We start from the raw sequence: 57671 nt of genomic DNA, 5'->3' as shown, positions 1-57671 counted from the left end.
ATTGGATTAGCCGCAGAACGAGCGAGACAAGCTTATGGTAGGGAAGGGAGTACACGTATGAAAAGAAAATTTGGTCTCTTTGATATTGTTTTATTCGTGAGTTTGCTGGGAGTAGTCGTATCGGCACTGTATCCCTTCGTATATATGATAGCGGTTTCGTTCAGTGGTGTCGTGCCAGTCTTAAAGGGGCAAGTATTCCTATGGCCAAAAGATTTTAATTTGAACACGTATGCATCCGTTTTTGAAAAACCAGAAATTGGAAGGGCTTACCTCAATACGATCTTCTATACCTTACTCGGTACGACGCTTTCTTTGCTAGTCAGCGCAGCAGGCGCTTATGCCCTGTCCAAGAAACATATGCTGTTTCACCGTGGTTTCATGATCATGATCGTGATTACGCTGTTCTTCAGCGGTGGCATGATTCCGACGTTTCTCGTCGTCAAAAGCTATCATCTCATTGATACGATCTGGGCAATGATCCTACCAACGCTGGTTAGTTCCTGGAACATCATCGTGATGCGCACGTTCTTTGCCGGTATGCCGCAGGAAGTGGAGGAGTCTGGCAAAATGGATGGTCTTACGGATATCGGTATCTTCTTCCGACTCGTTTTACCCTTATCCAAAGCCATTCTGGCGACCATTGGTTTATTTTACGGCGTTGCGATCTGGAATAACTTCTTCTCCGCTCTCTTATATTTGCGAGATGCCGACCTGTTCCCGTTACAAATTATTGTTCGCAACATGGTGCTGCAAGGTCAGGGTACAGGCGCTGGTAATATCGGCGGCGACAGCATGATCGTAGATGAATCCATTAAATACGCAACCATTATTATTACAACGGTTCCCATCCTGATGGTCTACCCGTTCCTTCAGAAGTATTTTGCAAAAGGAGCACTAATTGGGTCGATCAAAGGTTAATATAGAGGTACAAGAACAATGGGAAGCAAGGAAAGCAAGACAAGCGAGACAGGGAAGTCGAATCAGTCGTGCAGCATGAGGGCATTCAGCATGGGGAAAGCAAAATCGAAGGAAATTAGGGAGAGTGGGGCAACGTATGAAGAAGAAGTCGGTCGTTATGTTAGCAACAATTATGAGCATGAGTTTCGTCATGGGTGCATGTTCGAAAGAAAGCAGTGTAGCAACGCCATCAGCAGCAGCGACAGCAGCAGCCTCATCAGCAGCAGTACCGAAAGCACAAACCTTCAAGTTTCTAGACTACAGTAACCCAAGCTGGCCTTATGATGCGAATTGGAAGGTATGGGGATATCTGACGGAGAAAACAGGCGTGAAGCTAGATATTCAATTGCCGCCAGGAAATCTGCTTGAGGATGCGCTTAGCATGACCGTTGCTTCTGGTGATATGCCGGATTTGATGTGGACACAAACGAAAGCAATCGCTGATAAATTCGGGCAGCAAGGTGCTTTGGTCAACATTCTTGACTATGTGAAGGACATGCCGAACTTGAAGGCGTGGATGGAGAAGTACCCAACAGAAGCGCAGAACGTTCTATCGTCAGATGGCAAAATGTATGTGTTCCCGAATCAAGGTTTGGGTGAATCTAACCGTCGTACATGGATGTACCGGGAAGATGTATTCAAGAAGCTCGGTTTAGCCCCGCCTACGAACTGGGATGAGCTCTATGATACTCTGAAAAAGCTGAAAACGGCCTATCCAGAGAGCTATCCGTTGACGTTCCGTAATGGTTTGCGTTACTTGTATGATTTCGGAGCGGGCTTCAATGTACCTGCCGAAGTAGAGAAACGTAAAGCTTCCGTGTTCTTTGACAGCGCATCCAAGGATTGGAAATACGCGCCAATCCAGAACGAATACAAGACGATGTTAACGTACATGAACAAGTTCTATAAAGAGAGCTTGATCCCGAAAGATTTCTTAACGATTGATACCAAAATGTGGCAAGATATCGTGTCCACGAATCGCGCATTCGTGACACTTGACTACATGGGACGTATTGACTTCTATAATAGTGCATTACGTAAAGACAATCCGCAGTTCACTATGAATTATATGGCTCCGCCAGCAGGTTGGGCGGGTGGACCGCGTAAGACGGCCTTTACCGCAGTGACAGAAGAAGGCTTCATGGTTTCTTCCAAGTCGACCAAAATCAAAGATGTGATGAAGTATTTGGATTTCTTCTACTCGGAAGAAGGCAAGAAACTTGTTAGCTGGGGGAAAGAAGGAGATACGGCTAGTGGAACTTCCTTCACAACGAAGTATGCGGATATCGCAGATTTGAGAAAGAAAACCGGCTTGTCCACAGATGGCGCTTATACATGGTTTGATTTCAATGCTCATATTTCCGTTTCTTCACCAGAGTTGCAAGCTGCTTATAAAGAAGCACCTAAGTATGATGGCGAGAAAAATAGTACGCTTGCTTTCACGCTGGAAGAGCAACAAATTTTGGATACGAAGGGTGATTCCTTAAACGCGAATCGTGACGAGAATTTCTCCAAATTCATTATGGGTTCACGCAACTTCAGCGAGTGGGATAAATTCGTTGAAGAGCAGAAGAAGCTTGGTTATGAGGAAATCGTAAATATTTACAGAAATGCTGACAAACGTGCGAAAGCAGCCGTGAAGAAATAAGGTTACAGAGGAATGGATTTACCATCTTTACCACTAACAGCCCCGCCTGAGATAGCGGGGCTTTGTATTATCCAAAGGAGAGGAATGAAGTTTATGGTGCTTCATCGGTTTATGAAAAGGCTGTCAGCTTTACATGCAGCGTTGTTACTCTTAAGCCTGCTGCAATTGTTCCTTCCACTCCAAACCGCGGATGCGGCGGTTCAGGAGTTTCCGATTTCTTTACAGTTGAACAATATGGATTCGACGACGAATCTAGCTGGCGATATCACAAGTACGGCAAGTCTGGCCGCAGAAAGTAATGCGGATCCCCAATTTATCAAAGAGGGAACAGGGTCGAAGAAATGGTTATTAACGTTCAATAACGGAGCTGATGTCACAGGTACAGTTTCGGTTTATCCGAAATTGGCGCCCAATGTTGACCTGAATGGCTACTCCACGTTTAAAGTGTGGGCTTACTCTGCTAAGGCGAGAACGGGCACTCAGGCGGATCGGCCATTTGAGATCAGGTTTCACATGAAAGGTGATAGTAACTACTACTATTATCGCGTTCTTCTCGATTGGACAGGTTGGAAAGAAATCGAGATTCCGCTTAGTGTCGTGCAAACGCAGAAGAGTTCTGCAAGCGTTGCGGCTTGGGGACCTTTAGATTACATCCGATTCCATCCACAGCCTCTAGGTTCGACAGTCCAAGATGTGGGTTTGCAAATTTATTTAGATGACCTTCGGTTGACAGGTAATGCAGCGGTTCATCCTGTCACATCGAATAAGCCCTCAGGCGAGTATACGAATAAAGTGATCGTGAACTTATCCAGTGCATCAACACCAACATCATTAGCGAAGCTGTACTATAAACGAGTCGGCATTGACAGTGCATTCCAACTTTACACAACCCCGCTCACATTTACATCGAACGGTGAACAGACCGCTAATGTGACGCTGGTTACGAAATCATCGATTAACAATATTGAAAGCGAAGAAACGACCTATCAGTACGCGATTATATATCGAGATTATGTAGAAGCCGTTAGCGCCAGTCCTTCAGCCGGGACCTATGCGGAAACGAAGTCGATTGCTTTATCATCCCCGACAGTTGGGGCTGCCGTCTATTATAAAATTGAAGGTGTAGATAACACCTATAAGCTGTATACAACACCACTAGTAGTGGATCACCCACTGACAATAACGACGAAGGCTGAATTCGAAGGCAAGGTCAGTGAAGTGAAGAGTTATACGTATAATATGGACTTGTCTGGAAGTTCCAGTACGCCGATTGGCAATATGGAGACTTTTAGCGGTTGGACGAACACGACGGCAACGTCTGAAATACCAGCAGTTCTCGGTACAAAGTCCGGGCGGTGGACGGATCCAACAACGGCCATCAACATAACAGGGATGACAGGGCCTTGGAAGCAAAATGACCAAATCGAATTCTGGTTATATTCAGAGAAAGCATCGAATAAGAAGGTGTACTTCATTCTTGAGTGTAACGTTCCAACGCCTGGCTTTGACTATTTCATGTCTACGTTTTATGTGGATTGGGTAGGGTGGAAGAAAGTTGAAGTACCTTTCAATAAAATGCTGAATTCAACGGGATTAGCTGACTTAGCGAATTTTAACCAAGTCATTATACATCCTAATTGGTACAATTTAGATGTATCGGATCCGACGGATAAGTTGTATTTCGATGGTTTTGCTCTGGCTAAGAATGCGGTGGAATCATCCATTAAACAGATTGATAAGAGCACATTGCCAGATAGCCTACTAAACTATACATTTTCGCTCAAAAATATTAGTGACGTCGATACGGCTTATCAAATTTCGCCCAAAACAGCATTTGGACCTGGTTATGATGTGACGGTTACTCCGACTACCGCTGTCGTTGCGAAAGGCGCGGAAACGGATGTGAATCTTCAGGTCAAGGTGCCTGCCTCCGCGCAAGCGGGTGATGTGCAGAAAGCCATTTATACCGTGAAACCTATTCAAGGTGGTAAGGAAATAACGGTTGAATTGAATGCGAAGGTAGGGGCTCCAAGGGTCGCGACGAAGCAGCATCCCTACATTATGACATCTCAAACGCAACTGAATGAGGCGAAGGCTAAGATTCAGAGCTATGGTTGGGCAGAAGATTACTTAGATGCGATTAAAGTAAAAGCAGATAGCTGGTTGAATAAAACGGTCTATTATCCTTCCAAACCAGCAGGAGAGAGTGGGAAGTTCGTCTGCGGCGATACGCCACTCGTATTTAATTATGACACGCCTCATGAACATTTGTGTCCGACGAACAACCAAATATACACGGGTTCGGATGTAGATGCCGGATGGCGGTTCACAGCACATACGGTTAATATCGAGGCGGTACGCAATCTTGCGCTAACTTATGCATTAAGTGGTGAAGCGAAGTATGCCCAGAAAGCCAAAGAGATGCTGCTCAATTATGCGGAGCTATATCCAAGCTATGCCATGCAAGCGCTAAACGGCAGACTATATTATCAGTCGCTGGATGAAGCGGTTCAAATGATTGAACTCGTGCAAGCCTATGACTTAATTGAACCAAGCGGTCTGTTGAGTGCCGCTGAGAAATACAATGTGGAGCAGAATTTGTTTGCCCCTTCAGCTAAAACTTTGCAGGGTTATGATGTTGGTAAGTCTAACTGGCAAACGTGGCACAATGCGGCAATCGGTGCAGTTGGTGCAGCATTGGAAGATAAGACGCTGATGGATTTCTCTGTGACTGGGAAGAGCGGATTTAATTTCCAAATGGCAAACAGCGTATTGTCCGATGGATTCTGGTATGAGGGTGCGATTGGTTATCATTTCTACGCACAGTCAGCGTTGTTCTTCCATGCGCAAGCCTTGAAGAATATGGGTTATGATCTTTTTGCTAGTCCGAACTTCAAGAAAACATTTGACGTTACACTGCAATATGCGTTCCCGGATCTCGGCATTATTAACAGTAACGATTCTGGTAAGTATCCTACGAATTTAGGGGCGCCAGGCAGAGTTGTACCGAKGGATTACGAAGGCGTATATGCGGAGTATAATGACGCTGATTACGGTACGCTGTTGAGTATGCTTTATAACGATAGAGAGCGGGCTAGAGGCGGCTTTATCGTGCCAGGCAATACTAACTCAGGTATTGTTGGCGAACAAGCGGTGTTCTACGGGAAATCCGTGATTCCAAATGGAGGAACATTGCCGTCCGAAAGTATGAATTTCACGGGACTCGGCCATTCTGTTTTGCGTGCAGGTACTGGAGATGAGCAGCTTTACGCACTTGTTGATTATGGTGTGCACGGCGGTTATCACGGTCATCCAGATAAGCTTCATTTGGAGGTATTCGGCAAGGGTGAGCGGTTAGCCCCGGATCTTGGTATCCCTCCTTACAGTAACTCTATGTACACGTCTTATTACAAAACGACATTCTCTCATAACACCGTCATGGTTGACGGCGATACGCAGGCAATTCCGACTGTGAACAATGTGGAAGTGTATGAACCGACGAAGTTATTCATGCAATCGGAACCGTTCAATATTATGACAAACACATCAAGTAAAGCTAACGCGGGCATGGGTCGCTATGAGCGAACAGTGGCTGTGACCAAGGATTACATGATCGATCTATTTACACTGGAATCAGCAACGAGACGTCAGTATGATTGGTTAATGCATGGTATTGGTGCATTCACACCTGGCACGACAATGGACACTTTTGCAGGTCCACTAGGCACGAAGGACTCAACGCCATTCTTCCGAAATGGCACATCCAAGGAGCTGTCCGGTAGTTGGGAAGGAGCATGGAATACCGTCAATGGAAATGGGTTAAAACTATTTAGCTTAACTAGCTCCCCAAGCGCGCCTTCTACGATGATTGTAGGTGAAGCACCAGGGCCAGGCAACGATACGGCTGCTTACACACCTACAGTGGTCAATCGGGTGTATGGCAACAATGCGCAATTCGTTAGCGTACTTGAACCGTACAAAGGTACAAGTAAAATCGAGAACGTACGTAGAACCGATCCAACACATATCGTGGTGGACATGAAAGATGGTCGTAAGCAATTATTTTATTCGAATAGTGAGAAGGAAGTCGCTGGACAGTTGCAATATTATTTCGTAGACGGTTTGCAACAAACCGCGGAGAATGTTGCCATCACAACGAGTGTGAACACGAACGAATTACAGCTGACGCTAAACGAGCTGTCAGGTGTAAACAGTGTGACTACGGTTACTTACGCACCATCCACTACGAAGGTGTTATGGAACGGCAGCGAAGTACCTTTCACCAAAGATAATGGTTTTGTGATGGTAAGTGTTCAGCAGTTGTCTGCACCTGCGTTATCAGCAGATGTGACTGCGAACGATACACTAAGCCCGATCGACATCACATTCACAGAGGATGCAGCATGGAGAGCGGCCATCACAACAGTGAAGGTTGGCGCTACAACGTTGTCACCGACGGATTATGAGATTCAAGCAGGGAAGATCACGATACGTGCGGGTGTGTTAGGTGAGGGTAGCCATGCGGTAACGGTAAAAGCATCGAATTATGGTGATACTGTGGTTACACAGGTTATCTTGCTTGGTGTACCAGTGGTGATCAGTAACGATGCTTTGCTATCGGACTTAGATGTAGATCAAGGTTCGATAACATTCGATCCTGCGCAGCTTTCATATAGCGTGGAAGTTCCGAATAGCGTTACCAGTCTTATTTTGACAGTAAGTAAAGCTCATACTAATCAAACGCTGACCGTGACGGGTGCAACTTATAGCTCAGTAACGGGTAATGTGTATACCTACACGGTGAACGACTTACAAGTGGGATCTAACCTCATTGATATTCAGGTGACAGCGGAAGATGGCATTGCTATGAATCCATATCAACTTCGTGTGAATCGAGCGCCAGAAGCGCCTGTAGTTAGTAATAATGCCGACTTAAGTGGACTAACGTTGTCTACTGGCGTCATTGCTCCTACTTTTGCAGCGGGCACAACGTTATATAGCTCGAATGTGCCTAATTCGGTATCGCGTATATCGGTAACTGCGAATGTTGATGACAACCATGCGACGATGACGGTTAATGATGTTGTAGTGATTAGCGGCCAAGCAAGTGGATGGGTTAATTTACAAGTAGGTTCGAATGAAATCAAGATCGTGGTGACTGCACAGAATGGTAGTAGTAAGACTTATACGGTGACTGTAAAACGCGATGCAGAGGCTGTTGTGCAAGGAAACAGTGGCTCAACGCCAACTTCAAACAACCTACCCGTTGTTTCTACAAATGGTACGTTGACATTGCCTCGAGGTAAAACAGGCGAGGTTAGTTTGAACAATGAGGTGAAGATGACAATCCCGGCTGATGCTTCGGCCAAAGAACTGAAGGTCACGATAGACAAAGTGCTAGATACTACAAAATTGATAACCAGTAAAGAGGTTCTCGCTAGTCCGATTTTTGAGATTTTGAAAAACTTCTCTGAGAACTTCAGTAAGCCAATTACGCTAACGTTTGCTTTTGACAAAACGAGCTTGAAGGCTGATCAGAAAGCAGTGGTTTTCTATTATGACGAAGCGAAAAAAGTATGGGTGGAAGTCGCTGGTGGTAAGGTAAATGGGGATCAAATCACCGTCGATGTGAACCATCTGACGAAATATGCGGTATTTGCTGTTAACCAAACGACTGTTGTTCCTGGGAAACCGAACGTAGATCCCATATTAAATCTGAGTGATATTGCAGGACATTGGGCAGAATCGGATATTAGAGCAGCGTTGAAAACGGGCATCGTACATGGGTATGAGGACGGCTCATTTAAGCCGAATCAGTTCGTGTCGCGTGCGGAATTCATCGTCATGCTGATGAACGCTGTGCATCCGAACGCTGGGGCAGAGAAGCTGCCGAATTACAGCGATGGCGATACGATCGGCGATTGGGCGAAGCAAGCGATTGCGCTGGCAGCCAAATCGAACCTTGTTCAAGGCTACGAGGACAGCACGTTCCGCCCTGGCAATCCATTGACAAGAGCACAACTGGCTGTTGTGCTGGCGAACGCGTATGGCGCCGGTACATCGGCGGCGAAAGCTGTGACATTCGCGGATGTCTCCGACATACCTGCGTGGGCCCTAGAAGCTGTAGGCATCGTACAAGAAGCGGGTCTGATGCAAGGATATGCAGAGAACCGTTTCGGACCACTTAGCACAGTTACCCGTGCAGAGGCGATTACGGTGATTACTCGATTGTTGCCTAAGCAAGCTAGTAAGTAAAACTAGTCGTAGACAGAAACCCAAAAAAGACACGCGCTTGCATGCAAGCGTGTGTCTTTTGGGTTTTTCTTTTGTGGGACTCACGAATCCTCCCAAGCCATCGCCTCGACCTCCTCCACCTTCGTTTCCCCGGCCTGTGCTCTAGCCCTATTGCCCCCGCCTCGGCCTTCTCCCTGCTCTCGCCCTATCGCCATCCCCTCACTTTCACCGCCTTCGCTCCAGACACCTCCCCAGCCCCAGMCCCAATATGAGTATTGAGAAGTAAGGACAGTAATGAGGGGGATGAGTGTAATGAGAATAATTAGCAAGTAGGTGTTCCCCTCCGTTATTGGAAATTGATGCAAATAGGCATCAATTTGGAGTGATTTCAGGAGATTCTAATGAAATACGTTAAAAAGGTTGCCTATTCGCACGCATTTCCTTTTTTTGTGGTCAAAACGTGGGAAAAGGTTGTATTTTTGCATTTTTGAGAGTGAGGAGAGGAGGGAGATGGGAGATGGGAGATGGAGAGAAGGAAGAGGAAGGGGAAGAGGAAGAGGAAGAGGAAGGGGAAGAGGAAGAGGAAGAGGAAGTGGAAGAGGAAGGGGAAGAGGAAGAGGAAGAGGAGATAAGGAGAGATGCGAGGAAGTGGAGAGAGTAATTCATTCAACATCCCATGCCGCTACCCCGCTCTGCCTCAACGCCTCGTAGTGCTCTATGTAGTCAGGTTAGTAGAATTAGTCCGAAATTACCCAACTAATCCTATTGTCAGCCCCAACAAATCCGGATTAGTCCGAATAAGCCTAACTAAATCGCCGAAAACGCCTCACCCGCAAGGAAATGGTGTTAATAGTTCGGCATAATCGGACTATTAGACTATTTTAGAGTAGAATGCTCGGTTTAGTTCGGAGATTTCGGACTATTACAGATTCTGGGGAGGAGTTGAGGAGGTAGGCAAAAAGAGAATAAGCCAATTGCCTAAGCAACTGGCCAATCCTTCCTTCCTTCCTTCAATTCACTTCAAATTAATAAAGTTTGGTGATTTTCCACCAATTGATATCGAAACCGCCGGTCGCTGCATAGATGCCGAATTGATGTGTGCCTGCTGGGATCTGAACCTGATGAGAGACGGTGCGATACGTCGAAAAGCTGCCGGTATTGGGGATATCGATTTGACCTAATACGGTTCCCCCGGCGTTGATGTCCAGCGAGATTTTTCCGTTATTATTCGGGGTCGCGATCCGATATTCGACCAAATACGTGCCCGCCGTGGGAATGTTCACATTGCTGAAAGCGATCCAATCTTGGCTGTCAATCGCGCCAACATTTTGGCCACCGCCTGTATCAGGTGTGGTCTCAGTGATGACGCCACTCATAGAATTGTAACTTTCCGCTTGGAACGTGCGGTTATAACAGCCGCCAACAGCGAGTTCGCAGATTTCTGCTTTATTGGTGGAAACCTTGAGGTCGTCGTACCAGATATAGGAGTCATTCTGAGGTGCGAATGCGGAAGTTGCTMCGCCGAAGAACGAAGAGAAGTACGCTTTATCAACCTGATCGGTGTTACGTACGAAGCGTAATCCTGTAATGTTGGCTGCCGAAGTGCCGTTATACCAAATTTGAATCTCACCATCTGGATTGGCATTTCCGTTCGTGACGGTGTTGACCTTGAGGCGCTGAACGATGTTCACCCATGATCCTTTCGGATAATAGATATCGGCACCGTTGTTTTTCAAAACAGCATAGTCCCCATATTGCCCAGCATTGCCCATGTGATAGTAATAAATAGCGGCTTGACCGCCTGAACGCCATATCATCCGAGAGCTAAAACCATTGTAGCCCGTACATTCCTGCCCGCCTGAACAAGCGGCACCGCCGGCTAATCCAAGCCCTAGTTTGCCTGCATTTTCGGTCGATCCCCAACTGAAATCGCTGCTGAATCGAACCCAATACGATAAATAGTATTCTTGCCCAGGTGTTACGGTAAAAGGGGCTTGAGCACCAGAGTTTTGCGGGTCAATTTGGCCTTGTGGATAGAACACGCGAAGCGATTGACCGCCAGAGTGGTTAAAATTGTAGCCGTCGATCCATGTGCGTGTGCTCATCCCAAGGTCCCAAGGGGCACTCCAACCATCGACACCCCATTCGGCTAAACTGTAAGCGCTTCCGCGAGCGGGCCGTTCAAACGTATTCACTTTAGGTGCGGCGTATGCAACAACTGATCCCAACATCATGAAGAAAACAAGCACGAGCAGTAACACTTTCTTTTTCATAAAAAACCTCCTGTTAAACTAATAAACGCCTTATTTCGGAATGAATGATAAGATGCTGTGAAATTCATGCTGATCGTTGGCCGTTCGTGTCTTGCTACGTTAAACCATCACCTTCTTCCTTCGTCTGGGGAAATCTCACCACTACGCAGAATTACGAACTCTTGCTGGCTCTAAGACATGATAGATGTCTGCGCTTCTTTATTGTAGTAGCGAAAGGCTAGGTGAACTATCGTCAGATTTTCGGAAAATAGCCCTAAATACGTCTTTGAGGGTGCAACGGGTTATCACTTTTTAAGAAAATTGATCAAAATGGGTGTGTATGGATTATGTTGAATTCTACATGTTAGAATAGAGGTAAATGGACAACTAGGAGGTACTATGGATCCCATCAGATTGTTGAAAAAGGATGATTTTCAAGACAGTCTTGCCTTGTCGGAGTTTGCTTTTCAATACAAGGTTTTGCCTGAAGAGCGGGATGAAAAACTAGCTGCAATGGCGTCCCAACAGGCCATAGGGTATTTTGTTGAAGATCAGTTAGCAGCCAAATTAACGATTCTGGAGCTGGAAACATGGGTAAACGGCAAAGCTTTTAAGATGGGTGGCATTGCTAGCGTAGCGACTTGGCCAGAATATCGTCGGCAGGGAATGGTCGGTCAATTGTTGTCACGCGCACTGCAATCGATGAAAGAATCTGGGCAGACGCTGTCTTTCTTGGCACCATTCGCTTTTGCATTTTATCGCAAATACGGATGGGAGGCATATATCGAATACATGCGATATGAAATTGCTACCCACCAGCAGCCGAAGGCGGAGGTTGCAGCAGGCAGCACGCTTCGACGGATCGAAGCGGAATCGGCGTTGCTAAATCCGATCTACGAGGCGTACGCCAAACGTTTTAACGGCATGCTCGTTCGGACGGGGGATTGGTGGCGCAAGAGTGTCTTTAAAAGGAAGCAAGGAATCGTAACCTTATATTTGAATCCTGCTGGAGAGCCGGAGGGGTACATCATTTATCAAGTGAAGGAAAAGGTGCTCACTGTGCATGAGTTGATTGCACTAACGGAGGATGCGAATCGTGGACTATGGCGATTGATCTCCAATCATGACTCGATGATTGACAAAGTGGTATGCCAGGCGCCGTTTGGCGACCCGCTGCCTTTTGTATTGGCGGATCCTCGGATCAAGCAAGAGGTCGTTCCTTATTTTATGGCACGCATCGTTGATGCTGCGGCGTTTCTTAGGGCGTATCCTTTCAACGCGGTTGTGGAAGGCGCAAACGTGGACAAATCATTCTATCTACAACTTCGAGACGGACATGCCGATTGGAATAATGGGATATTCCGAATTCAGCCAGCGCAAGGTGAAGGGAATGACGTTGTTAAACTAAGTGAGGAACAAGTATTCGGTAACGGTGCGGGGGGAGAAAAAGTGGAAGATCAGCATGTCATCTCGTGTGACATCCAGACCTTATCCGCGCTGTTGATGGGTTACAAACGAGCATCGTTGCTGCATCGCATTGGTCGTCTGCACGGTGACGCAGGTGAGATCTCCAGATTGGAACGATTCATTCCGGAGCGTACAACGTATCTGACGGATTTCTTTTAAATAAGAGAAAGGCGCGGATCCTAGATCCGTGCCTTTTCTCGAAATAATAGAAAGTATAAAATTCAAAGAGCAGGATTCCCTTCTAAGTGTGGTGATTTTGCAGACTGTGCGCCAACCGCACACTAGCGCACAAATATTGTGCGCAAGTAGATCCAGCCCGGCTATCGTCGCACGCTAGCGCACAAATATTGTGCGCAAGTAGTTCCAGCCCGGCTGCCGCCGCACGCTAGCGCACAAGTATTGTGCGCTAGCAGATGCAGCCCGGCTACCGTCGCACGCTAGCGCACAAATATTGTGCGCAAGTAGATCAGCCCGGCTGCCGCCGCACGCTAGCGCACAAATATTGTGCGCAAGTAGATCCAGCCCGGCTGCCGCCGCACGCTAGCGCACAAGTATTGTGCGCAAGCAGATCCAGCCCGGCTGCCGCCGCACGCTAGCGCACAAATATTGTGCGCAAGTAGATCCAGCCCGGCTACCGTCGCACGCTAGCGCACAAATATTGTGCGCAAGTAGTTCCAGCCCGGCTGCCGCCGCACGCTAGCGCACAAGTATTGTGCGCTAGCGGATGCTAACTGGTTTTATTAATGCGACTTGTAGCAGGCAAGTCTATTCCACTAGCTTAACATCCACAATTACTTCCAAGTCCTGTCTGCCTGATCCGCGATAGACGCCTTTGACAGGGACGATATCATTATAGTCTCGTCCATGCCCAAGCTTGATATAGCGCCAGTTTACTTCGCAATTGTTAGTTGGGTCATACCCGAACCAGCCTGAGCCGGGGATGAGACATTCCACCCACGCGTGGGAGGCTTGCGTGAAATCCGCACTGCCTCCTTGCAAATCACCGACGAAGTGGTAGCCGCTCACGTATCGGGTTGGAATGCCTTTTTCGCGGCAAATGGTAATCATGAAATGTGAGTAGTCCTGACAAACACCACGCCGCAGCTTCAACATCTCGCCTACCGTGGTCTGCACGGAGGTTGCCGAAACGTCATAAGTGAAATCGCGGTTGATGGTGGTGTAGATGGTTTGGAGTAGATCATATAAGGGGACCCCATCATCGACAATGGCATCGGAGTAAGCCTTCAACTCAGGCGTTAGCCCGGTATAGCTGGTTGGTAATAAATATTCAGCATATTCATTCTGAAAGTCATCTACGAATCTCGAAGCTTTAGCTTCATAGAGCGAAGGGACAGATACAGGATTGTTATCATTTTCGTGCGTAACGACGGTGGAGACCATCTTAATCGTGAGCTCGCGATGGAGCTTGTTGACTGTAAAGGCGTGTACCCGGTTGTGGAAATAGTCTGAATAGGTGAAGAAAGCCGATACAGGCTCGGTTGTGATCGCATGGTGATAACAGGATTGACGATTGTCCGTTAACGGAGTTAGCCGAATTTCATTGACACTGTCCTGTGCGGAATCGGTGTAGGAATAACGAGTAATGTGTGTGATCTCCAGCTTCTTCATGCGATAACCTCCTCCCGCGAGGGAAAAAAGACTTTGGACATCCGTACCCCCATCCCATTACAGGAGTCGAGCAGTGTTTGCAATGTCGCTTCTAATTTGCCTGATCTCAAATCCTCTTCGTCTATGCAGGCCAAATTCGCTTTCACTTTCCCTGCTAATTTGGCTAGTTTATGCACAGCGTTGGTGAGTTCAGGATCATCCAATTGAATGCCCTTGAACGAGCGCTCCAAAGACTGCATGGAGAAGGCAACGGATCGAGGGAATGTTTCATTTAAAAGCAGAAATTTGATGATGCTATTCAAATTGACCGTATCTGCATACTCTTTGCGATACGATTCGTATCCGCTGACGGATTTCAAAACCGCAAGCATGAGCGGATAGGAAGAAAAGTCCTCTTTGGCATATTCCGAACAAAGCGATTGAATTAAACGCAGCACATTCTCAGCTCGTTCTAGATAGCGCCCAGCTTCTACGAAATGCCATTCGTTCTGACGAGGCATGACGGAAGTCGCCGCACCTTGAAACATAGATAGCGTATCCCGGATAAAGCGATAGAACAAATGAGGCGAATCATTCGTGATATCGCGGACTTCTTTTTCTTTGAGCCATAAATAGAGTCCATTCAAAATATCCCATAGCTCGGAAGGCATCTTCTCCCGAATATTTCGCAGGTTAGCACGTGCGTGGTTCGTACAGGCGAGTAGGGAGTTAGCATTATTTTTATCTAGCGTAATGTATTGAAGGACATGTTGTTCGGTGAAGCTGCCGTACTGCTCAGTGAAAGCAGCACGGTCCCCGATTGTATCGATGAGCCGGCTCCAGGATTGCTTACTGCTGCCTTCCATGTCCTCACGAATATGATAATACACATCGATCAGCCTAGCGTGATTCTCTGTTCTTTCCGAATATCTACCGATCCAGAATAAAGCTTCCGCTGTTCGTCCCATCATCACCATATCCCTTGGCCTCCAATCGAATTGTAGATCGCGATTAGCGAACAACCCACGTATCTTTACATCCCCCGCCTTGCGAAGAATTCACAACGAGGGAACCTTCCTTCAAAGCAACACGCGTAAGTCCGCCAGGAATCACTTGAATGTCTTCACCCGCAATGACAAAAGCTCGCAAATCAATGTGCCTTGCTGCCATTTGACCATCGATCATGACAGGTGCTCTGGATAGTTGAATCGTAGGTTGCGCGATATAGCGATCGGGGTTAGCTAGGATTTTGAGCCGGAAATCAGCAATTTCGCTCTCAGAAGCCGTTGGCCCAATTAGCATGCCGTAGCCGCCAGATAGCGATGTTTCCTTCACAACCATTTCGTGCAAATGCGCCAGGACATGCGCTCGCTCATCAGGACGCGAAAGAATATATGTTGGTACATTGTTTAAAATAGGTTCTTCATTCAAGTAATATCGAATCATATCGGGCACGTAGGCATAAATGGCTTTGTCATCGGCTACACCTGTGCCTGGTGCGTTCACAATGTTGATATTGCCTGCGCGATAGGCGTTCATTATGCCAGCGACACCAAGCATCGAGTTCGGATCGAAAGCGAGTGGATCTAAGAAATCATCATCTATCCGGCGGTAGAGAACATCGATTTGGCGAAGTCCTTTGATACCGCGAATGTACACTTTGTGATCAATGACGACGAGATCATGTCCTTCAACTAGCTCTAATCCCATTTGTTGCGCGAGGAATGTGTGCTCGAAATAAGCGGAGTTATAGCAGCCTGGTGTCAAAAGTCCAATAACAGGATCTGATTTGCCAGAAGGACTCAGTTTGCGCAGTGCGGTCAGAAAAACATTTAAGCTATGCTCAATATCTTGAATGGAATGACTGAACACGAGTTCAGGGAATAAGTGCGTCATGATCGATCTGCTTTTATACAGGTAAGAGAAACCAGAAGGGGAACGGAGATTATCCTCGAGAACGAAATATTCCCCCTGCTCATCTCGAATTAAATCAATCCCAGAGGCTGYCACATACACATCATTTGGAATCGAAAGCCGCATCATCTCGGGTCGGAAGTAACAATTGGAAAGCACCATTTTTCTGGGAATAATCCCATCCTTCAGAATGGACTGCTCATGATAAATATCTTTGAGAAATAGATTGAGGGCCTTAACACGCTGTTTGAGTCCTCGTTCGAGCTTAATCCACTCTTCCTGTGGGATAATCCTTGGGATAGGATCGAAGGGGAGGGTGCGCTCTAGCGCCTCTGTCTGATCGGGACTATAGAGGGTGAAGGTTATGCCTTCTTCCATCATCCGTTTCATCGTAGCCGTTTGGCGTTTGTTTAAGTTTCCTGTCTTCATCGACATGAATTGAAGGAAGGTACTTTGATAATGAGGGCGAACCGAGTAGGCGTTCATAAACATCTCATCAAAAAAAGGACGAGGATCATAAGGGGTAGTGACCAGATTCTCAGGTTTAGACATCGCAGCTCCCTGGTTTCATCATTATGCGTTCGGAAGCTGTAAGAAGCTAACGGCCCGAAGCAGAAACCAGGCCTCCTTTCTGATCTAAGTTCTTTATTTGTTAGATATAGTAACATAGTGTATGCAACTGGTACGATGTGGTTTTTCTTATATTGTAAATTTTTCAGAAAATTATGTCAATATAGCTAACATAGAAAAATACCGACATTCCTCATGTTTTTTTTGTTAATGTTCGGATTATTCATGAAAAATTCAGTTATTTGTCTTGCTTTGCGATGAAAATCACTATAAAATTGTCGAATATAAGGAATGTTAAACAAAGTCACATTAAATGTGATAAAAGGGGTGTTGTGGTATGTTTGATTGGCTGGGGTTTAGAAAAGGTCTGCCTTTGTGGTGGTCTTACCGCCTGAATCGTCATATCAAGGAAGATGTTGAGCATATTTTCGAAGGAATTGCGCATACAAGAACGGAAATTTTACGTGGTTGGGCCCTCGCCTACTGGTCCAATTTGGATCGATTGCTTGAACAGTTAACGGAGACAGAAGCGTTGAAGGAGTCTGCACCAAAGGATGCATCAATAGTTGGAAGGTTCTTGACAGCAACAATGAAGAGTGGAACTGATTTTTCCGAAGTATTTATTTTGGATGAAAAGGCTACTGTCGTATACTCCACACACAATGCTCATGTGGGAAGATCCTATGCCGCTGGTGGCTTGCTGGGGAAAGGGTTGGAAGAAACGCGCAAAGGTGTGAAATGCTTATTTGGCCCCTTCTCGGACCCGCTTACGCTCCAAATCGGTCCAAGTACTTCGCCATTTCATGATGCGATGACGATCGCTTTCATTTCACCTATTATGGTAGGTGGTCAATGGAAAGGAGCGGTTTGTGGACGGGTGCCGAACGATGTGCTCGGAGATCTGATTCAGCGCGAGTCGGGACATGTGTATCCCGATTCTGGTGATAACTATTTATTTATGGCAAAGCCTGGGTTAAATAAACAAATCGTTCCTGGAACAGCGTTATCGCGAAGCCGATTCGAAGATTTGACCTTTACCCATGGCGATAATTTGAAAAATGGCGTTCGTACCGATTATGGGATCGTTGGCGTCAAGGAGCATACGGAACTGGAGCTTGTTTTCACGGATCCTGCGACGGGACAATTGCATCCAGGCGTAGCGGGAACAATTGCTAAGGGAAATAATCTATTCGTTGAATATCCGGGATATTCCGATTATCGTCATATTTCTGTTATTGGAAAAGGTGTGACCTTCCAGTTGCCGCATTGCCCGGACGTGTGGGGAATGATGTGTGAAGGGGATTTGGAAGAAGTCTATCGTACTCGTTCGATTGATTGGAAGATGTTCAGTCTGCAAATGCGGTTTATTGTGCTCATGCTGCTTGTTTCCGCGGGTAGCTTCTGGCTGCTAAATGGACACGTTTCGAATGGTGTCGGCGCARCAATCATGGTAGGTGTCAATCTTCTCTTCGGCGGGATTGGTGCGAGTTTAATTAGACGCCAAGGAAGTAAGCCGATTGCTAGACAGCTTGCTCAAATTAATAAATTTATCCGGATTAATGCAGAAGGTAAAGGGGATTTGACGCAGCGTCTGAAGGTTGATGAGTTCGCTGGCGATGAGACGCGGGATTTGGCCAAATGGATCAATAATATGATCGATTCCTTGGAAGGCATCATGCTGCAAGTGAAACAAGCGGCTGCTGAGGTGCAGGTGAGCCAAGAGCGGATGAATGACTCAACTGGTTCTACGGAGCAATCTACAGGACGGATGAGTACGAAAATCCATGATATGATTCGCTCGCTGCGTGGACAGCTGAAGGATATTGATGTCGCAAAGGACGTTACGCAGAATATGAGCGGAACTTTGCGCGAACTGGAACAGAAGGCTTCAGGGCAGATTGCCGTTGCGCAGGATGAGGTTGAACGTATTGGTCAGAAGATGACGGATATTTCGGCGAAAGTAGAGGAAACGAATCAAACCATCCAAACCTTCTTGCATACGACGCAAGAAATTCCGAAGCTGCTTAAAGTAATTGAAGAAATCTCCGCGCAGACGAATCTATTGTCGTTGAATGCCTCTATCGAGGCGGCACGAGTAGGTGAGCATGGCAAAGGATTTGCCGTCGTTGCTGGGGAGATCCGCAAGTTGGCGGATTTGACCAAGAAATCAACCACGGAAATCAATGAGACGATCGAGCACATTGAACGACATGCGAATGAAGCCTTCATCTCGATGGAAGAAGGGACGAAGGTCGTTCTGGAAGGGACGCAGATTGTTGCTGCGGCGTCTGAGATTCTTAGCGCGGCGAACGCTCACGATACCATGAAAACACAGGTGGTGGAGGAAGTCGTTGCTCTGATGGAGAAGATTGCAGCGGTGAGCAAAGAGAACCGTCAGATCTCGGCGGAGGTTGAGCTTACTGTGAAAGAGCTCCTGCAAGACATGCATCATGTGCGTCAAACGACGGGAGATGTAGGAGCAATAACACACTCAATGTTGCTGCTTGTGAATCAGTTTCATTTGACGGAGAGCCGCATTCGTTAAAAGGTTATTATTAGACATTCTTTCCGCATGTTAACAACCCCATGCCGCATACAATGATAATGCGGTATGGGGTTTTTCTGTTTCATACAATGAGATTACATACGTGGCAAGTTTCTAAAGGAACTTTACGTTGATGCTTACGAAGAAAGTTTTTCTTACGAAAACTCAAAGCCCATGCTTACGAAGTAAGTTTCTAAAGAAACTTTAAGGAGGATGTCGAATGAGTGACCGTTTGAGCATTCAAACGAATCGGGCAAATAATGTGAATCCTAGTGAATTTAGAATGCTAGCCCAGCGTTTGAAGGAGGAGCATGTGCAAATGCGTGAGCAGCTCTCCGACATTCGAACGCTAGCTGCAGCTTTGTACACCCTTGATGATTGCTCAATTGGGATGTGTCGTCTGATCGAACTTCAGGACGGCATTCTATCCTTGGTGGAGGAGTTGGAGCAGCATTCGGAATGGGAAGAACAAGTGTTATTCCCGAGTCTGCAAACTTATTTACATCCGACGATGGCCATCTCAGTTTCGCGGTCCATGCATGTGTTGGAGCAGGATCATGATCTGGCCAAAAGAGTCGTACAGTCATACGTCAACGGTGTCAATGCCATGAGCATGCCAGTCGACATGGACTTCGTCCATGTGATGGCCTCCGAACTATTGACGGCCTGCCTCATTCTGCTCAAACACTTCACGTTGGAGGAGGAGCTAGTCTACCCGTTAATTGATCGGATTATGGACCAGATCGATGATCAGATTAGTTAGGTAAAGTGGTGAAAGAAGTAGGGATAGTTGGAGTGGCAGGATTTGCTAGAGTGACTTGAGAGAGTGAAAAAGAGTAGCTAGTATGGGAAGAGTGGAAAAGTAGCTAGTATAGAAGTAGTGTGGTGAAAGAAGCGGGAGTAGCAAAGTAGCAGGAGTTTAAAGTAGCTTAAATGTGCCTGTAGCAAAGAGGCCCCTCCCAAGTCAATCGACTTGAGAGKGGCCTCTTCTAGTGAGGTGTTAAGATACATGGTGGGAAGCGATGCTCCCGACAGTCTCTCTTCTTTTAGGCTCTACAGGTCATTACAAGCGCCTCGCTGCCGCAATAACTGGAAAATCTACATCTAAATCAGGCCAATTGGCCTGATTTCAGAGAATAACTGTAAAAAATCCAGCTATTTTCACCCATTTGCTCGCTTTTCGCGAAAATGGTGAAATTTAACTGGAGTTTTTCCATCTAAATGGAAGAATCGGCCGAATCGAGCGAAATTAGATGTAGTTTTTCCATCTAATCGCGGCGGCCTTGGCTGCGATAGGAGGGGGAATCGATCTGCGGAGAGTGGCGAGGCACCGACATTTCTGCGAAAAGAGGTAAAATCGATCCCCAAAAGAGTCGATAGTTCGATCCGCTAAAGAAGGGGCAAGCCCCCCTCTTATGCCTCCAACGCGCTCAACGTTTTCTCTTCGCATTCCTTGGAACAGAAGCTGTCATGCTCCTCTTCACAAGCCTCGCAGCAAATATGCTTCAAGTGGCACAGATCGTTCGCACAGTTAATATAGCGATCCTCTGCAGTTCCGCAGTGGTAGCATTTGCCTACAACGATATCTTCATCTGTGCGGTTAATCGGTACGGAGATGCGCTCATCGAATACATAGCATTTTCCATCGAATAAACGACCTTGCACCTCTTCGTCTTTGCCGTAGGTGACAATTCCACCGTCCAGTTGATACACGTCGGTAAAGCCTTCGTTGATCAAGAAACCGGATAGTTTCTCACAACGAATGCCTCCCGTGCAGTAAGTGAGAATTGGTTTGTTTTTAAACTCCTGCAGATTATTGCGAATCCACTCAGGGAATTCCTTGGTCGTCTCGACCTCAGGACGAATGGCGCCGCGGAAATGCCCGATATCATACTCATAATGATTACGGCCATCGAGCACGATGACATCTTCATTTTTGAGCTTCTCATAAAATTCCTTCGGCTTCAAATGCGTTCCGGTAAGCTCATTCGGATTCACATCTTCTTCAAGACGGAAGGTGACGAGCTCTTTTTTCGGACGGACAAACAGCTTCTTGAAGGCATGCCCTTCATGCTCATCAATCTTGTAAACCATATCTTTAAACAATGGCATGAGATTCATCATCGCCATGTAGGCTTCCGTTTGCTCTACGGTCCCAGAAAGGGTGCCGTTAATGCCCTCAGGAGCAATCAGAATGCGTCCTTTTACACCGAGCTTTTTGCAATAAGCCAAATGTTCTCGCGCCAATGCTTCGTGATCAGCAACAGCGACGAATTTATAATACAACAAGATGCGGTATGGAGCGCCATGTTCAGTCATAACAATAACCACCTATACGTATAAAATGACACACTCCATCAAGATGGAGTATACGCATATAGTGACATAAATTCGTGTTTTTTTCAATCAAGCAGCAATTTTTGGATGGTTTGATAAACGAACTGCAATTCAAACTCTACATTTTGAAGCAAATGGAACACGTTAGAGAGATCTCGATCTGCTGTTTGCAGCTTCTTTTGCTCCTTCACAGAATCCTCCAACTCGCTTGCCGCGGCAAACACACGATTAGCCGAAAGGTTGCTGGAAGAACCGCGTATGCCATGAAGCAAACGAAGAGCCTCCTCAAAGTTACCTGCGTCGATGTTACCTTTTAATTGCGCCATCAGAGGGTCGGTTTGGTCTTGGAATTTACGGAGCATCTCACGATAAATGTCCGTTTTTCCGCCCATGCGTTGGAGTGCCTCCGCAATATCCAGTCCAGCAGTTCGATGAATCTCCACTTGCAGATGAAGTGCAGATTCAATAGCAGCTCTCAGCCGTTCAGGGATGATGGGCTTGGAGATCATCTCACTCATACCTGCCTCCATACAGGCCAACCGATTGTCGAGCGTTGAATCCGCGGTTAAGGCAATAATCGGAATATGTGCCCATTTCGGCTCGAGACGAATGCGTTTGGTCGTTTCGATCCCATCGAGCTCAGGCAAGTGGATATCCATGAGGATCAAATCAAACGTATGATTCTCCAAATCATGCAGGGCCTCGAATCCGTTACCAGCCAATTGAATGCGACAGTTCATCATACTTTCCAGCAGAGAGCGCGCAACGGTTTGGTTAATCTCATTATCCTCCACAATCAAAATACGGAGTGGATCCTTATTTAGTGTGTTTAAAGGGAAAAGCGCAAAGTCCTTCTCCCTATCGTTCTCCATGGTATCTGTCAAATGAGAATGAACGAATTCACTTTCAGCATGAAGCATAGCTAGCGTCCTGTACAAGAGACTTCGAGAGATCGGCTTGACCAGAACGGCATCAGGTGAAGCTTCTGTCGGAAGCTGTTCGAGTGCATCTCTTCCTGATAACGAAGTGTAAATAATCGTTCTAATCCCCTGCTGTTGGCAAGCAGCAAGCATGCTCAGCCACACATCCTCTCCATACATATCATCAGCCTCCATATCGAGCAGAAGGAAGTCGAGAGGGATGTGATCAATGACCTGGAGGGCTTCCTTCCATGAATACACACCCGCAGCATCGTTGCAGATGGACTGCAGGCTTTGGACGAGCACCCTATTAAGCGTAGGATGATCTTCTACGACGAGCATAGCGAGCGGCAAGGGAGGGAATACCTTGTTGCTAGGCATGTAGAGCGTGAAGGTGAGAAGGACCAGAAATTCACTCCCTGTCCCTTGCGTGCTTGAGACCGAGATCGAGCCGCCCATATTTTCGATAATATTTTTGGAAATAACAAGCCCAAGTCCTGTCCCTCCATATTTACGGCTCGTAACCTCGTCACCTTGGATAAAAGGTTGGAATAAATTGGCCAACTGTTTCTCATCCATGCCAATTCCCGTATCCGTGACGCTGAACCGGAGAGTAACCTCATTCTCATGCATCTGATCGACGTCAACACGAAGTGTGACGGTCCCTTGCTCCGTGAATTTAATCGCATTGCTGGAGAGATTCAGAAGTACCTGATAGAGTCGCAATGAATCGCCAATCAATCCACCAGGCACTCCCTCAGGTATATCGCAAATGAAATCCACAGGCTTATGACCGAGCAGCACAATCAGTGTTTCACACACGCGATCGATAGTTTCATCTAGCTGAAAAGGGTGATGTTCAATCACGAGCTTATCTACTTCCAGTTTAGAGAAGTCCAGAATATCGTTGATGATATGTGAAAGAGACTGGGAGGATCGCGAGATTTTGCGTATATAATCCATTTGTAGTTCGGTCATGGCGGTTCTCTCAAGCAGGTGGGAAAGTCCAACAATCCCATTCAGAGGCGTACGTATTTCGTGGCTCATGCGAGCAAGGAAAACACCTTTGGCCAAATTGGCATCATCCGCCTCCTGTTTAGCTAGGATAAGCTGTTCCTTGGCATGGACTTGCTCCGTGATATCTCGGGTGATTGCCGAGAAATACAGCTCACCATTATCAAGAGGGAAGTGAGGGACGATGACAAGCGATACGATAATGCGTCGTTGATTCTTGGTCATGACTTCCGCTTCGAATTCCCAGAAGCCATCTCGGATCGCAGTTTGGAGCCCTTTCTCAAAATTAATATCATTCAAGATTTCAACAAACTCATGAAAATGTGTTCGTTCAAAAACGGTTCCAGCTAATCCAATCCTTTGGATGCCCGCTGGATTAATATAGAAGATATAACCGTCTTGATCGAAGGTGAGAATGGCATCCCGTGCGCTCTCGACAATCGTTAACAGCCGTTCTTTCGTCTCATTACTTGCTTTAATATCACTGATATCGCGTGCAATTAAGACGTATCCTTTTAACTCACCATCTGGATGCGTGATGCAGCTAACACTCGCTTGCACATAAATTCGGGTGCCGTCTTTGTGATACCAGGTCCACTCTAAATCCTCTTTCAAATGGCGTAAGGAACGAATAACAAGTGTTGTACAGTCTGCGGGAATCGTCTCGCCTAGCTCTGCTGAATACTGTGCAGCTCTTTCATTCAGCTGTTTTTGATCTAACCAGATTAAAGGAGAGGCGATTTTATGTACATCCGCAAAAGAATACCCAAGCATCTGCGTAGCTCTGCCGTTGAGATGGTTAATCATAAAGTTAGGATCCATTACGATCATGGCGTATTGATTATGACGAATAAAAGCTTCGAACGGCTCGAAAAGCTCGCGGATATTCTCCATCATGCCATTGACAGATAAGGCGAGGGCACCTAATTCATCTTTACTTTTGAACACGATGGGCTTCGTGTGGAAATCACCAGCAGCAACTGCCTCGGTTACTTGGAGGATTTGTTTAATTCTTTTGATAATCAGATGGTTCGTTGTGAGGTAGATAAGGAAGAAAATGATTAACGCTGCCATGACAATTAATCCTACGGTCGACCATAGGAGTGGACTTGTTGGGGCTTYAATGGCAGTGATTGGCATGGAATAAGCGAGATACCAATTTAATTGAGGGATGCGTGCATAGAACCAACGTGTCTTCGTTCCAGAGAGAAAGGACTCGTCGATATAACCTTTCCCAGCTCGTAACGCTTGTTGAAAAGCGGGTCTGAGTTCAGGATATTCAGCGAGAATGTTCACCTTAAGAATGGTAGAGGGATCTGAATCATATAAGGTGAGACCCTCCCGATTCACAATCAATTGGTCTCCATTATTGGGAGGAACTAGTAAATGTTCTTGAAAARCAGGTGCAGCCTCCATAGAAACATCGATGATACTTACGACCTTATTTTGATCATCAAAGATAGGCGCCGTAATCGAGATGACATAAATGCCCTTCATTTTGCTTAGATGAGGGTCCGAAATAAAGGTTTTCCCTTGCAGGGCTTGCTGGAAGCGAAGCTCATCCGAGATGGAGAAAGTCAAACCGGAGGTAAACTGCAGGTTTCCTGCCAAATCAGCAATAGCCATGGCGTGATAGCGATTTCCATCCGTTTGCAATTCATGGGTCAGAAATTTTAGACGATCATCTTGCGTACCATTTTTCATAATGCTGACCCGGCTTATAAGCTCAACTTCTGCCAAACGAATCGACAAGAAATCATATAAGTTTCGAGCGGAATTCGAAACAGAGGTTATGGATTGCTCGTTCATTTGCTGCAGTAACTTATTTCTAGAAAGTTTGTAATTGGTAATTCCAACGACGGTAAGGGAGATGGATGTAATAAGAACAAGCCAGGAGACGAGTTTAAAACGCAAGGATGATGACATTTTTTTCCTCCAAAAGCCATGTAATTGTTAGGAAATCTCATAGTTTCATCATGATTAGAACAGAACAAATTTAATGATTTCAATTTATGATATATCCAACAGATCAATCACGTATACATACTTGTTCAAAATTGCGTCAATTAAATAGGGGGATTTACGTATGCAGATGACAGTACGGACGAAATTTATTGCGGTATTTGCGATCATCTTCTTGATGGTTGTTGGAATGAGCTATACAGCTATGAGTCGTATGGACGCGTTAAAGGACATGAATACGAATCTGGCAAACAACTGGATGATGGGGATTCAAGATATTGAGGAAGTTCATTATTTCTCTGAGCATTTACTAACACTGTACTATCAGAAGAAATTAGAGCCAGACGTGAAAAAACATGAACCTATAGACAATGGTATCCTGGCAACGATTACAGAAATCGATAATTTGTTAGGAAAATATAAGGATTCTGTGTCAAGTGAAGAAGAAGGGGCACGTTTGCAAGAGCTTACCCAGAACTGGGAGGGATTTAAAACATCCTACGTGGCTAATAAACAGCTATCAAGTGATCCAAGTAAAGTGAAGGAAGCGGCAGAGAGTCTTACAGTGATGTCAGCAGCCTTCAGTAAAGCACAGAAATCGATGGCGGAAATGGTTAGCTACAACCAAGATGGCGGTCAGCAAGGTGTAGCAGACAGCACCAAGGAATACAAGAAAAGTGTCCAAATTTCTTTTGTTGCATTGGCTGTTATGCTTGTATTTATGATTGCGACTTGTTATTTCCTCGTAAGTAACATTTCAAATCCTGTTCGAAAAGCATCACAAGCTTTGAATCGTATCTCCAAAGGTGATCTAACCGTTGAACCGATTGTTGTGAAAAATAAAGATGAAATTGGCCAGCTCATCGGGGCCGTTAACCAAATGGTGAACCATCTACGCCATTCCGTAGAGCAGATGCTGCATGCTTCGACGAGTGTGGCGGCTTCCTCTCAGCAGTTGTTTGCCAGCTCGGAGCAGAATAGCTCGGCTTCACAGCATGTTGCCGTTTCGGTGCAGGATTTCGCGAATGGAGCGGATGCGCAAGCTCAAAGCTCTATAGAGTGTGGGCGAGCCATGGAAGAAATGGCAGCGGGCATTTCCCGTATCGCCGAAACCACAGCTGATGTATCAGAACTATCTATGACGGCTACGAACATTGCGGAGCAAGGCACACATGCCATGGAACGTGTCGTGAATAAAATACAAGCCGTCAGCACCTCCGTTGACGCAGCGAATCAAGTGATTCAGGAGCTGGAGAAGCATTCCCAAAGCATTGGTCAGATTACCACGTTAATCGGGAATATTGCATCGCAAACGAACCTGCTTGCGCTGAATGCAGCCATTGAAGCTGCGCGTGCCGGCGAAAGCGGAAAGGGCTTTGCCGTAGTAGCTGGTGAGGTGCGTAAGCTATCTTCTCAAACAGATGATTCCGTTCGAGAGATCTCGGAACTTATTACGTCCATGCAGCGGGATTCCGCTCGGGCTGTTGGGGTCATGAACAATGGAAGAACAGAAGTGCAGGAAGGTCTATATGAGGTAAGCATTGCCGAGCAAGCATTCGGTCAAATCGTAACAGCTTCGCAAGAAGTAGCTAGCAAAATTCAGGAAACAGCAGCAGCGGCAGAGCAGATGGCAGCGAGCTCGGAAGAAGTAGCAGCAACCGTCGCTCAAGTTGGCTTGGTTGCCCAGCAAACCTCAGGTACAGCGCAATCCGTCGCTGCAGTTACTCAAGAACAGCTGGCATCAGCCGAAGAAATTACGGCTTCAGCCAAAAACCTTGCCGGAATTGCCACGGACTTAAATCAAGTGGTCGGCACGTTCCGACTTTCGTAAATTTAATTTTGAAAAAAAATCGTGTAGGATCAGACTTTTCCTTAAGTTAGTGCGTCTAGTTATCGTGAAGGTTAAACAAGCGACCAAAACACGATAACTCAGAAGGAGTGAATAGGAAATGAAAAAGAATCCTTGGAACATATTGAAAATGGGTGTTGTTAGTTGTGCGGTGCTCGTAGGTGTAAGTGCTTCTGTACTGCCAATTGCAAGCATTGCTTCAGCGGATACCGCAGTTGCAATTTCAGCAACCACATCATCATTACCAGTTGTCGTTAAAGAAGTGGTGCTTACATCCAAAAGTACAAACATAACGACGAATATCAAAGTACCGCAGTTGAACGGTATGTTGGATAAGAAATACCAAGACGAACTCAATGACATTATTCTCTCACATGCGAACAAAGATCTAGCGAACTGGGAAAAGGATGCTGCGGAGGCTGCAGCTGCAGCCAAAGATAAGGGATATACGTACCGTCCTTACGGGCTTACAATTGTCTACACATTGAAGTCGGATGGAACAGGAAATCCTTCAGGTGTTGTTTCCCTTACCGTTACTACGTACGGTGAAACGGGTGGCACAGGCATGCCGAGAGTGGATACGTATAATGTACTGAATGCGGCAGCAGCTCAGCGTGTAACGCTGCAGGATCTGCTAGGTGCAGGCTACAAGGCCACGATCGATGCAGGTGTTACTGCCAAAATGGAGGAGGAACCTCAATATTTCTTTAAAGATCAATTTAAAGGGATTTCCTCGGAGCAAGGCTTTTACGTAGAAAAAGGGGCAGCGGTTGTCGTGTTCCCAAAATACTCAATTGCAGCTGGTGTTGCTGGAAGTCCAGAATTCCGTTTCATCTTGCCTAAGGATGTGACCATTAAACCGAATCCTACTCCGCTGCCTGGTACTGACAAGGTGAAAGTGGATTTGGCACCCGTTGATGTTGAACAGAATGAGGATGGCGTTACACTTGTTCCTTTCCGTAAAGTAGCAGAAGGTTTGGGCTACACCGTGAAATGGAATCAAGATACGTATGCTGCTGAACTATCGAAAGGTGCGCAGTGGACGAGTGTGAGTGTGGGGAAAGATAGCTATTTCTTTGCCAAAATGGCGCCGATTGCGCTAGGAACGGCACCGGTTATTCTGAATGATACCCTTTATGTGCCTGCTAAATTCGTGTCAGACATTCTAAAGGCCGATGTGACAATTGATTCAAAAGGCATTCATATCGCACAATAATGGATAGAAAAAAATAAAAATAAGCCTTCAGTTGCCGATTCAGGTGATCTGAAGGCTTTTTTACTAACACGTTATTGTAAGCGTTTGCATATACTAGAACATCCCGCATGTAGGAGGTGTGATCGGTATGTATCTCAAAAATAGTTTGTCAGCACTCATGGGTCTTTGGTTTCTGATGACTCCTTGGGTGTTTGGATTTGGAGATGTAACCAATGCGCTTTTCACCTGTGCACTGTTCGGAAGTCTTCAATTCGTAAGTTCGATGTTAGCTTTAGGTAAAACGGGGAAGCATATGTGGCAGAACTGGGTTTGTGTCGGCTGTGGAGTCGTTTTTATCGTATTCCCAAATGTATATCACCTATCTTTCATGGCGTTTTTCTCTTTCGTAGCACTTGGGTTTATGACGATTCTGATTAATTTCGCCAATTTATACCCGGATTCACAATAGATTTCTTCAAGTACCTATTGAAATATGAATTTAATTATGTCATAATGAATTTATCGAATCGACAATATGAAATGAATCGCTCATCTGAAGATCAAGTGCCTTAGCTGTCGTTCTACAGTTAGGCTTCTTTTTTTGCTAGTTGATAAAGTCGTTATAATAATATTAAAGGTACAATATAAGGAGTGGTGAATATGAAAGCCTTCATTCTGATTGATTATACAGTGGATTTCGTAGTAGGCAAGCTGCCTTGCGGGGACCCCGCTATTGCGATAGAAGCTCGCCTGTGTGAGCTAACTAAGAGCTTTGTTACAGAGATGGACTATGTCGTGATGGCTGTTGATTTGCATGAAGAAGGGGATCCTTTCCATCCAGAGACGGCCTTGTTTCCACCCCATAATATACGTGATACGGATGGCAGGGGGCTCTACGGTTGTCTAAAAGAAGTGCATGAAGCTCACAGAGCTGCGATCTATTGGATGGACAAAACGAGATACAGCGCATTCTGCGGGACGGATCTTGAACTGCAGCTTAGAGCTAGAGGTATTCAGGAGCTTCATCTAGCTGGTGTATGTACAGATATTTGTGTCTTACATACAGCGATGGATGCGTATAATAAAGGTTTCTCCCTCGTCATTCATGAGGATGCGGTTGCCAGCTTTGATGCGGAAGGCCATGCGTGGGCATTGCGGCATTTTGAAAAGACGCTTGGGGCTAAAGTTGTTCGGGGTTGGAAAAATTAAGTAAAATGATAGTGTGTAAGATGAGAGAATGTGGGATGGGGAGGATGAAAGCGATGAATTGGCAAACCATGGATGCGATGAATAACTTAACGCTGCATACCGATAAATATCAAATTAATATGATGTACGCCCATTGGTTACAGGGAACTCATACGGAGAGAGCTGTGTTCGAGGTGTATTTCCGCAAGCTGCCTTTTGATGGGGGTTATGCGGTCTTCGCTGGGCTGGAGCGGGTGATTCATTATGTGCAAAATCTGCATTTCGGCGAGGAAGAAATCGCTTATTTGCGTGAGCAAGAGGAGAATTATAAGGAAGAGTTCCTTGATGCGCTTCGTGCTTTTACGTTTAATGGCGATATCCAAGCCGTCCTCGAGGGAACGCTTGTTTTCCCGAATGTGCCGCTTGTTCGTGTCATCGGCAGTATCTTTGAGGCACAGCTTGTTGAGACGGCGATTCTCAACTTCGTGAACTTCCAGACGCTCATCGCGACGAAAGCTTCCCGCATGAAAGGCGTTGCTCCGCACGATGTGCTGATGGAGTTCGGCACACGCCGCGCCCAGGAGGCTGACGCCGCGATCTGGGGCGCAAGAGCCGCTTATATCGCGGGGTTCCACGCGACATCGAACCTAAGAGCCGGGATGCTCTTCGGCATCCCGACCAAAGGCACGCACGCGCACGCGTGGGTGCAGGCCCACGACACGGAAGCGGAGGCCTTCCGTGCGTATGCCGAGGCCCTGCCCGAGCAGGTCACGCTGCTCGTAGACACCTACGACACGCTGCGCAGCGGCGTGCCGAATGCCATTGCGACGGCGCGGCAGCTCGCGAGGCGCGGCAAGCGCTTGAACGCCATTCGCCTCGACAGCGGCGATTTGGCGTATCTGTCACAGCAGGCGCGGCGCATGCTGGATGAGGCGGGCTTTCCGGAGGTGAAGATTGTGGCATCCAATGACTTGGATGAGCACATCATCGCCGGGCTGAAAGCCCAAGGGGCTAAGATCGACAGCTGGGGCATCGGCACCCAGCTGATTACAGCGGCCGACCAGCCCGCGCTGGGCGGGGTGTATAAGCTTGTTGCCCGTGAGAAGGACGGCACGCTCGTGCCGGTCATTAAGATCTCGGGCAACCCGGAGAAGGTGACGAATCCTGGCTTCAAGGAAGCCTATAGGATTATGAACTTGGCAACGGGCAAAGCGGAAGCTGACTATTTGGCTTTGCAAGATGAAGTGGATATTCGGGAAGGACAGCGAATTAAGCTATTCGACCCCATCCATCCGTATCTGTTCAAATATATCGACAATTATGAGGCGGTTCCGCTTTTGAAACCTATTTTCCAGGCGGGTGAGTTAGTCTATGAATTGCCTACTTTGGAAAGCATTCGTGACTACCATGCTGAGCAAATGCAGACCGTTTGGCCGCAATATTTGCGGATGCTGAATCCTGAGGTGTATCGTGTTAATTTGAGTGCTGCCTTATGGCAGTTGAAAATGGATTTGATTCATGCCCATCAAGACTAGGGAGTTTTGATTGCCAGCAAACGCAGGATTTTGGAATATCCGACTTCGGTGGTATGATTAATGGGAGCTACACGGTAAAGATGCGCTCATTCTAATCTTATTCCGATGGAGGTTATGACGAATGTCTACGAAAGCGAATCAAGCATTTACAGCAGGAGTTACGCTCAATAATGGTGTACATATGCCTTGGCTGGGTCTCGGCGTTTACAAAAGCAAGGAAGGTCAAGAGGTCATCGGAGCGGTTCAAACCGCTTTGCAATTAGGTTATAGAAGCATTGATACGGCTGCGGTTTATCGCAACGAAGAAGGTGTTGGACAAGGTCTGYGCCAAAGCGGTGTCCCGCGTGACGAGATTTTCGTAACCACGAAAGTGTGGAACGCGGATCAAGGTTACGAGTCTACGCTGCAAGCGTTTGAAGCAAGCCGTAAGCGGCTTGGTTTGGAGACGATTGATCTGTACTTGGTGCACTGGGCCGTCTCCGCAACGTACCGAGAAACGTGGAAAGCGCTGGTCCACCTTTACAAAGAAGGTCATGTTCGTGCGATTGGCGTGAGCAATTTTCAAATCTCTCATTTGGCGCATGTCATCGAAGATACCGGTGTAGTGCCTGCGGTTAATCAAGTGGAATATCATCCGGAACTGTCGCAAAAAGAACTGCTCACCTATACCCGTGAACACGGTATCCAATTGGAGGCGTGGAGCCCGCTTATGCAGGGAAGGCTGAATCAGCCTGAATTGGCGCATCTTGCCGCTAAATACGGCAAATCAGCAGCGCAAATTGTGCTGCGTTGGGATATCCAGCATGGTGTCGTAACGATTCCGAAGTCTGTGACGGAGCATCGTATTCGTGAGAATGCGGACATTTTCGATTTCGAGCTGAGCGCTGAGGATATGGCTTTGGTGGATGCTTTGAATGTCAACAAGCGTATTGGGCCGGATCCGGATCATGTGACGTTCTAGTTGTTTGTTCATAAAATGAAATGCCAAAAGAGGATAATACCGTTTATTGCGGGTTTTCCTCTTTTTTCTTGCGACTGAGTCGGTGCTAGCTAGCATACTTCCCAATGCTGACTAATGAGTTTTGGTGGAGCAAATAACGGGAAAACACGCAGGTAAATTTGCCTATATGACCTTGAATTTCCTTATAACTGTAAAAAATACAGTTAATTCTGAGCTGAAACGCTGAAAACGGTGAATAGCTGCGAAATAGATGTACTTTTTCCATCTAATCAATCAATTTGTTATAAATTCACGAAAATAGATGGATCTTTTCCAGTTAATAGGCGGGGTGACTCGTCTAGKGGTGTCGGTGGTTAGCGGTTAGTGGTTGTGGTTAGTGGTTAGCGGTTAGGGTTAGTGGTTGTGGTTTAGTGGTCAATGATAGCGGTCATCACTGCTGCCCACCAGGCTCCGACTTCGCCGACCTCCCTCTGCTCATTTCAACAAAGCTATCATCTGATACACCTCGCGGTGGTCACCGGGCAGTAAGAAATTCGCGACTTTCAGCTGAGAGGAACCATCGCCGTCAAGGAAAAGCCCATCGACCAGCTGTTTCTCCCCTACTTGCTCCTGTACAGCTGTTCGGAACTCTTCGCCGGTACAAGGGGTAGGCGCTACTACCAGATACACGTTGTTCATTCGATCATACACAATACCAGATCGCATGCGCTTCTCGTTAATGACTGGCATTTCTTCCGAAATGGCTTGCTCGGCCCAACCCAATGGATTCGTAAGCCCCATGCTTACGCCTCCCTGCGCCCAATATCGGGTGCGATCCAGCACCTGTAACTCACTTGCATTTTCGACAACTTGGACGGTAAAGGTTTGCGCCTTCTCATCCCACACAAGTGTTCCTCGCTTCCGATCTGTATTGTACCAACCTGAACCGTAGTCGCCAGGCTGCCCCTTCACAGGCTGATCATTGGTCACTGCGATGCTTAGTAAATACCCCTGCCAGAAAAACCCGCCATTAATCCCATTGTCCTGCCGATCGGTCACATTTGCTGTAATGGCTTTGAGTCCTATGTTTTCAGGAGTAGTTTGAATAACGTGCAGAAGGACACCGTTTGTTGCAGGTTTAATGCTATACTCGGCACTTGCTTGTGGAGGCAGTTGTGAGGTGGTGTGAAGGCCCCAAATTAAGGTCCATACAAAACTGATGATTACGATAAGTAGATAGATTAGTAGCTGAGCAGCATGCGCTTTAAAAAGGCGAATAAGGTACATAGATTTCTCCATCCCAGCTGTAGTAGTCTCCTTCATTTCTATTAGTCTATGAAAAGACTAGGAGAGATATGCCTATTTATCTACGAAAAAAAACGCTTACGAAGGAATCTACCATTCGTAGGCGTTTTTCCGAAACATCTATGTAACGACAAGAATTAGAAAATAGGTATGCGCGCCTTATTCCCATCTTTAGCATATAAAATGGCTTCTGAACTAAATAAATCTACACGCTCTAACGAGTTAACTAAATTCATGGTGGTGAATTTGTTATGGCGAAGTGCGTTGATCAAAGAGGGAATTAACTTATGGTCCGTGCCGACGAAATTAACGGAAATCGGCTTTTTATTAAATAAAATATTCATTCTCACTTCAACACATCTCCTTCTGATTTTGTTTGCTAAGTAGATATTAGATTATCATAACTTTCTCAATAAGTTCGTCGATTGGCGTTGTCGGAATTCCACTAGTTCTGTCAGTAGATATTTCATAGTGGTGTTGGACGGCGTATCTGTTTATTTTGTATGATAGGGGGAGTTACGGAAAATTTGGAAACGGAGGGGGCTAGCTTTATGGAGTCTTCACACATTGTTATTGAAGCGGATGGCTTAATTAAAAATTATGGGTCCTTCCAAGCTGTGCGAGGCGTTAATTTCCAGGTCTATCAAGGCGAGGTATTTGGTTTGCTTGGTCCGAATGGTGCTGGGAAAACGACAACGATGGAAATGATCGAAGGGTTGCGGAAGCCTGACGGCGGACGTGCTATTGTGGCTGGATTTGATACACAGAAGGATTTGGGTAAGGTCAAGGAAGTCATTGGTGTTCAATTGCAATCAACTTCGTTATTCGAGTTGTTGACGGTAGAGGAAATTATGAGGATGTATGCGAGCTTCTATCCGAGTTCTGTTCCGATTGGTCCGCTATTAGAAGACATGACATTGGTTGATAAAAGAAACGGTCGTGTCAAGCATCTATCCGGTGGGCAAAAGCAGCGGCTTGCGATTGGTCTTGCGCTTTTGAATGATCCCAAGGTCATCTTCTTGGATGAGCCTACGACAGGGTTAGATCCGACAGCAAGACGAACACTGTGGGAAATTATTCTCAAGCTGAAGGAGCGAGGCAAAACGATTGTGCTGTCCACGCATTATATGGAGGAAGCGCACGTGCTTTGCGATCGTATTTGTTTAATGGATCAAGGGAAAGTCGTCGCATTGGATACACCGCGTAATCTTGTGAGCAGCTTGCAATCGGATAGCGCGATCGAGTTTAGATTGCAAGATTTGGCGGAAGCGGACATGGAATCAGTTGTACAGGAACTTCGCGATATTCGTGAAGTCAAGGGCATAGACGTGCGCAAGGATGTGTTCGTCCTTTATACAGATAAACTACAGGAATCGCTTATTGATCTCGTCGAGCAAAGCGCTGGCGGCAGATGGCAATTGGCTGACTTGCAGACACGAACGGCTACGCTGGAAGATGTGTTTATTTCCATGACCGGAAGGAGCTTGAAAGCAGAATGAATGCTTATATCCAGTTGACGTTAAGCCAGCTTCGTTTTTTTGTTCGTAATCGACAAGTGTTGATATTCACCTTGTTCATGCCGCTTTTCTTCATGATTATGCTCGGTTCCTTTCTTGGCAAGGGAAATGATATCATCGTCGATGGCGTCGTCATTGATCAGGATCAAAGTACGGAATCCAGAGTCATGGTGGAGGCGCTCCAAGCGAATAGTATTTTGAAGCTAAAGCCTGCAGATGACTTAGATAAGTCGCTTGAGCAACTGAAACATGGGGATCAGAAGTTAGTCGTCGTGATTCAGAAAAATTACGGGCAAGCAGTGGGGCTGAAAGAAGCAGATAGCTCGAAGGCCAGCTTCCTTCAGGTTTATTATGATCAAACGAACCAACAGAGTGCACAGATCGGTTTGCAAACAATAGGTCAAGTGGCGGATGGCGTTTCTAAGCAAATGTCCAACTATATGCCAATTGTTAAAATTGAACCGGTTGGCGTGCAAGCTTTGCAGCTTCGCTACATCGATTTCCTTGTACCTGGTATTCTGGCCATGATGATCATGACCAACAACTTAAATGGCGTTTCGGGACAAATAGCTTCATGGCGTGAGCGAGGTGTGCTGCGACGCATGCAAAGTACACCGCTGAAGGCGTCGACGTTCATCGCCGCGCAGATTACTGCACGTCTTGTAATGAACACGGCGCAGGCCTTGATCGTACTGCTTGTCGGTGCTTTGATTTTCGGCACGCAGGTGAATGGCTCGTGGTGGCTGCTTTTGCTGTTCGTTGTCATGGGAACATTGACATTCATGTCGATCGGCTTCATTATCGCTGGTTTGGCCAAAACCCCAGAAAGCGTAGGGCCGATTTCCGGACTGATCTCGTTCCCGCTGATGTTCTTGGGCGGCGTGTTCTTCTCTATTTCTAGCATGCCGGAGTTCTTGCAGCCGATCGTGAAGTCGATCCCGATTACCCAGCTCAGCACTGCTCTTCGGCAGATTATGAATGTAGGCGCGGGCATCGGGGATCTGTGGCAGGAAGGGCTGATGCTCGCCATCTGGCTAGTCGTGTCGTTCATTGTTGCGACGTTTACGTTTAAGTGGGAGTAGGCAGAGGCGTAGGCGGAAGCGGAAGGTCTTGTCGGACTTGAAGCCTGGCGACTGCCCGGCATTKAGAAGGCTTAATAAGGGATCTATGTTGCCGAAAGGGGAACGTGGATCCCTTATTTGCTTCAAAAAGGGGGTTTTTGATGAGGTGCGGAACGACAGTTCGCTATTTCTCGCAAGAGAGGCGTTTTTAAGCCGAATCTACCTAAATAGCGTACCTACGTTCCGTTTCACCGCGAAAATACCTGTATTTATGTAAATAGCTCACTGACGTTCCTTAAAATGGTGGCTGCCACCATTGTTAAGGTATTTCAGAGCTAACTGAAAGCCMAATCTAAGAGATTGGGCTTTCTCTTTTTGTAAAATGCCGTTATGGCATTCCGCGGGCGCTTTGCTCGCAATTTATCATAAATCCACAAAGGATAAGCCATACTGTAAGAGGAACTTACCTAAGTTTAGGAGGACACGAATGAGTAAACAACATTGGCAAATCCCGGCTACAGAGGGTTTCGGTCTCCAGATCAAGAAGGGCCAAGTGATTCGGGTTACCGATGTAGAAGGAGAACAAGTTGCGGACTTTGTGGCCTATCGTGAGGATGATATCAGCGAGCGACTTGACCCTAGTGTTACTATGGACGCTTTACATGCGATGAAAGTGAAGCCCGGGGATATGATCTACTCCAATAAATATACCCCTATGCTCACTATTATGAAGGATACGGTAGGACAGCACGATTTTATCAACTCGGCCTGTCGGCCTGAAATGTATGAGCTGCTGTACAATAAGCAAGACCATACCAGCTGTTATACGAACTTAAATGAAGCATTGGCATCATTTGAGATCCCTGCTCCAGATCAGCATTATCCCTTTAATTTATTCATGAACACCATCATTCAGCCATCTGGACAAATTAGTGTTGAGAAGCCTCTATCCAAAGCTGGAGATTATATCGAGCTTCGTGCAGAAATGGATCTAGTTGTGGCTATATCTGCTTGTCCCTGCGCAGAAAGTCTCTGCAATGGATACAAATGCACACCTATTCACGTTGACATCATTTGATCTTCTAATGGATTAGTGCCTCTCATACAATAACTTGTACAAGTTATTTGCTAATCAGGGGGCGAAGTCTATGGATGCTTTTATCACTTATCTGTTTCTTGGAATTTCGCTATCGGCACCAATCGGTCCTATTAACGCCGCACAACTCGACAAGGGAGCCAGATTTGGCTTTACTGGGGCGTGGTTGATCGGATTGGGCGCGATGTGTGCCGATTTATTGTATATGCTGCTTATTTATTTTGGATTAGCCCATTTCTTGACGACCCCGTTTATGAAAACATTTCTATGGTTGTTTGGCTGTTTTGTACTTATCTACACGGGTATTGATACATTAAGAAACGTGCAGAAAACCCAGGAAGCTAACTCTCGTGACGCCCAATCCAGCGGCGTAAGCTCCTTCCGTTCTGGATTTATTATGGCACTTACCAATCCGCTGAATATCTTATTTTGGCTCGGCATTTATGGCTCCATTTTAGCCGAAAGTGTGCAGAATTATGGCCTTACCCAGGTGCTTTGGCATACCTCCGGCATCTTTGCAGGCATTCTTCTGTGGGATGTTGCTATGGCCACGCTCGCCAGCTCCTTCCACAAGTTCGGGAATCGCACGACCCTGCAAACGATTTCTGTCATAGCTGGCCTTTCTCTCATTGGCTTCGGTATGTACTTCGGTTATCAAGCTTATAAGCAGCTAACTGGTTAGACAGAGGTTTACACGTCCAGTTGTATCTCCTAACCGAGATACTCACCCATCTTTTCTCCTTCGCATAGTATGCTTCGTACTCGCGAAGGAGGCTATCATGACATGGCTGATCTATACGCCAAAGACTGGCTTAATACACATATGAACACCCTTGCCCCATGGCAGCAGGACGCTTTTCGTCAATTCGGCAATATGATTGCGGATTCAGGAAATACGTACCCTTGTATACCTGGCCGTCAAGGCTTTCTTACCAATAACCTGCGATTCGGTTTTGCTGCGGATCCGAGATCAGAGCAAGCTGCCCTCGACGCCTCGCAGCTCCTTCAGGCATATGGCAGATGCTCGCGGGAAACTGGTAAATTTGCCTCGCTGGTTATATTTTTTCATACACCAACAGACATGCTGAATAGCTTCTCAGTAGAAGACTACGAGKGGCTATTTTGGTCTGTTTTAAGCCGAATCAGCGCCAAAGATGAGGCGCCTTGGCCTGAACATATATCAAAGGATCCTTCGCACCATTCTTGGGAATTCTGCCATGATGGGCAGCCGTATTTCTCCTTTTGCGGGACACCTGCCCATGTGGTTAGGAAGAGTCGAATGTTTCCGCATTTCCTCATTGCCTTCCAACCGCGATGGGTGTTTGAAGAAATCAACGATACTACCCCTTTTGGACGTAATATGAAAAAACGCATTCGCCAAAAATTAGAGGCGTACGACGGTATCCCCGCACATCCTTCACTGAAATGGTACGGGCAAGAGGATAACCAAGAATGGAAGCAATATTTCTTACGTGATGACGAAAGCGTCCCTTCTAAATGTCCGTACACGTTTATGAAAAATAAATTAAAAGCTGTGGGCGTGCTATTTCATAAATAKGATATCGTTAAGCAGGCTCTCTTCGTTCTGATTTATGCTTCATCCACAACGTAATTAGGATAATTACCATGACGATAAGAAGGCTACTCCAAAACCCAGCTCGATCGGTTTTCTCCAAGAGTGGACCCGTAACTGCTGCCAAGATAAGAAGGATAGCGATCCAAGATTTAAGTTGCCCGCTAAGGTTTGGCCGAAGTTGTTTCAGATACGATGCGACGATAAGCAACCACGTATATAGGAGTACCAAGCCCCCAGCCGTGGTTATTTGTTCAAAGATTTGGCTTGGCATGACTAGCGCAAGGACGATAGAAACACATAACCCGATCGTATTCACACCTAGTGCATACAGTGGTAACTGCTTCTTGCCTTTCCTATTAGCCAGCCATGGCGGGGCATCGCCGCCTTCCGCTAAAGCTACCAGCATCGTTGATACGCCATATAGTGAGGCAACGAGGATAGAAAATCCTGCAATAATCAGTACGCCATTCATCATGTGCACGAGAATAGGTAATCCCATGAAGTCAAGAGCGAGAAGCAGCGGACTTTTATCAGGCGTTAAATGATCCTTGGTCATAAAAAGAAGTGCTAAACTAATAGAGAACACATAGAGCACTGTGATCGTAAGCAGCATAAGCCTCCCAGCCTTAGAGGCTTCTTTGGGATTTCGCAAATGGATGGCCATAAAACCCATGACCTCTATGCCGCTAAATGCATAAAACGCATATAAAAGCCCTTTCCATGCGCCGGTCCATCCTGAAGCAAACCAATGAGCATGAGCGCTACTACCCTGAATGGGCTGAATGATGTGGGTTCCTTTGAGGAAAGTAATCCCTGCGATTACGATGAATAGGAGTAATGCCGTGATTTTTACAATGGCGCATATATTCTCAGTTTTGTTAATGCCTTTCGAGCCAAGAATAACAACTAATAGGGCCAGGAACGAGTAAATCGCAGTCAACAACCAGAGTGGCAAATTAGGAAACCAGAATTGCGTGAAAATCCCAATTGCCGTTAAGGAACTGCCTAAAATGAGCATCTCCGAGGACCAATACAACCATCCCACGCCAAAGCCTGCCCAGCGGCCAAATGCTTCCCTAACATAATTCCGAAAAGATCCTTTTTCAGGGTTGGCAGCCGTCATCTGTGCTAAGGCTTCATAGACAAATAAGGTTGCTAACGCTGCCAAAAGAAATATAACGACAACAAAATAACCGCTCTTTTGAATGGCGATGCTAGAACCAAGGAAGAAACCAGTTCCTATTGTGCAACCAATACCGAATAAAGCTAACTGCCACCAGGATAGCTTGTTTGTGTTGTTGTTACTGTTGTTATGCCGCAATGTTGCCATCCGTGATTGACCTCCATAACCCTGGCTACAAATATGAGAAAGCCCAAGCAGCGGCCTTGGGGCCGATGCTGGGCTTCACAAGCTGCTAGCTAGTGCACAGAGGCTGCCCCTCTGTTATTCGGCGGCATTTGTGGGGCTCCGGTTGCGGGAACGAATGCGGTCAGCATGCTTTGCATATCGGAAGCTTCTAATTGTGGCACCTGGTAGTAGGCAAGTCTATTTTGATAAAGGAAGATTTCATAAGCCATTTCTATAAAATTTTGTACCTGAGAGGCTAATACGCGCCGAACAACGGGATTCGTCACTTCCACGGCGGTCATGGTTAGCAACGACGCATGTGTTTTGACCAGGCCAAGCATATGCCCGCTAATTCCTGCATCTTTCACATCAGCGAGCGACTGGTTGGGCTTTTTCGGCTGAGTTGGCTTAATGCCATAGATCGGATCCGATAACTGCCTAATCATATACGTGGACGTTTCTTGGCTTGGCTTTTGCCCGGTTGTGAAGCATTCAACGGTTAAATTGTACTGGGCAAGTGTGAACTGGTATTGACGATCCAGAATGTCCAGCAGCTCGCTATCTTGTACAAACTGTCTAAACATCATGAATTGGTCCAGTACATTGATGGTACAGGCCAGCACCTCATGTAAATCGAATAGTTCATGACCGCCGTGGTTGGTACTCGGTGTAGTTTGCGTTTGATAATTAGGTTGTATTTCCTGTTGCATAACGAAGTCTCCTTTGGTGTTTAGGTAATGTAACTTCATTAATGTTGGTCTCAGCTCGTTGGTTTATACATGGCTATAACATCTATTGGCAATTGCTCACTTATAAGGAAGCCGCCGGTGTAAAGTTGGCAACGACTAACTTGATCATGCGAGAAGTTTAATTTATATCAGAAATATGGGGTACAGGAGTATTGGATTATCGATCCAGGAAACCGTACGGTTATTTAATTTAGAATAGAGATTTAGTCTCAGAGCTCCAGAAGGCGGGGATTAATAAGAGACCTACGTTGCCGAAGGGAACGTAGGTCTCTTATTTGCTCTTAAATCGAGTTTTTTGATAAGGAAGGGAATGTAGGTTCGCTATTTCCGTATGGAATGACCTTTTTTAGACAAATTCGCGCAAATAGTGCACCCACGTTCCGTTAACATGCGAAAATGACTGATTTCATTAGAATAGCGCACTGACGTTCCGCAATATGTGGCTGCCCCGTCGCAGAGAGGTGGGTTTAAACACTTATATCAAGATTTCCGCCTAAGTTCGGCTGCACACTGCGTTTAATTAATTGGACCACTTGTTGGCCTTGTTCGGCCATTTGCTCTTTCGCCATTTTCAAAACGCTTATTCCAACTGCTTGGGATAAATTGTTTTGGGCTAATGACATTGACATAGCTGGAATGTCCATGAGGTTCCTCCTTTAGTTCTGAGTAGCTAACCATTACTATATCGGAATATTGACCTGCTATTTTTAGCGAGATACATGCACACCCAAAAGCCCAACCCCTCAGGGTTGGGCTTTCTCTCACAAAAATCTCCGATGATGCTTCTTCCCATCAAAACTAAACAACACCGGCTTATCCTCCACCAACGTGTGCATATGAATGGTTTTACCCCACAGCTTATAAATATACGGCAACGTCCGCTCGACATATTTCAAATCCAGCTCCACGCCTTCAAAAGCATGCTTCAAGTAAAGCTCCCCGTTGCGCTGATAGTCCMCATCTTCGACCACGATGTAAGGGAAACCACCATTCACTCTGGAGTAAATAAGCTGATCCCGCGTATTTTCCCATGTTTTGTCTGTGATTTTCCACTCAGGGCCTTTCTTCTCAAACACGTACAGATCTAACTCTTCAACCAGTGGTTTATTCAAATAGTTACGGATAAACGAGGTATCAGATTCATATTCGCGAACTTCGAAGATTTTTTTCCTGCCTTGCCCAGGCTGCCGCCCGAATCTGCGGATTTCTTCATCCGTCGGAGCATCCCAATGCTTTTCGATGTCTTCAAAAATTTTGACACCCAGATAATAAGGATTTAATGAATGGCGAGAGGGAACGACGACGGAGGAGTTCAGCTTGGAGTACTCGATCGTTTCTTCCTCGGTCAAATCCAGCTCACGCAGGATATGTTGATGCCAGTAGGAAGCCCAGCCTTCGTTCATGATTTTGGTTTCAAGCTGCGGCCAGAAGTAGAGCATTTCATCGCGCAGCATGGTCAGGATATCCCGTTGCCATTCCTCCATATATGGGGCATTTTCCTCTATAAAAAGAAGGAGATCCTTCTCCGGTTTCGGTGGAAAACGCTTCGTATCTTCTTTATCCAAGGAGACAATAGGCTTGTTTCGACTATCTAAGTCCCATAAATCCTCATAGCCGTAAGTGGCTTCGCCTCGTACTGATGGTGTAGCGGCTTTGTTATTTTCTTGTCGTTTGCGAGTTTGGCCATAGGTTAGTGTTAATACAGGGTCAATATGCTCTTGGATGGCCAGAACGGCATCTATGAATTGTTCAACCTCATCGATACCATGTTCAATTTCATATTGGCGGATGCGTTCAGCCGTAGCGGACATGCTCTCGACCATGTTGCGATTCGTTTTGGAGAAGCGTGCGTTATTTTTGAAAAAGTCGCAGTGAGCGAGCACGTGCGCGACGATGAGTTTATTTTGAATCAGCGAATTTCCGTCTAAAAGGAAGGCGTAGCAGGGGTCCGAATTGATGACCAATTCGTAAATTTTACTAAGTCCAAAGTCGTACTGCGTTTTCATGCGATGAAAATTTTTACCAAAGCTCCAGTGACTGTAGCGTGTCGGCATCCCATAGGCACCGAAGGTGTAGATAATTTCTGCCGGACAGATTTCGTATCGCATAGGAAAGAAGTCGAGCCCAAAGCCCTTCGCGATCTCCGTGATTTCATCAATGGCATATTCCAGCTTCTGGATTTCGGATTTACTCACTGTGCAGGCACTCCTTCCTTTTTGGTAAAAAAGGTTTTCAACGCTTTATACACTTCACCTTTTTCACGGATGACGTAATGCAAAAATTTCGGATTGTTGATATGGCGGAAAGCGGACATCAGCGTAGAGCTGCGGTTATATTGATTCACTTCCCCGTAGCCAAACATATTCGAACGCTCCATTAATTGCGTAATTAACTTCACACAGCGCTCGTTATCTGATGTTAAATTATCGCCGTCCGAGAAATGAAAGGGATAGATATTGAACTGAGAAGGGGGGTACCTTTTATCAATAATATCAATAGCTGTTTGATAAGCCGAGGAACAGATCGTGCCCCCGCTCTCTCCTTTCGTGAAAAACTCTTCCTCTGTCACCTCTTTAGCCTCGGTATGATGCGCGATGAACACAATCTCAACGTTCTCGTATTTCGTGCGCAAGAAGCGGGTCATCCAGAAAAAGAAGCTGCGGGCTATGTACTTCTCGAAGGAGCCCATGGACCCAGAGGTATCCATCATGGCAATAATAAGCGCATTGGAGTGCGGTTTTTCGATTTCTTCCCAAGTTTTGAAACGCAAATCGTCTGGTGAAATATGGTGGATACCCGGCGAGCTGCCTCGCGAATTGCGGCGCATATTTTCGAGGATCGTCCGCTTCTTATCAATGTTGGACATGATCCCTTTTTTACGGATATCGTTGAAAATAACTTCGGTGGACGTCATGTTCCGCTTCTCTTTTTGCTGCAAATTCGGCAGCTCCAGTTCGGAGAAAAGCATCGCTTGCAGCTCTTCCATACTCACTTCGGCTTCGTAATAATCCTCGCCAGCTTGATCGCCARCACCTTCGCCTTTGCCTGGACCTTGGGCAGGCTGCGGGTCTGTTCCAAGTACATCGCCAACCTGTGAATCACCATCGCCTTGACCGACATGCTTGCCTTTGTTGAAGTTGTAGCGGAAGCGGTATTCGTCCAAACTTTTTATCGGTACCTTCACGACTTGTTTTCCATTGGACATGACGATGCTTTCGTCTGTAACGAGATCAGGAAGGTTCTGTTTAATTGCATCTTTGACCTTCTCTTGATGCCTGGTTTGATCTTGGTATCCTTTGCGGTGGAGTGACCAATCCTCTTTGGAAACGATAAATAAGGGTTCTGTCATGGGGACACCTCCTTGGCGTTTATGATAAGCAGAACGCTAATCAGACATAGGGGAATAAAGCTTGTTATTAAATATATTCAAGTATATGGGGGATATGTGGTGGTGGGCGGATTTTCTATTCAGCTTCGACTTTTCATTTGACTGTGTTAAAATAAGGGAAATATTGTAGAGAGCGAGGAACTTCTCATGAAAATGCCGGAACAGGATCATCGCTATAGATTTCAAGATCTACTTGAATGGGAAGGCAGATGGGAGTTAATTAATGGAGTTCCTTTTAACATGACACCTGCTCCTTCTACGACACATCAACGGATTCTAAGAAGTATATTTCTTGAACTCCATTCATTTCTCCAAGGTTCATTATGTGAGGTTTTTATCGCTCCGTTTGCTGTGAGATTAAGTGAGACTGAAGAATACGACAATCCGGATACAGTCTGTCAGCCAGATCTATCTGTCATTTGTAATCCATCCCAAATCGATGATAAGGGAGGCAAAGGCGCCCCTGAGCTCATTGTTGAAATATTATCTCCATCTACTGCGATTAAAGATAGAAACCAAAAATTTAAAACATATGAGAAGTTTGGTGTTTTGGAATATTGGATTGTTGACCCTGCGCATCAAACTGTTGAGGTGTATGGATTAGAAGAGGGTTCGTTTCAAAAGCGAGAAGTTTTTGGAAGAGAGGACAAGTTGTGTTCATTTGCTTTTTCAGAGTGTGTTTTTGAATTGGAAAGGATATTCCGATTGTAATTTTTGACGTTTTAAATGGCTGAAGGATCTGGGTTTCAAAGTGGAAATTAGTTTCTAAAATGTAATGGATGGGAGCAATAGAATTAATGTATCAGTTGAATACGAAATTAGAGCAGTGGCAAACTCTGTATGATGCGGCAGCAGCATTTAAAAAAGCTGAATGTTGGAGTTATTTTACAAATGCTCATATTTTTGGTGTAGAGAATCCGGTGAATGGGGAGATCGGTTATTGCTGCATTATGGGCAACGGAGGCGAGCTATACGGTCTGGCTGTATATTTAGGAACAGAAGGCCTTGAGACTCTTTTTAAAATGATGGATGGAGAAACGGACATAGATCTGATGTACTCACAGTATTGCTTGATGCTTTCTTTCGACAGTAGGACTGAGTTGTATCCAGACGAGCTGAAACAAATAAAAGAGCTTGGTCTGAAATTTCGAGGAGCAAATGCTTGGCCAACGTTTCGATTTTATGAGCCAGGATTTGTTCCATGGCCAATTCAAAATGAAGAACAAGTGCAATTTCTAAGTTTGGCATTGCAACAAGCGATTGAAGTCGTCCAAGTCTACAAATCCAACCCAGATGCCATTATTCGAGAAGAGGACGATACTTTCCTTACAAGAGTTTCTAAACGAGATCGGAAGAATCTAGTTTGGTCGGATCAATGGATCAAACCAAAGCCTTTAAATAAAGCAAATGATTACGTGGTAACGCCGCTAGATGAACTTCGTCTGGCCAAGGCAAAAAGATCGCTTAAAGGGATTGCAGGGATATGGGAAATCGATTGTTTCTTTGCACCTATGCCTATTGATGAAGGGGATAGGCCCTTCTACCCGATGATGGGCCTGATCGTTGATCAAGAGTCCGAACAAATCTTGCAATACGGGTTAACTGAAAAATTTGGAATACCCGATAAAATAGCAGGGCTATTGCTAGAGCTGATTGAAAAAGCTCAAGTCATTCCCAAAGAAATAGGGGTATGTAATGAAGAGACTTTTCATTACATAAGGCAAATTCTAAAGGCATTTGAAATTAAAGCGTACTTAACAAATGTACTTCCGGCATTGGAGGAAGCGAAAGAAGGAATGTTAGATTACTTTCGTAGTGGAAGAAGATAAATAAAGCGCGTAATAATGAAGAGTAAATAAAAAGTCTGTCTAATCTCCCGCGGCTACGCATGGGAGATCAGGCAGACTTTTTCATTTATTCCACCTACAATTTACCCTCTAACTTCAACTATATTAAAAAAACAGTCGTTCAATCAACCAAAACCCGCCTAGCGCTGTGATCGCATAGGAGCCGACATGAATTGTAGGCCGGAAGAATGATTTTTTCTGTATGAAGATCAGAATAGGAAGCAGAACAAGGACAAGGCATAGTTGGATGAATTCAATCCCCAGATTAAAGCTAATAAGATCTACAGCTAAATGGCTTTTGGGCAGGCCCATTTCACGCAATATTTCGGAGAAGCCAATTCCATGAATAAGCCCGAATAAGAAAGTTACGATCCAGCGGTTACGCATTTCTTTTCGGAAAATATTTTCCAATGCAACATAACAAATACTTAAGGCAATCACAGACTCAACGATGCGTGATGGAAGACTGATATAACCAAGCACAGCGAGCGTCAGCGTAATACTGTGTGCGAGGGTGAAAGCCGTAATAATCGAAACATATTGCTTAAAGCTTTGTTTACGAAGCAGTAGAGCAAACAGAAATAACAAATGATCGTAACCCGTTAATATATGATGGATACCCAGCTTGAAGAAGGAGAACCAGCTTGAGGAAGCCGAAGTTGCAGACTTCTCATGCATTGTATTCGTCGGTTGGGCACTAGATGGCGCGGAACTCCCGTTGGTATCTTTTGGCTGGTTTTGCTGATTGTGTAGAAGTGTTTGATCCATCTGTGTAGGGTTAACTTGTGTTGAATTAGAGAGTTGCTGTTGCTGTTGTTGTTCAGTTAGGAGTAAGGTCCATGTGCGATTCTTACCTTGAAGGACAGTTTCGCTGACTTGATCTCCATGTCGTGAAGTGATCAGATTTACATAGGCTGATGCAGCAGGGTTTGCATACAGTCCGTCGAGAATTGTAATCGATTGTCCTGCTGTAAATGCGGGATAGATTAAATCCCAAGTAAGAACTTCCTTGTCCCCTTTCTTGCCAAGCTTTAAATCGGTTAGTTCCGCCGCTTGTTCTCTTCCATTCATTTCGAGAACAAGACTGTCGTCAATCCATTCCTCTAATCGATGTTTGTTCTTCTCCAGTTCATCTGCATCCAAAATACCATTTTTATTGGCATCAACATCCATACTCTCAATAACCGAAATTACATCAAGTGAAAAGGAAAAGTCTGTTTTATCTTGTTCAAAAGAAATCGTCGTATAGCTCGCACTGAGTGCATGAGCCGAGGCTTTAAGACTATACGTGTATAACAAGAATGTAACTAAACATGTAACGACCGCTGTGATTCGGATAGCCCGCATGAATCTGAAATTATTTTTTTGAGCCAACAAAGAAGTTCCCCCTCGAAGTTATACATGTGAAGCATGACCAATTAACCTACGTTTAAATAATAAACGACAATCTTCTTCGCAGTATTAAGCTTGTGTAAGCTTTAAGTAAATACATTTACAAATAAATAACCTCCGGTTAATAAAGCCCGAATGAAAAACATGTAAGCTTATCAAAGTACGCCCAATTCAACGAGAAAGGAACAACATGCGAGGGATCTGATGAAATCAAAGGGTAATCTGAAGGGGAAAGAAGATTGTAAGAGTAATTTGAAAGTTCGTGAACGCTATGTATAGAGTAACGAGGAGGAAATTATTAATGATTGCTTTGTTTAACACGTATAAGAAATGGACAAGCACTGGGTTAGCTATTCTTTTGCTTATGGGTTCATTGCTTCCTGTGAGTGGGTTGCAACTACCGAAGGCGAGTGCTGCTGCCAATCATGTTGTAATAAGCCAGATTTATGGTGGGGGAGGTAATGGTGGGGCAACTTATACAAATGACTTTATTGAGCTTTATAATCCAACAGATGCAGAAGTTGATTTGACTGGATACTCAGTTCAATATGCCTCTGCAGCGAGCGCTTTTTCAACTTATATTACTTCACTTACAGGCAAAACGATAAAGGCTCATGGCTTCCTATTGGTACAAGAAGCAAGTAATGCTGCAGTTGGCACTGCCCTTCCAACACCTGATGTTACGGGGAACATTGCCATGGCTGTCGGTGCAGGAAAAGTAGCATTAGCTAGTAAAACGACATTAATATCTGGAAAAACTGACCCTGCGGTTCTTGATTTTGTAGGGTATGGTCCAACTGCGAGCGAATCAGAAGGATCACCTACTTCGATATTAGTAAGCACTACAAGTGCGCAACGTAAAGCCGAAGATGGCAGCAATTCAGCTGCTGAGAAAGGCGCTGGTTGGGATACCGATAATAACAATACGGACTTCGTGGTGGGTCCGATAATTACACCTAGAAATTCTGCCACTCCAGCAGTTGTCGTTACGAAAAGTTCACAACCCATTCCACAAAACATTCAGTTTACAAATCAAGGTACGCTCGGGACTGTAGTTGGTTACACAGCTTCAGTTACGGCTTCTACTTATGTATCCTTATATGTAAGCAATCCGGATACCGCAAGCGTAGCAGTCACGAATGCAGTGTATGCAGATGGTAATGGTGAATTTAATTTAACATTTGATAATACAGCAAACAAAACGCAAGTCTATATGACAACCAAAGAAACAGGTAAAACAGAAAGCAGCGCAGTTATGATTAATTTGGCTGCGGAAAGCGCTGGATTAAACGCTAGCAAACTGAGTTATTTTGTTGATCCAAACACGCATGTTGGTAAAGTTACTGGTTCTGGGGGTACGCCTGGTGCAGCGGCAGCGAACTCAAAGGTTTATGTGTATAACCTTGCTGCAGCAGGCAATCGCTTTACAACAACTACGGATGGCAAAGACTATGTTGTTTCAGCTGCGGACGGCTCGTTCACATTTACATTTAATGCTGGAACCGACGACGTCTATGTCTCACAGTTAACATCTGGTGCAAATGGTATTAGCTTGGAAAGTTCTGTCACGAAGATTACGAAAGCTGATACTACGGTAGTTACGCCGATTAGCAGTTTGCGGACGAATGACAGCAATGGAAAGTCTGATAAAATAAATCAGATTTTTACCATACAAGGTGTTGTTATTGGCAATAACGAGGTAACAGCAGCTAACACTTTTTATATGCAAGACGATACGGGAGGCATAGCTGTATTCGGAGCTCTTCCTAGTGGTGTGACCGTTTCTCAAGGTGATGTAGTTGAGGTTACAGGCGCTGTTCAATTCTATAACGGTTTGACAGAAATTACGCCTACTTCAGTAGTTAAGAAGGGAACGGGTACCCTKCCGCTTCCTAAAAATGCTACAATTGTTGATTTAATCGATAATACGAAAGCTGAGCCGCTGGAAGGATCTCTAGTTAAATTTACAGGTAAAGTTACTGACATTCCTGCTATTTCGGGTAATGGATATAACATAACTGTAGCAGATGCAGCAGGTAAAACCATTACCCTTAGGGTAACGACTGCAAGTGGCATCAACACGACAACAAACATACAAAAGGATTCTACGTATACATTTACGGGAATCTTCAGTCAGTATGACTCCAGTTCCCCCTACAATAGTGGATACCAGGTATTCCCAAGATCGGTAGCGGATGTGACGGAGATTAAAGAACTTACGCTTTCTCACCAGCCAACAACCCAAGCCTATATCAATACGGATATCAAATTCATTGCAACGGCCAAGAATGCAAATTCCGTTGTAATCTATTACCGAGCAACTGGTGGTACTACGTATTCAGCTTTACCTATGACTTCATCAGATCAAAGTTCCTATAGCGTAACTTTACCGGCAGCATTGGTCCCTGCTGGAAGTACTTTTGACTACTACATTGAAGCTAAAGACGCAACAACTACGAAACAGTCAGGTTCACCGACAACGCCTAATGTGGTTTCGGTAGTAGCGGATACGTTTGCGCCGCAATTTATGGATGAAACACCGATTCAAGGTACGAAGACTGAGGATAGACAGCCATTAATCTCTGTTCAATATGTTGAACCAAGCGGTCTTGATTTAACTACGTTAGCTGTAACCCTGGATGGGCAACCTGTACAAGCAATAACTACAGCCGAGCAAATTCAGCTGCAAATCAATTCAGATTTGGCTATCGCTGATCATACCGTAATCGTAAATGTGAAGGATACGAAAGGGAATGCTGGTACTTATACATGGTCTTTCTCAGTAGTTCCCGTGTTTACCGGAGGAAATCACTATCGGGGTACAACACATAATCATACCGATATCTCTCACGATGCTTCAGGTACACCAGAACAAGCTTTACTAGCAGCTAAAGCGCATAATTATGATTACTTCGCTTTTTCCGATCATTCACATGACATTGATGCAGCTCTAGTAGGTCAAGATACCGTAGACCACAAAGGCTCACCTGAACGTACGGGTGGAGCGGATTGGCAGTTAACGAAGAATTTGGCGACACAATATACGCAAAATAATAATTTTGTTGTGTTCCCTGCTTTTGAAATGACCTCAACAACTTGGGGACATTCGAATGTTTTTGGAACAGAAAACTTTATTGATCGGAAGATGAATGGAGGTCAATACCAAGATTTAAGTAAATATTATGCATGGGTGCTGACTTACGATGATGTGGTTGCACAATTCAATCACCCGGATATGTCGGCTAATGCTTTTAACAATTTCATGCCTTACGATCGCAATGTGGATAAATTGTTTACCATGTTGGAGGTAGGCAATGGTTCAGGTCATTATGCTTATGCGAATGCGGAAGGGAAGTTCTTTAGCGCATTGGATCTCGGATGGCATGTCGCACCGACCTATGGTGAGGATAATCATGACGGTACTTGGGGTCAAACGAACGCTAGAACCGTAATCGTAGCTAATGATCTATCTCAAGAGTCATTGCTGCAATCCATGCGTAACATGCGCGTATACATGAGTGAAGATCCGAATTTTAGCTTGGATTTCCTTGCTAATGGCAGTTACATGGGTGCAACAGTCAAGGGAAGCACCTTAAACTTCTCCGTTTCCGGTAAGGATCCTGTTAAAGAAGTGAAGACGATGCCAGAATATAATTACCTTAGCAGTTCCTATAAGTCGGATGATCGCGTTGCCAAAGTAGAGTTGATTACGAATGGTAACAAAGTGGTACAATCCATTTCGCCGATGTCGGCTGATTTTACTTGGAATCCAACTGTAGATATCACTGGCGGCCAACAATGGTTTGTGGTAAAAGTAACGCAAATGGATGGCGAACGTATTTACTCAGCTCCAATCTGGTCTCAAGTTGTCACAACGGATGTGAAGATTAGCGGGATCAATGTGGTAGGCGACAGTATAGTTGGTGGAAGCCCGGCTACATTGGAAGCAGGTCTCACTAACTTAGGATCGCAAGATTTAACCAACTTGAATGTCCATTTTTACTATGACGCGGTAGATGCTGCGCACTTGATAGGTAATACTTCAGTTGCTTTGATATCATCTAAAGGAACGGCAACGGCTAGGGTGACATGGGCTGCTCCAATGGAGGGTGATCATACATTAATTGCTGTTCTTGATGCGCCTCCAGGTGATTCGCCGGCCGATAATCAATTCGTCCAAGCTGTGAAGATTAAGCCTTCGCTAGGTATTAAAGTAATGATTGATGCTTCTCACAAAAATGAGAATACAACACTTGATGCTGGTACTTACAAGGATAATATGAAAAGCTTCACAAAACAGCTGCAGCAGGAAGGTTATACGGTCGTTGAGAATACGACTGCAATTACTTCTTCATCACTAAGTGATGTGAAAGTACTGATGTTTACTCACCCAAGCGTTGCGTTAACTGCCGATGAAAGTGCAGCGATAGCCGCATTTGTGCAAGCAGGTGGATCTCTCTTACTAACAGAGAAAAGCAATAATAGTGCTAATCCTGCCATTAGCAACAACTTGCTCCAACAGATTGGATCGACCATCCAAGTAAGTAATGATGGCATTTTTGATACTAGTCTAGATGGGAATTTTTGGACACCACCTATTGGCACTAATACATTTACAGTGCGTCTACATCCTGGAATCGTTAAAAATTATATAACGGATCGGGCACTGACAGTAGAGTATTACAGTGGGGCAAGTCTTGAGAAAGTCGGTCATAGCGCACTCATAGACACCGATAAAGTGACTGTGTTAGTTAAAGGGAATGAAACAACGTTCCAGAATAACATCGGCAGTGGTGGATATTCCTACGATACAACGGATGATGGAAGCGGCGGTTCAGCTATTCCGGCTATTGCTTCTGAACAGGTTGGAAACGGCAGAATTATCGTCTCTGGGATGAATACTTTTAATGACAAGCAAATGGACGAATCMTATAATCCTAAAGGCAATAATGAACTGGGCTTAAATGCGATTAATTGGTTAGCTCATCGAGATACACAAGTAGATACCATTGCGAATGCTCGTACGAAAGCGGATGGAACCTCAGTAATTATTGAAGGTACTGTAGTTACAGGCTCGAACGTATTCTTCGATGCCTTCTATGTACAGGATGCGACTGGCGGGATAATGGCCTTTAAGGAACTGCCGGAGAACACTTTGGTTGAAGGGGATACCGTACGAATTTATGGGCAAATGAAAACTTTTGAAAATAATAAAGAATTGGACTTCGGTGCATTCAAATTAGATGTTATTAAAACAGGGCACGCGAATCCGATTGCGCCTCAGATGTTAACAACGGGTCAGGCTACCTTAGAACAAAATCAAGGACTGCTAGTGAAGGTTAGAGGAAGAGTGGTTTCCAAATTTGATGATAATTCTTATGTAATTAATGATGGAACTGGACCTGTTCTTGTGTTTACGGACGGCTATATTGTGAATCAAAGCGGGGCAGTTCCGAGTCTTGTTGTCGGTGATGCACTTGAAGCTGTAGGATTAGCAAGTAAAAATACAGAAGGTACTCGAATTCGCGTTCGGAATACGCAAGAATTATCGAAGATAAAAACAGAAACCGCTGTTTCTGGTACAACAATCGCTGTTACTAATGAACCTTTGACCATTAACGTTGGCTCAGGTATAACAGACGTCAAAATTTCAGTTCCCACTACGACAGATGGAACGACTAGAACGGCTACGCTCCCATTCTTAGAAGTTAATACAGTGAGTACATCATTGGGTGGGAATGTAAGTGTTGCTATTCCTGATGGCATTATAATTACAGCTCCAGATAACTGGGATGGGAAAATTAGACTTCCAGAAGTCCAAAGCAATAGCAGTGTATCTGTTAGCCATGCAAATGTGAACTCTGTTATTGAAGTCGGAGCACCAGGTGTAACGCTAACCTTTAATAAAGCAGTACGCCTTGTTGTTCCAGGTCAAGCAGGTAAATCAGCTGGTTATGTAAGAGATGGTGTGTTTCATGAAATAACCACTACACTTACTGCCGATAATCAGCCAACTGCTGATTTACTGCCAGATGGTGGCGAAGCTAAAATGAATGTTGGCAGCGACCTTGTTATTTGGACTAAACATTTCACACAATTTGTTAGTTACACTTCGGTAGATACAACGACTCCTACTGGGGGTGGCGGTGGAGCAGAACTTTCACCGAATACAGGTATCATTTATGCAACGAATGGCGGTACAGTAACCCTAAACGGGGCTAAAATTGCTGTTCCGACTGGTTCTGTTAATGGCAACGTTAGTAACTTCAAGGTAACTGTGAATAAAGTAGCGGATACGTCCAGCCTACCAATGGACTCGTCGTTGAAGCTGATTAGMGATGTCTTCGATATTACGAAAGATTTCACTGGTGAGTTCAGCAAATCGGTACAAATTACGTTGCCTTTTGATAAAAACAAAGTTGACATGAGTCAATCCTTAGTTAGTATTTATTGGTTAAATGAAGAAACAAAAAAATGGATTCAGTTAGAGAATCCGCAGTTAGATAGCAGTGGAGCTACGGTAACTGGTTCTGTGAATCATTTTACGAAGTTCGCGGTCCTAGCTTCTGCTAAACCAAGTACCCCTATTGCACTTTCTGACACGATGGGTCACTGGGCGGAAAAAAGCATTCTAGAGTTGGTTCAGAAGGGATCTATTCATGGATATCCAGATGGAACGTTTAAACCTGATACTAACATTACTAGAGCTGAATTCGTTTCGATCATTGTAAAAGCTTTTAATCTCAAAGAACAAGTGGGTAAGATATTTGCGGATACAAGTAATCATTGGGCGAAAACCGCAATAGCTACTGCCGCATCACAGGATATTATTAATGGTTATAGCGATACGGCTTTTGGTCCTGATGATACGATTAGCCGTGAGCAGATGGCCGCAATCATCGTTCGTGCCGCTMAAATTAGTTTGGTGGCAGAAGTATCTACCTTTACGGATCGTTCAGAGATTTCTGATTGGGCAAAAGAAGCGATTTCTGCTGCTAATGCGAAGGGATTAATGAATGGTTACGAGGATGGTACATTAAGACCAAAAGGGAAGGCAACTCGAGCTGAGGCAGCAACGATCATCTTGAGGGCGTTAGCTTTAAAGAAGTGATGTAATATCTATAAATCTGCCTGATCTCCCGCAGCCATGCATCGGAGATCAGGCGGATTTTTTCTTATTTCTGGAATCATCTTAAGACTAATGGTCTGAACGATCACAATCGGTTATGATGTAAGGTGGATATATTCTCTAATAGGAGCACAAATTCATGAACCCCAACGTTCGGATACGTTCATATCTACAAACTTTAAAGAAAACCAAAGTTGCTCTTCACGAACTAGAAGCTTTATTTCAAGGTCTGCCTTGTACCTATGAACAATTCGCTCAGTCGGTACTCGAGCTTGAATCGGATGAGATCTTACGGATGGTTCAGAAACAAGGGAGAACAATTAAACGACCAGCCCTTGCTTATCAATATAGTTTGCAGAAAAATCGGTTAAAAGTAGATACACACAAGGATATTCATCAGGCCAGACTGCTTTTGCATCCTGATATTCAACTGGATGCCTACTATTCGTTAGGAGCGGAAAATTGGGAGCAAGACAGGCACTATATTGAACGGGTCGATGCCTATTTGAAAAGAGAGAAGCTTCCAACCACCCCAGTACCAGCGCCAGAACGAAGCTTTGAGCTAGTCGCGGATGAGAAGTGGATAACAGAGAAGCAGGGGAAAGAGCTGCTGACTCGAATCGGTTTGTGGGACAAGCTTCTTATTATTCATGTAGAGGACCCCTTGATGTTTGCTGTGAATCCATATAATTTAACGGGTGTGATTCATAGGCATCTAATCGTTGAAAATAAAACAACGTATCAAGCGCTACTGCAGGCAATGCCTGATGTTCCGTTTACTACGCTAATTTTTGGCGGCGGATATCGTATAACGAGAAGCATTGAACTGCTGCCGATGCAGCTTCCGCTCAAGGATGCTGCGCATGAATTCTACTATTTTGGCGATATTGATAGAGAAGGCATCCATATTTGGCATCTATTTAATAAAAAGGTGCTTAAATATTTTGGTAAACCGGCTTTTCTTGCCCTCCCCTTTTACAGAGAATGTTTGAGCCGAGAGTTTGCTTATGGTAAAGAGAACCAACGGGGTAATGAGGAGGCACTGCAAGATTTTCTGTTTCATTTTACGGTGGAGGAACAAGAAACGATTAACCATTCTCTAGCAACGGGCGGCTATTTTCCCCAAGAAATATTACCTACACAAGAGCTTTGCAAGATTTGGAGGCACACAGCATGGACTACGTAGAAATTGGTCAGGTGATTTCCGGATTTCGGGAACGAATGACCAAGCTGGCACTTTTTGATCCGCTCTATGAGCTTCAGAGAAAGCGGCAAACAGATCGACAAAACAAACCAATCGATTTTATGGAACTTGGGCTGCTCTCGCTGCTTTATTTTTTTGAGCAGAAGTTGATGCGAAATAACAAGGCGGGTGTCAGAGACTTAGCCGAGTTTCTTTTGAAAGTGACGGGGCCCTTCATTGATCTAGACGATGCCGGATTTGAGGATCTGGCTAGGCAGATCACGCAAGTGTTTCGCCCGACGACAGGGAAGAAACGGGATTTTACGTTTATGAACTGGGAATCTGGGGTGCAGGAGCATATTTACATATCGATTCTGAAAGCGAATGCCTTCGATTTAAAAACGAATACGCAGTACTACACGCTCGACGAGGATGGGTTGGAGCTTATTTTTGCGACCAAAGAATTTTATACGGAATTCCAATTATCGATTCATCAACTGGTACTTCGTAAGCAACTTGAGAAGGGCGAATTCGAAGGCGCTCTGCGGCAAATCAATGAAATGCGGATCGACGTGGAAGCTTTGCAGGAGCGGATGGTCAAGCTGGAGCATGAGTTGAAAAGAAATATTGTGTCGGAGGAAACATTCGGACGATATAAAGGTCTGCTGGAAGATATTTATTTGCGCTTGCAAATGGAGAATGAGGAGTTTGAAGAATTACGACAATTCGTGAAAGAGACCAAGGATCGCGTTCAGGCTCAGACCGTTAGACAGGCGGATCAACGACCTTATGAGTTAATTTTACGGATATCCAATGAGCTTGAGAAGGTGCATGGCGAGCATTCTGTTCTTTTTCACCAGAGTATGGTGCTCAAATCACATGCTTTGGGCGCAGCACAAGAATCCTTATATTATACGGGACTGGACTCCTTTAATTTTGATCAGGATATTGCTTCGCTTATTTTTAGTACGCCGCTGCCATTGGAAACAATGAAGGGTGTGATAGCGCCGTTCTTACCGATTCAAGAGACGAAGATGTGGTCGCTTCTGACGGTGTGGTCTGAGCAAAATTTGCTGGAAGACAGCAGCGGACAGGAGCGGGATGACACGTTTCTAGTAATTGGTGGAGACAGTGATGAATATCGATACCAGACGATGCAGAAAAAGGTATATAAGATTCTGATGGAACAGCTCCTGCAAATGATGGAGGAGCAGGGACACGTCGAATTGAACTCTTTTATCCAACAGTACGAAGTGCGTGAACATGCGAAATTGCTTGGCGAGAGAGCTTTTTACGATTTTTGGATTTATTTGCATCAAAGAAGCCCCCTTCGGGCGGTGGAAGATGAGCAGCAGCAGAATGAGGAGCAGGCGACGTTGCTGGAAGATATGTATGCGCTTCTGGGAAGCCGCTGTTTGGTCGTTATTGAACAACAGGACATCATTAAAGTGAATGATAGGTTCAGCATACAGAATATGTTGATTTCATGGGGAGAACAGGATGACAATCGGACTTGAGAATGGAACAGTGATGAAAGCATTTCGAATTTATACCTTGCTCGCTCGTGATAACGAGGTGGGGAAAGAGTGGCTTCAAGCCTACATGGCGGACGACGTGGTTCGCGGACTTGTGGATCAATTTGCGCGAGAAGTTGATTGCGTAACGATCATTGCTGGCGAACAGTTGTATATGATTCCAGAGACAAGGCTATCGCCTTTTMATATGAATAATGAAGTAATTAAACGCACGTATCTGCGGGCGAACGCTGTGAATGCGGATCTTTATCTGATGTATGTCAGTATTATTGTGCTCATTGGCGCCTTCTATGACAGCTATCAAACGATGGAGCCCACGAGAAGTTTTATCGGGATTGAAGAGTGGACAGCGCTTGTGAATGAGCGAATAGCGTTATTGAAAACACATCCGGAAGCGGAATTAATAGAGG

General features: G+C 45.3%; 40 protein-coding genes and 1 pseudogene (1 of these 41 running past the window's edge). 26 read left to right on the top strand and 15 right to left on the bottom strand.

Translation table 11 applies throughout. The features are described 5' to 3' along the window. The 4 genes from AC1DLM_RS15695 to AC1DLM_RS15680 form a co-directional block, all read left to right on the top strand. Nucleotides 1-41, top strand: partial view of an ABC transporter permease gene (locus tag AC1DLM_RS15695; protein ID WP_477570489.1) — the 3' end only. 865 nt of this gene lie to the left of the window's left edge; the window shows 41 of its 906 coding nt (coding positions 866-906); the start codon falls outside the window, past its left edge; it ends in the stop codon at nt 39-41. 16 nt (nt 42-57) lie between these two features. After that, nucleotides 58-918, top strand: coding sequence for a carbohydrate ABC transporter permease (locus tag AC1DLM_RS15690; RefSeq protein ID WP_477570488.1), 861 nt, complete (start codon nt 58-60; stop codon nt 916-918). 136 nt (nt 919-1054) lie between these two features. Then, nucleotides 1055-2605 (top strand): extracellular solute-binding protein, encoded by a 1551-nt coding sequence (locus tag AC1DLM_RS15685; protein WP_477570487.1) that lies wholly within the window; start codon nt 1055-1057, stop codon nt 2603-2605. A 93-nt stretch (nt 2606-2698) separates the two neighbouring features. Continuing rightward, nucleotides 2699-8860 (top strand): S-layer homology domain-containing protein, encoded by a 6162-nt coding sequence (locus AC1DLM_RS15680; protein ID WP_477570486.1) that lies wholly within the window; start codon nt 2699-2701, stop codon nt 8858-8860. Between the two features lie 80 nt (nt 8861-8940). On the opposite strand, the gene AC1DLM_RS15675 is transcribed toward AC1DLM_RS15680, so the two are convergent. Beyond that, nucleotides 8941-9168: a hypothetical protein gene (locus AC1DLM_RS15675; protein ID WP_477570485.1), complete on the bottom strand. Its 228-nt coding sequence runs from the start codon at nt 9166-9168 to the stop codon at nt 8941-8943. Nucleotides 9169-9356: 188 nt separating this feature from the next. Here AC1DLM_RS15675 and AC1DLM_RS15670 point away from each other — a divergent pair, with 188 nt between their 5' ends. Then, the gene (locus tag AC1DLM_RS15670; protein ID WP_477570484.1) at nt 9357-9500 is read left to right on the top strand and encodes a hypothetical protein; all 144 of its coding nucleotides are present in this window, start codon (nt 9357-9359) and stop codon (nt 9498-9500) included. Nucleotides 9501-9864: 364 nt separating this feature from the next. On the opposite strand, the gene AC1DLM_RS15665 is transcribed toward AC1DLM_RS15670, so the two are convergent. Beyond that, on the bottom strand, nt 9865-11112 hold the full coding sequence (locus AC1DLM_RS15665; RefSeq protein WP_477570483.1) for a carbohydrate-binding protein: 1248 nt from the start codon (nt 11110-11112) through the stop codon (nt 9865-9867). Nucleotides 11113-11490: 378 nt separating this feature from the next. On the opposite strand from AC1DLM_RS15665, the gene AC1DLM_RS15660 reads away from it, so the two are divergent. Continuing rightward, nucleotides 11491-12717, top strand: coding sequence for a GNAT family N-acetyltransferase (locus AC1DLM_RS15660; RefSeq protein WP_441991374.1), 1227 nt, complete (start codon nt 11491-11493; stop codon nt 12715-12717). Between the two features lie 606 nt (nt 12718-13323). Here AC1DLM_RS15660 and AC1DLM_RS15655 read toward each other — a convergent pair. The 3 genes from AC1DLM_RS15655 to AC1DLM_RS15645 are packed head-to-tail and all read right to left on the bottom strand — an operon-like array spanning nt 13324 to nt 16632. Next, nucleotides 13324-14187: a transglutaminase family protein gene (locus tag AC1DLM_RS15655; protein ID WP_477570482.1), complete on the bottom strand. Its 864-nt coding sequence runs from the start codon at nt 14185-14187 to the stop codon at nt 13324-13326. Continuing rightward, on the bottom strand, nt 14184-15143 hold the full coding sequence (locus tag AC1DLM_RS15650) for an alpha-E domain-containing protein (RefSeq protein WP_246302579.1): 960 nt from the start codon (nt 15141-15143) through the stop codon (nt 14184-14186). The genes AC1DLM_RS15655 and AC1DLM_RS15650 overlap by 4 nt, the downstream gene beginning before the upstream one ends. 34 nt (nt 15144-15177) lie before the next feature. After that, nucleotides 15178-16632 (bottom strand): circularly permuted type 2 ATP-grasp protein, encoded by a 1455-nt coding sequence (locus tag AC1DLM_RS15645; RefSeq protein ID WP_477570481.1) that lies wholly within the window; start codon nt 16630-16632, stop codon nt 15178-15180. Nucleotides 16633-16987: 355 nt separating this feature from the next. Here AC1DLM_RS15645 and AC1DLM_RS15640 point away from each other — a divergent pair, with 355 nt between their 5' ends. Together AC1DLM_RS15640 and AC1DLM_RS15635 are read left to right on the top strand one after the other, a co-directional pair. Further along, nucleotides 16988-19195 (top strand): methyl-accepting chemotaxis protein, encoded by a 2208-nt coding sequence (locus tag AC1DLM_RS15640; protein WP_477570480.1) that lies wholly within the window; start codon nt 16988-16990, stop codon nt 19193-19195. Between the two features lie 220 nt (nt 19196-19415). Then, a complete protein-coding gene (locus tag AC1DLM_RS15635) occupies nt 19416-19958 on the top strand; it encodes a hemerythrin domain-containing protein (RefSeq protein WP_441991379.1) in 543 nt (180 codons plus the stop codon). Between the two features lie 650 nt (nt 19959-20608). Here AC1DLM_RS15635 and trhO read toward each other — a convergent pair. Both trhO and AC1DLM_RS15625 read right to left on the bottom strand, forming a co-directional pair. After that, nucleotides 20609-21514 (bottom strand): oxygen-dependent tRNA uridine(34) hydroxylase TrhO, encoded by a 906-nt coding sequence (gene trhO / locus AC1DLM_RS15630; protein WP_056624425.1) that lies wholly within the window; start codon nt 21512-21514, stop codon nt 20609-20611. Nucleotides 21515-21597: 83 nt separating this feature from the next. Continuing rightward, nucleotides 21598-25392, bottom strand: coding sequence for a response regulator (locus AC1DLM_RS15625; RefSeq protein ID WP_477570479.1), 3795 nt, complete (start codon nt 25390-25392; stop codon nt 21598-21600). A 160-nt stretch (nt 25393-25552) separates the two neighbouring features. Between AC1DLM_RS15625 and AC1DLM_RS15620 the strand changes: the two genes are divergently transcribed. From AC1DLM_RS15620 to AC1DLM_RS15595, 6 genes are all read left to right on the top strand, one after another. Continuing rightward, nucleotides 25553-27259 carry a methyl-accepting chemotaxis protein gene (locus AC1DLM_RS15620; RefSeq protein WP_477570478.1) on the top strand — a complete coding sequence of 569 codons (1707 nt, stop codon included), beginning with the start codon at nt 25553-25555 and terminating at the stop codon, nt 27257-27259. 118 nt (nt 27260-27377) lie between these two features. Continuing rightward, the gene (locus AC1DLM_RS15615; protein ID WP_477570477.1) at nt 27378-28493 is read left to right on the top strand and encodes a stalk domain-containing protein; all 1116 of its coding nucleotides are present in this window, start codon (nt 27378-27380) and stop codon (nt 28491-28493) included. Nucleotides 28494-28620: 127 nt separating this feature from the next. After that, complete coding sequence (locus tag AC1DLM_RS15610; RefSeq protein ID WP_441991384.1) at nt 28621-28941, top strand: SPW repeat domain-containing protein; 321 nt, start codon at nt 28621-28623, stop codon at nt 28939-28941. Between the two features lie 191 nt (nt 28942-29132). Then, a complete protein-coding gene (locus tag AC1DLM_RS15605; RefSeq protein WP_477570476.1) occupies nt 29133-29681 on the top strand; it encodes a cysteine hydrolase family protein in 549 nt (182 codons plus the stop codon). 68 nt (nt 29682-29749) lie between these two features. After that, nucleotides 29750-31195: a nicotinate phosphoribosyltransferase gene (locus AC1DLM_RS15600; RefSeq protein ID WP_477570524.1), complete on the top strand. Its 1446-nt coding sequence runs from the start codon at nt 29750-29752 to the stop codon at nt 31193-31195. Between the two features lie 121 nt (nt 31196-31316). Further along, nucleotides 31317-32156: an aldo/keto reductase gene (locus AC1DLM_RS15595; protein ID WP_477570475.1), complete on the top strand. Its 840-nt coding sequence runs from the start codon at nt 31317-31319 to the stop codon at nt 32154-32156. Nucleotides 32157-32630: 474 nt separating this feature from the next. On the opposite strand, the gene AC1DLM_RS15590 is transcribed toward AC1DLM_RS15595, so the two are convergent. Together AC1DLM_RS15590 and AC1DLM_RS15585 are read right to left on the bottom strand one after the other, a co-directional pair. Further along, the gene (locus tag AC1DLM_RS15590) at nt 32631-33422 is read right to left on the bottom strand and encodes a hypothetical protein (protein WP_477570474.1); all 792 of its coding nucleotides are present in this window, start codon (nt 33420-33422) and stop codon (nt 32631-32633) included. A 155-nt stretch (nt 33423-33577) separates the two neighbouring features. Continuing rightward, entirely contained in the window at nt 33578-33790 is a 213-nt protein-coding gene (locus tag AC1DLM_RS15585) for a hypothetical protein (protein WP_173111184.1), read from the bottom strand. Nucleotides 33791-33991: 201 nt separating this feature from the next. Here AC1DLM_RS15585 and AC1DLM_RS15580 point away from each other — a divergent pair, with 201 nt between their 5' ends. From AC1DLM_RS15580 to AC1DLM_RS15560, 5 genes are all read left to right on the top strand, one after another. Beyond that, nucleotides 33992-34939, top strand: coding sequence for an ABC transporter ATP-binding protein (locus tag AC1DLM_RS15580; RefSeq protein WP_441992256.1), 948 nt, complete (start codon nt 33992-33994; stop codon nt 34937-34939). Next, nucleotides 34936-36039 (top strand): ABC transporter permease, encoded by a 1104-nt coding sequence (locus AC1DLM_RS15575; protein ID WP_441992257.1) that lies wholly within the window; start codon nt 34936-34938, stop codon nt 36037-36039. Before AC1DLM_RS15580 ends, AC1DLM_RS15575 begins: the two co-directional genes overlap by 4 nt. A gap of 466 nt (nt 36040-36505) precedes the next feature. Next, on the top strand, nt 36506-37096 hold the full coding sequence (locus AC1DLM_RS15570) for a DUF1989 domain-containing protein (RefSeq protein ID WP_441992258.1): 591 nt from the start codon (nt 36506-36508) through the stop codon (nt 37094-37096). Nucleotides 37097-37166: 70 nt separating this feature from the next. After that, nucleotides 37167-37796 carry a LysE family translocator gene (locus AC1DLM_RS15565; protein WP_441992259.1) on the top strand — a complete coding sequence of 210 codons (630 nt, stop codon included), beginning with the start codon at nt 37167-37169 and terminating at the stop codon, nt 37794-37796. Nucleotides 37797-37898: 102 nt separating this feature from the next. Then, complete coding sequence (locus AC1DLM_RS15560) at nt 37899-38726, top strand: YqcI/YcgG family protein (RefSeq protein WP_477570473.1); 828 nt, start codon at nt 37899-37901, stop codon at nt 38724-38726. Here AC1DLM_RS15560 and AC1DLM_RS15555 read toward each other — a convergent pair. Further along, a complete protein-coding gene (locus tag AC1DLM_RS15555) occupies nt 38680-40020 on the bottom strand; it encodes an amino acid permease (RefSeq protein WP_441992261.1) in 1341 nt (446 codons plus the stop codon). The genes AC1DLM_RS15560 and AC1DLM_RS15555 overlap by 47 nt on opposite strands. Nucleotides 40021-40109: 89 nt before the next feature. Further along, on the bottom strand, nt 40110-40748 hold the full coding sequence (locus AC1DLM_RS15550) for a spore coat protein (protein ID WP_441992262.1): 639 nt from the start codon (nt 40746-40748) through the stop codon (nt 40110-40112). Between the two features lie 159 nt (nt 40749-40907). On the opposite strand from AC1DLM_RS15550, the pseudogene AC1DLM_RS15545 reads away from it, so the two are divergent. After that, nucleotides 40908-40976: pseudogene (locus tag AC1DLM_RS15545) on the top strand (Uma2 family endonuclease); the annotation flags it as partial. Between the two features lie 278 nt (nt 40977-41254). On the opposite strand, the gene AC1DLM_RS15540 reads toward AC1DLM_RS15545, so the two are convergent. The 3 genes from AC1DLM_RS15540 to yhbH all read right to left on the bottom strand — a co-directional run bounded on the left by AC1DLM_RS15540 (nt 41255) and on the right by yhbH (nt 44136). Beyond that, nucleotides 41255-41431 carry a YjfB family protein gene (locus AC1DLM_RS15540; RefSeq protein WP_441992263.1) on the bottom strand — a complete coding sequence of 59 codons (177 nt, stop codon included), beginning with the start codon at nt 41429-41431 and terminating at the stop codon, nt 41255-41257. A gap of 117 nt (nt 41432-41548) precedes the next feature. Next, complete coding sequence (locus tag AC1DLM_RS15535; RefSeq protein WP_441992264.1) at nt 41549-42982, bottom strand: SpoVR family protein; 1434 nt, start codon at nt 42980-42982, stop codon at nt 41549-41551. Then, entirely contained in the window at nt 42979-44136 is a 1158-nt protein-coding gene (gene yhbH / locus AC1DLM_RS15530) for a sporulation protein YhbH (RefSeq protein WP_477570472.1), read from the bottom strand. Before yhbH ends, AC1DLM_RS15535 begins: the two co-directional genes overlap by 4 nt. A 186-nt stretch (nt 44137-44322) precedes the next feature. Between yhbH and AC1DLM_RS15525 the strand changes: the two genes are divergently transcribed. Together AC1DLM_RS15525 and AC1DLM_RS15520 are read left to right on the top strand one after the other, a co-directional pair. Then, nucleotides 44323-44886 (top strand): Uma2 family endonuclease, encoded by a 564-nt coding sequence (locus AC1DLM_RS15525; RefSeq protein ID WP_441992265.1) that lies wholly within the window; start codon nt 44323-44325, stop codon nt 44884-44886. A gap of 86 nt (nt 44887-44972) precedes the next feature. Next, nucleotides 44973-46004, top strand: a complete 1032-nt coding sequence (locus AC1DLM_RS15520) for a DUF7309 domain-containing protein (protein WP_441992266.1) — start codon at nt 44973-44975, stop codon at nt 46002-46004. Between the two features lie 123 nt (nt 46005-46127). Here AC1DLM_RS15520 and AC1DLM_RS15515 read toward each other — a convergent pair whose 3' ends face one another. Further along, nucleotides 46128-47399 (bottom strand): HupE/UreJ family protein, encoded by a 1272-nt coding sequence (locus AC1DLM_RS15515; RefSeq protein ID WP_477570471.1) that lies wholly within the window; start codon nt 47397-47399, stop codon nt 46128-46130. Between the two features lie 316 nt (nt 47400-47715). On the opposite strand from AC1DLM_RS15515, the gene AC1DLM_RS15510 reads away from it, so the two are divergent. From AC1DLM_RS15510 to AC1DLM_RS15495, 4 genes are all read left to right on the top strand, one after another. After that, nucleotides 47716-54525 (top strand): S-layer homology domain-containing protein, encoded by a 6810-nt coding sequence (locus tag AC1DLM_RS15510; protein WP_477570470.1) that lies wholly within the window; start codon nt 47716-47718, stop codon nt 54523-54525. 157 nt (nt 54526-54682) lie between these two features. After that, a complete protein-coding gene (locus AC1DLM_RS15505; protein ID WP_441992269.1) occupies nt 54683-55729 on the top strand; it encodes a Wadjet anti-phage system protein JetD domain-containing protein in 1047 nt (348 codons plus the stop codon). Continuing rightward, entirely contained in the window at nt 55717-57243 is a 1527-nt protein-coding gene (locus AC1DLM_RS15500; RefSeq protein ID WP_441992270.1) for a replicative DNA helicase, read from the top strand. The genes AC1DLM_RS15505 and AC1DLM_RS15500 overlap by 13 nt, the downstream gene beginning before the upstream one ends. Then, nucleotides 57227-57671: DUF6063 family protein (locus tag AC1DLM_RS15495; protein ID WP_477570469.1), on the top strand; the 445-nt coding region annotated here is incomplete at its 3' end. The genes AC1DLM_RS15500 and AC1DLM_RS15495, both read left to right, overlap by 17 nt.

The organism is Paenibacillus sp. 01T442 (genome assembly GCF_056398345.1).
The sequence above is the reverse complement of the archived record's forward strand: the minus strand, read 5'-3'. Positions and strand labels throughout refer to the sequence as shown.

Coding starts and splice junctions, on each gene's coding strand:
- AC1DLM_RS15690 (WP_477570488.1), top strand. CDS start 58: ATGAAAAGAAAATTTGGTCTCTTTGATATTGTTTTATTCGTGAGTTTG.
- AC1DLM_RS15685 (WP_477570487.1), top strand. CDS start 1,055: ATGAAGAAGAAGTCGGTCGTTATGTTAGCAACAATTATGAGCATGAGT.
- AC1DLM_RS15670 (WP_477570484.1), top strand. CDS start 9,357: ATGGGAGATGGAGAGAAGGAAGAGGAAGGGGAAGAGGAAGAGGAAGAG.
- AC1DLM_RS15660 (WP_441991374.1), top strand. CDS start 11,491: ATGGATCCCATCAGATTGTTGAAAAAGGATGATTTTCAAGACAGTCTT.
- AC1DLM_RS15655 (WP_477570482.1), bottom strand. CDS start 14,187: ATGAAGAAGCTGGAGATCACACACATTACTCGTTATTCCTACACCGAT.
- AC1DLM_RS15650 (WP_246302579.1), bottom strand. CDS start 15,143: ATGGTGATGATGGGACGAACAGCGGAAGCTTTATTCTGGATCGGTAGA.
- AC1DLM_RS15635 (WP_441991379.1), top strand. CDS start 19,416: ATGAGTGACCGTTTGAGCATTCAAACGAATCGGGCAAATAATGTGAAT.
- trhO (WP_056624425.1), bottom strand. CDS start 21,514: ATGACTGAACATGGCGCTCCATACCGCATCTTGTTGTATTATAAATTC.
- AC1DLM_RS15620 (WP_477570478.1), top strand. CDS start 25,553: ATGCAGATGACAGTACGGACGAAATTTATTGCGGTATTTGCGATCATC.
- AC1DLM_RS15615 (WP_477570477.1), top strand. CDS start 27,378: ATGAAAAAGAATCCTTGGAACATATTGAAAATGGGTGTTGTTAGTTGT.
- AC1DLM_RS15610 (WP_441991384.1), top strand. CDS start 28,621: ATGTATCTCAAAAATAGTTTGTCAGCACTCATGGGTCTTTGGTTTCTG.
- AC1DLM_RS15605 (WP_477570476.1), top strand. CDS start 29,133: ATGAAAGCCTTCATTCTGATTGATTATACAGTGGATTTCGTAGTAGGC.
- AC1DLM_RS15600 (WP_477570524.1), top strand. CDS start 29,750: ATGGATGCGATGAATAACTTAACGCTGCATACCGATAAATATCAAATT.
- AC1DLM_RS15590 (WP_477570474.1), bottom strand. CDS start 33,422: ATGTACCTTATTCGCCTTTTTAAAGCGCATGCTGCTCAGCTACTAATC.
- AC1DLM_RS15580 (WP_441992256.1), top strand. CDS start 33,992: ATGGAGTCTTCACACATTGTTATTGAAGCGGATGGCTTAATTAAAAAT.
- AC1DLM_RS15575 (WP_441992257.1), top strand. CDS start 34,936: ATGAATGCTTATATCCAGTTGACGTTAAGCCAGCTTCGTTTTTTTGTT.
- AC1DLM_RS15570 (WP_441992258.1), top strand. CDS start 36,506: ATGAGTAAACAACATTGGCAAATCCCGGCTACAGAGGGTTTCGGTCTC.
- AC1DLM_RS15565 (WP_441992259.1), top strand. CDS start 37,167: ATGGATGCTTTTATCACTTATCTGTTTCTTGGAATTTCGCTATCGGCA.
- AC1DLM_RS15555 (WP_441992261.1), bottom strand. CDS start 40,020: ATGGCAACATTGCGGCATAACAACAGTAACAACAACACAAACAAGCTA.
- AC1DLM_RS15550 (WP_441992262.1), bottom strand. CDS start 40,748: ATGCAACAGGAAATACAACCTAATTATCAAACGCAAACTACACCGAGT.
- AC1DLM_RS15540 (WP_441992263.1), bottom strand. CDS start 41,431: ATGGACATTCCAGCTATGTCAATGTCATTAGCCCAAAACAATTTATCC.
- AC1DLM_RS15525 (WP_441992265.1), top strand. CDS start 44,323: ATGAAAATGCCGGAACAGGATCATCGCTATAGATTTCAAGATCTACTT.
- AC1DLM_RS15520 (WP_441992266.1), top strand. CDS start 44,973: ATGTATCAGTTGAATACGAAATTAGAGCAGTGGCAAACTCTGTATGAT.
- AC1DLM_RS15505 (WP_441992269.1), top strand. CDS start 54,683: ATGAACCCCAACGTTCGGATACGTTCATATCTACAAACTTTAAAGAAA.
- AC1DLM_RS15500 (WP_441992270.1), top strand. CDS start 55,717: ATGGACTACGTAGAAATTGGTCAGGTGATTTCCGGATTTCGGGAACGA.